This is a genomic window from Citrobacter sp. Cm046 (genome assembly GCF_030333065.1).
GTDB lineage: Bacteria > Pseudomonadota > Gammaproteobacteria > Enterobacterales > Enterobacteriaceae > Citrobacter > Citrobacter murliniae.
Genome location: NZ_JAOWGP010000041.1, coordinates 1 through 57,671 on the forward strand (window position 1 = coordinate 1; position 57,671 = coordinate 57,671).

Below are 57,671 nucleotides of genomic sequence, written 5' to 3' on the forward strand. Positions count from 1 at the left end.
CTCCCCATGCGAGAGTAGGGAACTGCCAGGCATCAAACCAGTGAAGAAGCCCATCCTGCCGGATGGGCTTTTTTGCGTCTATGCGTTGTGAAAAGTGCCGGATTCGGCGTAAACGCCTCATCCGGATCACGTTCATTGCTTTAGCCACCGTAAAATAAATGCCGCTATCTGTGGTATATCGTTTATATCTAACAATGGAACATCCACCATGAGTGGAACATCGCTTGCAACCGCGACAACATGTTCATCAATCGTTAATTCTTCCTTGTTGCGACCACAACCTTCACGAAAAAGCATGATCTTCGCGACAGCTTCATGCTTAAAACCCTCGACAAGCACCATATCTAACGTTGAAGCATCCATTCTGCTCACCAGATATGTTAAGTCCAACTTGGGCTCTTCTGGCGTTTCCGTCATCAATGCCCAGCGCTGCTGGCTGGCGACCAGTGTTTGAGCTGCTCCAGCTTTACGCAGTTCATAGCTATCTTTGCCGGGTTTATCGACGTCCATATCGTGGTGTGTATGCTTGATCAATCCAGGGCGAATACCTCTGGCGCACAGTTCCGGTATCAGCTTTTTGAGCAGTGTGGTTTTTCCTGTACCACTCCATGCCGCAATGCCGAGTAATGGGATCATGATTTTGTCTGCCATCTCGCGAGTTCTTCTGGTGTATTCACATTTACGAATGCGTCTCTGTGATCGCTGAAATCGACGGCATGCCCGCCAGCCAGACGCATAAAGACCATTACGCGTCGTTCACCAGACTGAAGGTAGTCCTGTAACAACGGCACTATTTTTCTATTCATCAGCGCAATTGTCGGGTGATCCCGTTCTCCATCGTGCACCCATACGACTGGCGCAGAGCTACGTTGCTCTTTTAAACGTGCGGCCAGGCTGTGGGGAATATATGGCATATCGCAAGGACAGAATAGAAACCAGTCACCAGCTTCCTGCTGAAAAACTGACAGCATTCCGGCCAGCGGGCCAGGAAAATCGGCCAATAAATCGGGGATAACTTTCAAGCCGCTTTGTTGATAAACATCCTGATGGCGATTGGCGTTAACCACGACGGTCTTAACCTGCAAGGCGAGGGTATCCGCCACGTGTCTCCATAACGGCTTACCGTGAAGTTCAAGAAGGCCTTTATCTGTTCCACCCATTCGTCTGGCCTTACCGCCAGCCAGAACAACCCCTGTTATTGCACTATCCAGAATCACTGATATCGCCTCTTTTAATGTGGGATTGACCCTGCTAACGTATTCGTATTAAGACTAAGGAGCACAACCATGAAATGTAAACGTCTGAATGAAGTTATTGAACTCCTCCAGCCGGCCTGGCAGAAAGAACCCGATCTTAACCTGATGCAATTTTTGCAGAAACTGGCAAAAGAGTCAGGTTTTGACGGAGAACTGGCGGATTTAACTGATGATATTCTGATCTACCACCTGAAAATGCGCGACTCTGCGAAAGACGCAGTGATTCCAGGTATTCAAAAAGATTATGAAGAAGATTTTAAAACTGCACTCCTGCGAGCACGTGGCGTAATTAAAGAGTAAAACCTTGTAATCGCCGCCACCGAAAGCGCTGCGAAATGATATCCTGAATCATTCGTAGTATTTTCCGGATGATGGGATGAACGACAACGCTTTTACTTTCCAGACGCTACACCCGGATACCATCATGGATGCACTGTTTGAGCAGGGGATCCGGGTGGATTCCGGGCTGACCCCGCTTAACAGCTATGAAAATCGTGTCTATCAATTCCAGGATGAAGACCGTCGACGTTTTGTCGTAAAGTTTTACCGTCCTGAACGCTGGTCTGTTGATCAAATACTGGAAGAACACCAGTTTGCCCTTGAACTGGTGCGCGATGATGTACCCGTTGCGGCGCCAATTGTGTTTGATGGCCAGACGTTATTGGGTCATCAGGGATTTCACTATGCGATATTTCCCAGTGTGGGTGGCCGCCAGTTTGAAGCCGACAACATCGATCAGATGGAGGCGGTGGGCCGCTATCTGGGACGCCTGCATCAAACTGGACGTAAACGTTCTTTTGCCTTTCGACCGACAATTGGTCTTGAAGAGTATCTGACTGAGCCGCGTAAACTTTTCGAGCATGCGCGGATCATTCCTGCAGGGCAAAAGGCAGCTTTCCTTAAGGCAACGGATGCGCTCATCACGGTGGTTACCGAGCGCTGGCATACCCGTTTTGAAACGCTACGATTGCACGGTGACTGCCATGCCGGGAACATTCTGTGGCGTGATGGCCCGATGTTCGTCGATTTAGATGATGCTCGTAATGGTCCGGCAATACAGGATCTATGGATGCTCCTTAATGGCGATAAAGCAGAACAACGTATGCAGCTTGAAACCATTATTGAGGCTTATGAAGAGTTTAGTGAGTTTGACATCGCTGAAATCGGACTCATTGAACCTTTACGCGCCATGCGTTTAGTTTATTATCTTGCCTGGCTGATTCGACGTTGGGCTGACCCTGCGTTCCCTAAAAACTTTCCATGGTTAACCGGGGAAGATTACTGGCAACGTCAGACCGTGACCTTTATTGAGCAGGCTAAAATTCTGCAAGACCCCCCCTTACAATTAACGCCAATGTATTAATCGGAGAGACCTGAACATGAAAAAAATATGGCTGGCGCTGGCTGGTATGATCTTAGCATTTAGCGCATCGGCAGCGCAGTTCCAGGATGGCAAGCAGTACATCACACTGGAAAAGCCTATTGTGGGTGAGCCTCAGGTGTTGGAGTTTTTCTCCTTCTACTGCCCGCATTGCTACCAGTTTGAAGAAGTGCTTCACGTCTCTGATAACGTGAAGAAAAAACTGCCGGAAGGCACCAAAATGACCAAATATCACGTTGAGTTTTTGGGGCCTCTTGGCAAAGACCTGACTCAGGCGTGGGCTGTTGCTTTGGCACTGGGCGTTGAAGATAAAGTTACTGTACCGTTGTTTGAAGGGGTACAGAAAACGCAGACCGTCCAGTCTGTTGCTGATATTCGTAAAGTGTTTGTCGATGCGGGTATTAAAGGTGAAGACTATGATGCTGCATGGAATAGCTTCGTGGTGAAATCACTCGTCGCACAGCAGGAAAAAGCGGCGGCTGATCTGCAACTGCAGGGCGTCCCGGCGATGTTTGTTAATGGTAAGTATCAGGTAAATCCGCAGGGTATGGATACCAGCAGCATGGATATCTTTGTACAGCAGTATGCTGATACCGTGAAATATCTGGTTGGTCAGAAGTAAAAGAAAAAGCCGGTCACTGACCGGCTTTTTTATGTGAGGCTTTAATCGCATCAAGTTGCATGTCTTTCTCACTCCACAGCGTATTCAGCCACAGCTGGAACCGACGTTTAAATCCTTTATCGTTAACGTAATCACCGTGCAGCTCTTCTTTAATTGTCTCCAGATTCACTCTCACGACAATGCGTGTCAGCTTGCCACTCAGCATATCGTAGAAAGGACGATGACTGTTTTCTGGATAACACAGCGTAATGTTGAGCAATTTATCGAACTGAGACCCTAGTACATTTAGCGCCATCGCAATGCCTGCGGCCTTGGGCGGCAATAGATTTTGATATGGCGAGCGGGTTTGCAGGTGTTTCTCTTTCGTGAAGCGCGAACCTTCAACAAAATTCACAATGGTTGTCGGATGGAGGCGAAACTTCTCACAAGAGCGACGCGTTGTTGCCACATCTTTACCGCGTCGTTCCGGATGACGGAGCAAATAGCCGCGCGAATAGCGTTTCATAAACGGCATATCCAGCGCCCAGCATGCCAGTCCAATAAAGGGGACCCAGGCGAGTTGCTGCTTAAGGAAATATTTATTCATGGGGATGTGTTTACGGAACAAAACGCAAAGCACAACGATATCAGCCCAGCTGTAGTGATTGCAGATGAGCAGATACCAGTTTTTCTTGCTAAGACCTTCCAGTCCTTCAACGTCCCACTTCAGTCGCGGATTAAGGTGTAACAGTAACGCCAGACCTTCACACCAGCAGTACATCATGAAATTACAGAAGACGGATACCTTGCGCCAGACGATGGGAAAGGGCAAAAGGAGTTTTACAACCCCGGCAAGGATGATCGGCACAGAACAAAAAATCGTGACCAATATGGTCAATACGATACTCAGCAACAGCGTTATCGCAGCGAGTATTCTCGTCATAATTAAATTATTCAAAAGGTTAGCCATAGATAGTGCGCGAAAGAGGCGCAAGGGGCTGATTTTATCAGAAAACGAACCAAATGACGGGTCTTCGCTGAATAGAAAAAAATGTAATATCTATCCACATCCAGATATAAGTCTAAAATAAGCTATAAAATTCTGCCGCTCAATATAACGCGATGAAAAATATATAAAATTATTATGCTTTATAAATTATCTTGCTGTATTTAAAGGGCTGAAAATTATTTACTCACAAAGTTATCCACAGCTCACTTTGCGAACAGTCCAGAAGATCTGCAAAAGTTTTTCCACAAACGCGGTGAAAAACTCATGTTTTCATCCTGTCTGTGGCATCCTTTACCCATAATCTGATAAACAGGCACGGACATTATGGTTCAGATCCCAGAAAACCCACTTATCCTCGTAGATGGCTCATCTTACCTGTATCGCGCATACCATGCGTTTCCGCCGCTGACCAACAGCTCGGGAGAGCCTACGGGCGCTATGTACGGTGTCCTCAACATGCTGCGTAGCTTGATTCTGCAATACCAGCCGACGCATGCTGCAGTGGTCTTCGACGCTAAGGGTAAAACCTTCCGTGATGAGTTATTCGAGCATTACAAATCACATCGTCCGCCAATGCCGGACGATCTGCGTGCGCAGATAGAACCTTTACATGCGATGGTCAAAGCGATGGGGCTGCCGTTACTGGCGGTTTCCGGTGTGGAAGCGGACGATGTCATCGGTACGCTGGCGCGAGAAGCAGAGAAAATAGGGCGCCCGGTGCTGATCAGTACCGGTGATAAAGACATGGCTCAACTGGTGACACCAAATATCACGCTTATCAATACTATGACCAATACTATCCTCGGTCCGGATGAGGTAGTGAATAAGTATGGCGTGCCACCTGAGCTGATCATCGATTTCCTGGCGCTGATGGGCGACTCCTCCGATAACATTCCAGGTGTTCCGGGAGTGGGTGAAAAAACAGCTCAGGCATTGCTTCAGGGACTGGGAGGGCTGGATACCCTCTATGCTGAATCAGACAAAATCGCGGGGCTAACCTTCCGTGGTGCAAAAACCATGGCTGGCAAACTCGAGCAGAATAAAGAAGTGGCATACCTTTCTTATAAGTTGGCCACGATTAAAACGGATGTTGAACTTGAATTAACCTGTGAGCAGTTGGAAGTGCGCCAGCCTGCAGCTGACGAACTGCTTGGCCTGTTTAAGCAATATGAGTTCAAACGCTGGGTTGCTGACGTTGAAGCCGGCAAATGGCTGCAGGCGAAAGGAACAAAGCCAGCAGCAAAACCACAGGAAACAATAGCTATCGATGAAACGCCTGAGGAGCCGGCAACAGTTCTCTCATTCGATAACTATGTCACTATTCTGGACGAAGCGACGCTGGAAGAGTGGATTACGAAGCTAAAAAAAGCACCGGTCTTTGCCTTTGATACTGAAACTGACAGCCTGGATAACATCTCTGCGAACCTGGTTGGTCTCTCTTTTGCCATTGAGCCAGGTATAGCTGCATATGTTCCTGTTGCCCATGATTACCTGGATGCTCCCGATCAGATCTCTCGCGACCGTGCGTTGACGCTGCTGAAGCCACTACTGGAAGATGAAAAGGCGCATAAGGTTGGGCAAAATCTGAAGTACGATCGTGGCATACTGGCAAACTACGGAATTGAGCTGCGCGGCATCGTTTTTGATACCATGCTCGAATCCTACATTCTCAACAGTGTTGCCGGACGACACGACATGGACAGCCTGTCCGATCGTTGGTTGAAACATAAAACGATCACTTTTGAAGAGATCGCCGGGAAGGGTAAAAACCAACTGACCTTTAACCAGATTGCACTGGAAGAAGCCGGACGTTATGCCGCGGAAGATGCTGATGTTACGTTACAGCTGCACTTGAAAATGTGGCCAGAACTGCAAAAGCATCAAGGGCCGCTAAATGTGTTCGAGAAGATCGATATGCCGCTGGTACCAGTACTGTCTCGCGTAGAACGCAATGGTGTGAAAATTGATCCGGCGGTACTGCACAAACATTCAGAAGAGCTAACACTGCGTTTGACGGAGCTGGAGAAAAAAGCGCATGAGATAGCTGGAGAGGCATTTAACCTCTCTTCTACCAAGCAACTGCAAACCATTCTGTTTGAAAAGCAGGGTATCAAACCGCTGAAGAAAACACCGGGTGGTGCGCCGTCAACGTCGGAAGAAGTGCTGGAAGAGTTAGCGCTGGATTACCCATTGCCGAAGGTGATTCTGGAATATCGTGGGTTGGCAAAATTGAAGTCTACCTATACGGATAAACTTCCTTTGATGATCAATCCTAAAACCGGACGCGTACATACCTCGTACCATCAGGCAGTCACGGCTACTGGTCGCTTATCTTCTACCGACCCTAACCTGCAAAATATTCCGGTTCGTAATGAGGAAGGTCGTCGTATTCGCCAGGCGTTTATTGCACCAGAAGACTACGTTATTGTCTCTGCGGACTACTCGCAGATTGAACTGCGTATTATGGCGCATCTCTCGCGTGACAAAGGCCTGCTCACTGCGTTTGCTGAAGGGAAGGACATTCACCGCGCAACGGCTGCTGAAGTCTTTGGCTTGCCGCTCGATTCTGTGACCAACGAGCAGCGTCGCAGTGCGAAAGCTATCAACTTTGGTCTGATCTATGGGATGAGCGCTTTTGGTCTTGCGCGCCAGTTGAATATTCCGCGTAAAGAAGCGCAGAAATACATGGATCTCTACTTCGAACGTTACCCTGGCGTAATGGAATACATGGAACGCACGCGCGCACAGGCAAAAGAGCAAGGGTATGTTGAAACCCTGGAAGGGCGTCGCCTCTATCTGCCGGATATTAAATCCAGTAATGGTGCTCGCCGCGCCGGTGCTGAACGCGCAGCGATTAATGCCCCGATGCAGGGTACTGCTGCAGATATTATCAAGCGAGCCATGATAGATGTGGACGGATGGCTACAAGCCGAGCAGCCGCGCGTACGCATGATCATGCAGGTACACGATGAACTGGTATTTGAAGTGCATAAAGATGACCTGGAAAGCGTATCGAAAAAGATCCATCAACTGATGGAAAATGGGACGCGGATTGATGTGCCGTTACTGGTGGAAGTGGGTAGTGGTGAAAACTGGGATCAAGCGCACTAAGGGTTCAATGAATAACGCGCTCTTTTCGTAACTAAGCAACATAAGATAGAGCTTTTTGTGATATTCATTAGAATTCCCTATGTCGGGAGTGAAAAAAAATTACAAAAAGTACTTTCTGAGCTGCTCAAAAAAGAGTAAAGTTATTCGCGTAGGGTACAGAGGTAAGATGTTCTATCTTTCAGACCTTTTACTTCACGTAATCGGATTTGGCTGAATATTTTAGCCGCCCCAGTCAGTAATGACTGGGGCGTTTTTTATTGTGCTCGTCATACTTCAAGCTGTATATGCGTTGGCTTTCTTGCTCACTCCATTCCCTCACTGGAGGTGCCTTCAGCTGTTCAAAGTCGTTTCCGACGAATTTTTCCTGGTATCGCCGCCTTTACGCAACTCGAATTATTTAAAGCAATAATAAAGATCTGTAGGCCGGATAAGACGTGTAACGTCACCATCCGGCATATCAGTGGATTATTCCCCGTCCTGCATCTCTTCAATCGGTGCCAGTTCGCTAAACCAGACATCCAGCTTCTGACGCAGTTTGTCCACGCCCAGCTTCTTCAGCGATGAGAATGCTTCGACCTGTACATCGCCATTAAATGCCAGCACCGCTTCACGTACCATATTCAATTGGGCTTTCCGTGCACCGCTGGCCAGTTTGTCCGCTTTGGTCAGTAATACCAGAACCTGAACGTTGCTCTCTACTGCCCACAGAATCATCTGCTGATCGAGATCTTTTAGTGGATGGCGAATGTCCATCAGGACAACCAAACCTTGCAGGCTCTGACGTTTTTCCAGGTATTCAGCAAGCGCGCGTTGCCATTTGCGCTTCATCTCTTCCGGAACTTCTGCATAACCGTATCCCGGCAAGTCAACCAGACGCTTGCCGTCAACAACTTCAAAAAGGTTGATGAGCTGTGTACGGCCAGGTGTTTTAGAGGTACGCGCCAGACCCTTTTGATTTGTCAGGGTATTTAGCGCGCTGGATTTGCCTGCGTTGGAACGGCCAGCAAAAGCCACTTCGATTCCCGTATCGGAAGGTAAATGGCGAATATCAGGCGCACTCATCACAAAGTGCGTCTGTTGATAATTCAAATTAGTCAAAGCGGTCGTCTCCATCAATCAAGGCTTTGCAGCGATTATACCTGAACACCAGCAAAAGGCTGGCTTTTCGACAAGTGTGTTGTGTAAGTAAAAACCGCGCGCTTTGTGAGACATTGCCGATCGAATCTATGCGATATGACAGAGCAAATAATGATATAACTCAAATAAATCAGATAATTAACCATTATTTATACTCTGAAAAGCTGAAATTACTACCCAGGTTACTTGTACGGTTAAGCCAAAAGGGTAAAGTAGCGTCCATAGCGAGGAAGCTTACAGGATATACGACTCAGGATGAGGGTCAGGAGCGCCAGGAGGCGAAGACACAGGATTGTCAGGAAGACAAACGTCCGGAGACGTTAGTAAAAGGAAATGGAAACAACACGGAATGTTTCAGGCTAAGGGAAAAACAGGGTGTGTTGATAGCCAACATGGATTGTAAAGCCTGTTAAGGGTGAGAGTCAGGAAAAAAGGCGACAGATTACTCTGTCGCCTTTTTTCTTTATTTCTGCTAGATTCCGGCGCAATTATATACTGAATAAAAACAGCCAAAGACGAATCATGATGAAACCAACTTCTACACCACGCGGTAAAGGTCCTGCAAAAGCGCGCCGTAAAACACGCGAAGAGATTAACCAGGAAGCCCGTGACCGTAAACGCCAGAAAAAACACCGTGGTCATGCGGCAGGTAGCCGTGCGACCGGTAGTGACGGCGCATCAGGTGGCGGAAACCAAAGTAAGCACAAAGATCCTCGTATTGGCAGTAAAACCCCCATTGCATTGGGTGTGACCGAAAAGGTCACCAAACAGCACAAACCGAAGAGTGAGAAACCTATGCTTTCACCACAGGCTGAGTTGGATTTACTGGAAACGGATGAGCGCCTGGATGCGCTGCTGGAACGTCTTGAAGCGGGAGAAACCCTGAGTGATGAAGATCAGGCATGGGTTGATGCCAAGCTGGATCGCATTGATGAGCTGATGCAAAAGCTGGGTCTCTCCTATGACGACGAAGAGGAAGATGAAGAGGATGAAAAGCAGGAAGATATGATGCGCCTGCTGAAGGGTGGTAACTAACGGTTTTGTACCGTGGGCCTTCCTGTCCTGCTTATAACCCTTCCGGTTATATGTTATCTGGTGTGGTTATTCGTTAAACTACAGCGATTGTCGCGGCGCCAAAAGTGGCTGCGCAGCCGGCTTATCACCCACAATGGGACTAAGCCGGTACGCCGTACTCGCCAGAAACGCCATCGGAAGGAGTGAGCATGTCTGAACAGCTAATAGACTGGGATCTGGCCCTGATCCAGAAATATAACTATTCCGGGCCACGATATACCTCGTACCCGACCGCGCTGGAGTTTTCTGAAGACTACGGTGCAGAGGCGTTTTCGCAGGCCGTTGCGCGCTACCCTGAACGTCCACTCTCTTTATACGTCCATATCCCGTTTTGCCACAAACTGTGCTACTTCTGTGGCTGCAACAAAATTGTGACTCGTCAGCAGCATAAAGCCGATCAATATCTGGATGTGCTGGAACAAGAAATTATTCATCGTGCACCGTTGTTTGCCGGACGACATGTTAGCCAGCTGCACTGGGGCGGTGGCACCCCCACTTATTTGAATAAAGCACAGATCAGCCGTTTGATGACGTTGTTACGTGACAACTTCCACTTTAACGCTGATGCCGAAATCTCGATCGAAGTGGATCCACGTGAAATCGAGCTGGATGTCCTTGATCATTTACGTGCAGAAGGGTTTAACCGCCTGAGCATGGGTGTGCAGGACTTCAACAAAGAAGTTCAGCGTCTGGTGAACCGCGAACAGGACGAGGAGTTCATTTTTGCGCTGCTTAATCATGCGCGTGATATTGGCTTTACCTCGACGAATATCGACCTTATTTACGGGCTGCCAAAACAGACGCCGGAGAGCTTTGCTTTCACTCTGAAGCGTGTGGCAGAGCTGAATCCCGACCGCCTGAGCGTCTTTAACTATGCGCACCTGCCGACGCTTTTTGCCGCCCAGCGCAAGATCAAAGATGTTGATCTGCCCAGCGCGCAACAGAAGCTGGATATTCTGCAGGAAACCATCTCCTCACTGACCGAAACTGGCTATCAGTTCATTGGGATGGATCACTTTGCCCGCCCGGATGATGAGCTGGCAGTTGCGCAGCGAGAAGGCGTTTTGCATCGTAATTTCCAGGGCTACACCACCCAGGGTGATACTGACCTGCTGGGGATGGGTGTTTCTGCCATCAGTATGATTGGCGACTGTTACGCACAGAACCAGAAAGAGCTGAAGCTTTACTATCAGCAGGTCGATGAGCGCGGTGATGCTTTGTGGCGTGGGATCGCGTTAACCCGTGATGACTGCATTCGCCGTGATGTTATTAAGGCGCTTATCTGTAACTTCCGCCTCGATTACGCCGCCGTGGAGCAGCAATGGGGGCTGAACTTTATTGAATATTTTGCCGAAGACCTGAAACTGCTGGCACCGCTGGCGGAAGATGGGCTGGTGGACGTCAATGAGAAGGGGATTCAGGTTACGCCGAAAGGCCGCCTGCTGATCCGTAATATCTGCATGTGCTTTGATGCTTATTTGCGTCAGAAAGCACGGATACAGCAGTTCTCGCGGGTGATTTAGTGACGTTGCCCGGTAGCGCTACCGCTTACCGGGCCTACAAGTCGTGACAACCTGTAAGCTGGATAAGCGGTAGCGCCACCCGGCACGCATTCAGCTAAACAGTCCAACCAGCGCCGCACACAGCACTGCGGCAACCGCAGTTTGTGGCGTATGGCTTTCTACTGAACCGCTCGACAGAAGATTAATGATTGATTCCAGCATGATGACTTCTCCCCGTTTGCCGGGCACGATCATACTTAACTCATCGGAACAGTAAAGTACAAAATAGCAGCAATTTGCGCTCAATTATCAATCTTTACACAGTGACAAATCGTCACTCCATTCCGAGCTCTTTTAATTTACGCGTCAAGGTGTTACGCCCCCATCCTAACAAGCGTGCCGCTTCCTGTTTGTGCCCTTGGGTGTGGCGTAGCGCAGTGGTTAACAGCGTACGTTCCATTTCAGGTTGCGCCTCAGACAGTAAGTTTTGATGACCGGAACGTAATGCCCTGTCAGCCCACTGTGCCAGTAAGGTTGCCCAGCTGTCCGGTTGCAAGTGCGAAGGGGCATCTGGAACTGTGGCCTCAAACAGTTCAGCCGGTAAGTCCTGAATTAGCACTTCCTGCCCGGCGGCCATTACGGTTAACCAGCGGCAGGTGTTCTCAAGCTGGCGCACGTTCCCCGGCCAGGCAAGACGTGTGAGCGCTGCTTCGGTTTCGGGGTGTAATTGCTTGGCTTCGACGCCCAGTTCGCGGGCGGCGTCCTGTAGAAAATGACGAGCCAGGCGGGGGATATCTTCCCGACGTTCACGCAGCGGCGGCAAATGGACGCGAATAACGTTCAGACGATGGAATAAGTCCTCACGGAACTTGCCTTCCTGCACACGCAGTTCGAGATTCTGATGTGTCGCCGCGATGATACGTACATCCACCTTCACTGGCGCATAGCCGCCAACGCGGTAAAATTGTCCGTCGGCTAATACGCGCAATAACCGCGTTTGTACATCCAGCGGCATATCACCAATTTCGTCGAGGAAAAGTGTGCCACCGTCGGCCTGTTCGAAGCGCCCCTGACGAATGGTATTCGCACCGGTAAACGCCCCTTTTTCATGGCCAAACAGCTCAGATTCGATCAAATCCTTCGGGATAGCCGCCATATTAAGTGCGATAAAAGGCGCTTTGACGCGAGGACTGTGACGGTGCAGGGCGTGGGCGACCAGCTCTTTACCTGTCCCGGATTCACCGTTGATTAATACGCTTATTGAAGAACGGGAAAGTCGCCCAATAATGCGAAATACATCCTGCATCGCGGGGGCTTCACCGATGATATCGGTCGTCGGGCCGTTGATCTGAATATTCCGCGGTTGCTGCTGTTCCTGATAATGGCTGATAGCGCGCTCGACCAGTGCAACAGCCTCGTCGATATCAAAAGGCTTAGGCAGATAATCGAAAGCACCTTGCTGATAGGCGCTGACGGCGGCATCCAGATCGGAATGTGCCGTCATTATGATGACCGGAAGCATTGGATGGCGCTGTTTGATCTGTTTTAACAGCGTCAGGCCGTCCATTCCCGGCATTCGGATATCCGATAACAGCACGTCCGGCGTTTTGCTGGCCAGCGCATCCAGCACTTCTTTACCACTTTCAAATGTCGTGCAGCTAAGTCCTGCCCCTGCGAGCGCACGTTCAAGCACCCAACGGATGGAACTATCGTCATCAACTACCCAGACTATTCCTCGTTGCATAAACGTCACCTTTATTTCCTGATAGGCAGGTAAACCGAGAACTCGGTATGACCCGGCCAACTGGTAAATTCAATTTTGCCGGAATGTTGATCAATCAAATTACGGGCGATGGATAATCCAAGTCCGGTACCACCCTCGCGACCGCTGACCATTGGGTAGAACAGCGTATCCTGCAAGTGAGGGGGAATACCCGGACCGTTATCCTCAACATCAATACGTGCAGCCAGGCGATAACGCATACCGTGTAGCGTGAGCTGGAAAGCGGTGCGGGTTCGCAGAATAATCTCGCCACCTTCTGGCCCTAACGCCTGTAGCGCATTGCGCACGATATTCAACAGAACCTGCTCTATCTGATCTGGATCGTGCAGCAGTTCTGGAAGACTTGGGTCGTAATCACGAATCAGCGTGACGTTTTCCGGTAGTTCCATTGAGACCAGTGCTACCACGCGTTCAGCCACTTTGTGAATACTTTCCGTAACGTGCATACCTGGCTGTTGTGGACCCAGCAAACGGTCAACCAGATTACGCAGGCGATCGGCCTGCTCAATAATGACTTTGGTATATTCTGTCAGCGCCGGGTCCGGGAGTGCTTTACTGAGAAGTTGCGCAGCGCCACGTAGCCCGCCCAGTGGGTTTTTAATTTCGTGCGCCAGTCCGCGTACCAGATCGCGGGCCGCAATTTGTTGAGCATGCTGGAGCTGCTCCTGACTCAGACGGCGCTGGTTATCCATTGGGGCCATCTCCAGCAGGATAAGGCCGTCAGGAAGCCGCTGAGCGGTCACTGAGAGGATATGTGAGTGGCTGTCTATTACCAGCGTCACTTCGTTGTCCGTAAAGCCCTGGCCAGCTTCCAGGCTCTCTCGCATCAGTCCGATGTTCAAAGAGAAATAGCTCAATAGATCAGGAAGCGGTGTACCAAACAGTTTACGAGAACTTTGGGCGAGCAGCTGCTGTGCCGCGGGGTTGGCGTAATGTACCGCCAGCTCATCATCGACAAGTAAAATGCTGTTGATTAACGAATTGAGGATCTGCCCAGCATCGGGCAGCGTGCCGGTTGCCATTCAGCAGTCTCCTGAAAAAGGTTGCACCAATTTAGTGCATTATAGCTTTTTACTTAGAAAAAGCGCGAAGGATCAGGTTGTTGGTGGAGAAAAAAGCCCATCGTGTGATGGGCTAAAAGTTCCACGGCAACTAAAAAACTCCTGGCGCCTTCCACGTCGCTGCTGCGTTGGCTACCTTCGCTCACCCCACTCACATAGCTATCTATGCTCCTGGGGATTTGCTCAGTTGCCGCTTTGCCGCAACGTGAAATTCGTCGGATTATTAAGATACGGTTAAACGCTGTAGTACAGCTCGAACTCTACCGGGTGCGGCGTCATGCGTACGCGGTCATCTTCTTCGCGACGCAGTGCAATGTACGCGTCAATCGCTTCATTGGTGAATACGCCACCTGCAGTCAGGAACTCGCGGTCAAGATCCAGTTCTTTCAGTGCTTCTTCCAGAGAGCCAGCAACCTGTGGGATCTCTTTCGCTTCTTCTGGCGGCAGGTCATACAGGTTTTTATCCATGGCTTCGCCAGGATGGATTTTGTTCTTGATACCGTCAAGGCCAGCCATCAGCAGCGCGGCGAAGCACAGGTACGGGTTAGCCGCTGGGTCCGGGAAACGCACTTCGATACGACGTGCTTTCGGAGAGGCGACTACCGGAATACGGATAGATGCAGAACGGTTACGGGCAGAGTAAGCCAGCATTACCGGTGCTTCGTAACCCGGGACCAGACGCTTGTAGGAGTTGGTGGTCGGGTTTGCCAGGGCGTTAATTGCTTTCGCGTGTTTGATAACACCACCGATGTAGAACAGCGCCTGCTCAGACAGACCAGCATATTTGTCGCCAGAGAACAGGTTTACGCCGTTCTTGGACAGGGACATGTGGCAGTGCATACCGGAACCGTTATCGCCAAACATTGGTTTTGGCATAAAGGTCGCTGTTTTACCGAAACGGTGTGCAACATTGTGAACCACATATTTGTAGATCTGAATTTCGTCCGCTTTTTTGGTCATGGTGTTAAAGCGGGTAGCAATTTCGTTCTGACCCGCAGTCGCCACTTCGTGGTGATGCGCTTCAACAACCAGGCCCATTTCTTCCATGATCAGACACATGGTAGAACGGATGTCCTGGGAGGAATCAACCGGAGGAACCGGGAAATAACCGCCTTTCACGCCAGGACGGTGACCTTTGTTACCACCTTCATATTTGGTGGAGGAGTTCCAGGCACCTTCGATGTCATCGATAGCGACGTGGGAACCGGAGATGGATGCGCCGAAACGGATGTCATCAAACAGGAAGAATTCTGGCTCTGGCCCGAACAGAACGGTGTCTGCGATGCCGGTAGCGCGCAGGTATTCTTCAGCACGTTTAGCAATAGAACGCGGGTCGCGGTCATAACCCTGCAGCGTACCTGGTTCCAGGATATCGCAACGGATGATCAGAGTAGACTCTTCAAAGAACGGGTCAATGAGAGCAGTAGAAGCATCTGGCATCAGAACCATGTCTGATTCGTTAATGCCTTTCCAGCCACCGATTGAGGAGCCGTCAAACATTTTGCCTTCTTCAAAGAATTCGGCATTTACCTGATGAGCAGGAATAGTGACGTGCTGTTCTTTACCTTTAGTATCGGTGAAGCGTAAATCAACAAACTTCACTTCGTGTTCATTCAGCATCGTCAAAACGTGTTCAGCGGACATACTTACTCTCCCGGATTGGTCATTGTCGTCGTGGTAACGAAGTCTACAATTCTGCAAAAAATTGGCCGTGTCGCCGTAAAAAATATAAAGCGAAATCTGTGCCAACTTTTAAATTGCCCCTAAAAGGCGTTATCATGCGCACCATCGTGCAAAGGGGCTGCACCATGAATGTTGTATTGCACCATTATAGTGCTTTAATGTGAACATTAAGCACCATATTGGTGCAATGGACATCAAAATACCCCTTTTAACGCTCCGTGAATGTGATCACAAAGAAACTCTGCAATACTTGTTTGCGGAGGATGTTTGTGATCCTGTTTTGTACTGCGATTAATCCGTGTACAATAACGCGCTATTTCTAAAATGCCTGAGGCAAAGTTGTGATCGAAAATTTGCGTAACATCGCCATCATCGCGCACGTAGACCATGGTAAAACCACCCTGGTAGACAAGCTGCTCCAACAATCCGGTACGTTCGATGCACGTGCTGAAACCCAAGAGCGCGTGATGGACTCCAACGATTTGGAGAAAGAGCGTGGGATTACCATCCTCGCTAAAAACACCGCTATCAAATGGAATGACTACCGTATCAACATCGTTGATACCCCTGGGCACGCCGACTTCGGTGGTGAAGTTGAACGTGTAATGTCCATGGTAGACTCCGTACTGCTGGTCGTTGATGCAATGGATGGTCCGATGCCGCAGACGCGCTTCGTGACCAAAAAAGCCTTTGCCCATGGCCTGAAACCAATCGTTGTTATCAACAAAGTTGACCGTCCGGGCGCGCGTCCTGACTGGGTTGTTGATCAGGTATTTGACCTGTTCGTTAACCTTGATGCTACCGACGAACAGCTGGACTTCCCTATCGTTTACGCTTCTGCGCTGAACGGTATCGCGGGTCTGGATCACGAAGATATGGCTGAAGATATGACTCCGCTGTATCAGACCATCATCGATCGTGTACCAGCACCGAACGTTGACCTTGATGGCCCGCTGCAGATGCAGATCTCTCAGCTTGATTACAACAACTATGTTGGTGTTATCGGCATCGGTCGTATCAAACGCGGTAAAGTTAAACCGAACCAGCAGATCACTATCATTGATAGCGAAGGCAAAACTCGTAACGGTAAAGTCGGTAAGGTCCTGACCCATCTGGGTCTGGAACGTATTGAGAGTGACATTGCTGAAGCGGGCGATATCATCGCGATCACCGGTCTGGGCGAGCTGAACATCTCTGACACTATTTGCGACCCGCAAAATGTCGAAGCGCTGCCGGCACTGTCTGTTGATGAGCCGACCGTAACCATGTTCTTCTGCGTAAACACCTCTCCGTTCTGTGGCAAAGAAGGTAAATATGTTACCTCTCGTCAGATCCTTGACCGCCTGAACAAAGAGCTGGTGCACAACGTGGCACTGCGTGTTGAAGAAACCGAAGATGCGGATGCATTCCGTGTATCCGGTCGTGGTGAGCTGCACCTGTCAGTTCTGATCGAGAATATGCGTCGTGAAGGTTTCGAAATGGCGGTTTCCCGTCCGAAAGTTATCTTCCGCGAAATCGACGGCCGTAAACAAGAGCCGTTCGAAAACGTCACGCTGGACGTTGAAGAGCAGCACCAGGGTTCTGTGATGCAGGCTCTGGGTGAGCGTAAAGGCGACCTGAAAAACATGAATCCAGATGGTAAGGGCCGCGTACGTCTTGACTACGTGATCCCAAGCCGTGGTCTGATCGGTTTCCGTTCAGAATTCATGACCATGACCTCTGGTACTGGCCTGCTGTACTCCACCTTCAGCCATTACGACGATGTTCGTGCGGGTGATGTTGGACAGCGTCAGAACGGCGTACTGATCTCCAACGGTCAGGGTAAAGCAGTTGCGTTCGCACTGTTCAGCCTGCAGGATCGCGGTAAGCTGTTCCTGGGTCACGGTGCTGAAGTTTACGAAGGCCAGATCATCGGTATTCACAGCCGCTCTAACGACCTGACTGTAAACTGCCTGACCGGTAAGAAACTGACCAACATGCGTGCGTCTGGTACTGACGAAGCAACGGTTCTGGTTCCGCCGGTTAAGATGACTCTGGAGCAGGCTCTGGAATTCATCGATGACGACGAGCTGGTAGAAGTTACTCCAACTTCCATCCGTATCCGTAAACGTCACCTGACCGAAAACGATCGTCGCCGTGCAATGCGTGGCGCGAAAGAAGAGTAATTAACGCTCTTTTCGTGACAAGACCCCGCCTACTGGTGGGGTTTTTTTTTGCCTGTTATTCCTGGAATCAGGTGAGAGTTACGCTTAATCCCTGCCTGCCGTCTTAACCACTTCCACTTCAGACTCCTGCCATAAGAGAGCTTTGTCACAATTATTTCTAAAGCTCGATGCGTGTGTTTGCTTTCTTTTTCGACGTCAGCGTATGATAAAACCATCTGGTTTAAACCAAATGGATTAAACAATGACGAGTAATCAGTCGACCGTTGAAAATGCGAAAGAGAAGTTAGATCGTTGGTTAAAAGATGGGATCACCACACCGGGCGGAAAACTCCCTTCAGAAAGAGAACTGGGAGAGCTGTTGGGTATCAAGCGTATGACGTTACGTCAGGCGTTATTAAACCTCGAGTCTGAATCCAAAATCTTTCGTAAAGACCGCAAAGGATGGTTTGTCACACAGGCTCGTTTTAACTACAGCCCGGAATTATCGGCAAGCTTTCAGCGCGCAGCGCTTGAGCAGGGCAGAGAGCCTTCCTGGGGATTTATCGAGAAAAGCCGGGTATCTCACTATCCTGAAGCTACCGCTCCGCTGGTAGCTGCTACGCCGTCTGATGAACTGTATCGGATAACGGGTTGGGGAGCACTGGAAGGGCATAAGGTTTTCTATCACGAAACGTATATTAATCCCAAGGTTGCTCCGGGTTTTATTGAACAGCTTGAAAGTCAGTCATTTTCTTCAGTGTGGGAAAACGAATATAAAAAAGAAACGGTAATCAAAAAACTGGTATTTAAACCTGTCAGAATGGCCGGTGATATTAGTAAATTTATTGGCGGCTCTGCTGGAATGCCTGCCATTCTTATTGAAAAACATCGGGCCGACAGCGATGGTAACATCGTGCAAATAGATATTGAGTATTGGCGATTTGAAGCAGTTGATCTCTTCATTAACTTGTAGGTACGTTTATGGTCACTAAAGATAATGCACATAAAATCCTGGCTCGTGTAGATAACCTTCCCCTATATCTACACGCGTATGCTTATCATTTAAATATGCGTCTTGAGCGAATATTACCGAATGATTTATTAGATATTGCTAATGAAAATAATCTGCGCGGCGTGAAAATTCACGTTCTTGATGGTGAGCGTTATTCTCTGGAAAATATGAATGACAATGAGCTGTCAGCATTCGGTGATAAAGCGCGTAAGTTGCAGCTGGATATTCATATTGAAACCAGCTCCTCTGATAAAAAGTCCATTGACCAGGCCGTCTCTATTGCTTTAAAAACAGGTGCCTCTTCCGTAAGGTTTTATCCACGCTACGAAGGTAATCTTCAGGATGTTCTTGCAACAATAACTCAAGATATCAAATATTTGCGTGAAAGATATCAGGATAGCGGACTAACATTTACGTTAGAACAGCATGAAGACTTGAAGAGCCATGAATTAGTGTCATTAATTCAGAACAGCGATATGGAGTCACTCTCTTTACTCTTTGATTTCGCAAATATGATCAATGCGAATGAACATCCGTTAACAGCGCTAGATACGATGTCACCGCACATTACTCAGGTGCATATTAAAGATGCGTTAATCATTAATGAAAAAGCGGGGCTGGGCCACAAAGCCTGTACATCGGGCCAGGGAGATATGCCATTTAAGGCGCTACTGACCAAACTGATCTGTTTAGGTGATGATAAGCCACAGGTAATGGCTTACGGACTGGAAGAGGAAGTTGATTATTATGCTCCAGCGTTTCGTTTTGAAAATGAAGGTGATAATCCATGGATCCCATGGCGCCAAATGAGTGAAACACCGTTGCCTGCAGCTGATCTTCTGGAAGAACGTCTAATTAAAGAAAAAAACGATGCTATTCAACAATTAAAATTTGTGCGTAGCGTGCTACAACAAATTAAAAATGAGGCACATGATATTCTAACTAATTAAAAAATCTTCGTTTCTTTTTAGGTTGCTTAAACCATTCCAGGGGAATGGTCATATTGTTATTTTCAAAACAAATGATTTAAATAATCATTTAGGGGATGCTATGCTCACAAAAAAGAAATGGGCACTTTTTAGCCTGTTAACGCTGTGCGGCGGTACAATCTACAAATTACCTTCACTGAAAGATGCGTTCTATATTCCGATGCAAGAATACTTCCATTTAACCAATGGTCAAATTGGTAATGCAATGTCAGTGAACTCATTTGTGACTACCGTGGGCTTTTTCTTATCTATTTATTTTGCAGATAAATTGCCACGTAAATACACCATGTCTTTTTCTCTTATTGCCACGGGATTGTTGGGGGTCTATCTGACCTCTATGCCTGGTTATTGGGGGATCCTCTTTGTCTGGGCGCTGTTTGGCGTCACCTGTGACATGATGAACTGGCCAGTGCTATTAAAATCTGTTAGCCGTCTGGGGAATAGTGAACAACAGGGTCGATTGTTTGGTTTCTTCGAAACGGGCCGCGGTATTGTTGATACGGTTGTCGCATTTTCCGCGCTGGCCGTCTTTACCTGGTTCGGTAGCGGATTGCTGGGATTCAAAGCCGGTATCTGGTTCTACTCTGCCATCGTGATTATCGTGGGGATCATTATCTTCTTTGTGCTGAATGATAAAGAAGATGCGCCTGTGGCAAAAGTGCAGGATGCAGAAGATGCGCCGAAAAATCCCAGCATGACATCGGTATTGAAGGATAAAACCATTTGGCTAATCGCCTTCAACGTCTTCTTTGTGTATGCCGTCTATTGTGGATTAACATTCTTCATCCCGTTCCTGAAAAACATCTATATGCTGCCGGTCGCGCTGGTGGGGGCTTATGGGATTATTAACCAGTACTGTCTGAAAATGGTCGGTGGCCCGATTGGCGGGATGATCTCGGATAAGATCCTGAAATCACCCAGTAAATACTTATGCTATACGTTCATGATTAGCACGGTAGCTCTGGTGTTGCTGATGATTCTGCCGCATGAAAGTATGCCGGTTTATTTAGGCATGGTGTGTACACTGGGCTTCGGTGCGATCGTCTTTACGCAGCGCGCTGTTTTCTTTGCCCCGATTGGTGAAGCTAAAATTGCCGAGAACCAGACGGGCGCTGCAATGGCGCTGGGCAGCTTTATCGGTTACGCCCCGGCGATGTTCTGCTTCAGTCTGTACGGATATATTTTGGATTTAAACCCGGGTCTTATCGGCTACAAAATCGTGTTTGGCATTATGGCGTGCTTTGCCTTCTGCGGTGCGATTGTCTCCGTGATGCTGGTTAAACGGATTAGCCAACGCAAGAAAATGCTGGAAACTGCAGAGGCGTAACAGGCTTCGATATCGAAGAATACGAAAAAGCCGCTGATTATCAGCGGCTTTTTTATCACAATTGAAGGTACTCAGAAGAAATACTTTGCCCCAATACGAATCTGGTTCTGTTCCCGATGATAGGGTTCCACATTACGATCTAACCAGCGTAATTCAAGATAGGGCAGCCAATGTTCGTTGATTCTATACTTGAATGTATTAGTAATTTCCCAGTGATGCTTCGTTCCATTGCTACTGTTAAAATCATTTACGTTATAAAAGTAGTGTGGCTCAAATGTATAAGAGAATTTATCAGTGATACTGAAGTTCCAGTAGTTACCTATTTCATAGCTATCATTATTATCCAAATCACCATTTAGATCGGTTGAGCTGTAGTTATTATGGTTATACCTATTACGTACAGTAAGGTTAAACCATGGCGTGAACTTATAGTTCACATCCAGATATACCGCCCCACCAGAGCCAATACTTTTATCATTTATCAGTCCTCCAGGTTGGATTGTGAGTTTATCCGTTGGTTTGAATAATGGATACCACCCCTCTATTTCATTATAGCCGTGTTTTAATTCATCATCACGCTGTAGGGTATAAGTGTTGGTCAGCATGATGCCAGCACCCATATCTGAATTATAGCCGACGCGTAACATAATTTCTTGTTGATCGGATGCCAGATTATATGCTTCCCGGTTCTCTACATAGGCTCCTGCAAAAACAGATGTGGAGAAAACAGAGGTTAACAGAACTATTGTGTGTAATTTGTTCATAGTAAATCCATTTTTTAAGCGTAGGGAGGCCGCCATCCATTGAGATGGAATAAGCGGCTATTATTTTTATACGTTTACAATAGAGGCGTTTTTTTCGTTGCTAACAGACTTTGGCTGAATGATATTTTTCTTCCGCTGGTTAATTTCCTCAATAATGAAAGCGAAGCGTGTTTCGTTGAGCTTATAAAAGAAGCCCATAGTGAGAGCGGCAATAATGGCAAGTCCGCAGGGCCAGAGAAAAATAAGCTGACGCAAACCGAGCAAGGTGGTGTCACTCTGGACTATGTTGGGAACATAGCCGATTTGCGTCAGCATAATGCCTGGCAGGAATCCGGCAAGCGCAGCGGAAACTTTTCGCGAAAAGGTGTAACCCGTATAGACCGATCCCTCGGCACGAATCCCCGTTTTCCATTCACCATAATCAACCGTATCCGGGACCAGTGCCCAGTTCAGGCTGTTAACAAAGGCGGTACCGAAGAATGCCATGCACGAGAAAGTGACAAATAAAAACGATGTACTGCCCCAGATAAAGTTCAGGATATCGCCGATAGCCCATAGCGCTAGCCCTCCGAGGTAAACCTGCTTTTTGCCGAAGCGCTTCACTGTTGTGGGAACCAACAGCACACCGACCAGAATACAGCCCATACTGAAAAAACCCATCCATGACAGCAGATGGATATCGTTGAGCACGTACTGTGTGTAATAGACCTGAATCGCCAGTTTGATATTGAATGCTGCCAGAGTACATAAATTGGCGATGCACAATACCAACAGGGGAGGGTTACGGAAAATCGCGCGAAACGATTTGAGAATGCTGGGCTTATGCTGGTCTGGCACGATCTCGATATAGCGCTCTTTCACGCCGCTAAAGCACCACCACATACTGAACAAACCGCAGACAGAGAAGATCAGCGCGGCAATCAGATACCCCAGCGAAGGAGAGCTGGTAAAAAGCGCCTGAATAGGCATGAAACCAACGGTACACAGTAGCAAGCCGACAGTTGCGCCGCCCTGACGCCAGGCAGCAAGCTGCGCGCGCTCATGTGGATTTTTAGTGATAGCGGGAACCATTGCTCCGTAAGAGCAGTTCATCAGACTATAGAACAGGCCAAACAGCATAAATAGTACCGTTGCCAGCCCTGTTTTCACCGTCAGCGTAAAATCGGTTGCTAAAAACTGCGCGCTAGCAACCAATGCGACAGGAAACGACGCATATAAAATAAAGGGCCTGAATTTTCCTTTTGCGCCAATACTGCGGCGCGAGTCCAGCAACACGCCGGTCAGCATATCGGTGAAAGCGGTGAAGAACTTTGCCACCAGAAAGATGATTCCACCGTAATATGCAGGCATCCCAAGTTCATCGGTATAAAATTTAAGCAGATACAGCGTACCGATACACAGCATCAAATTTGAGCCGAAGTCACCCACTCCGTAGGCGAATTTTTCACGCAGGCTCAGTTTTAGCGTTAGCGGATCATGGTCAGACATAATCGCTCCTTAATAACGCCCCTTAGGGCGCTATTCATTATTATTATCAAACGGGTTGTTTACGTGCTTCAATCTCTTCAACGATGCGGACATACATCTTCTCGTTAAGGTTGTAGAAGCAGCCCATTGCCACGATGGTGATGACTGCCAGAGCACACGGATAAATAAAGATCAGCTGACGCAAACCCTCAACGGTACCCGCCGATTGCACTACGTTGGGTACGTAGCCGATCTGTGTCAGCATCCAACCGGGGAAGAAGCCGGCCAGCGCCTGCGAGACTTTACGGAAAAAGGTGAAACCAGTGTATACCGTTCCTTCAGAACGCACGCCGGTACGCCATTCACCGTATTCCACCGTATCGGAGACCAGTGCCCAGTTCAGGCTGTTTACAAACGCCGAACCAAAGAAGGCCAGGCAGGAGAACGCAACAAAACTGACCGAGCCGCCGCCAAAGAAATAGTTGAGCAGATCGCCCACTACCCAAATCAGCAGGCCACCAATGTAGACCTTTTTCTTACCAAAGCGCCTGACCATCCCTGGCATCAAAAACACGCCAATGAAGATACAACCCATGCTGAAAAAGCCCATCCAGGAGAGCAGGATCGGGTCGTTTAATACGTACTGAGTGTAATAGACCTGGATCGCCAGTTTGACGTTGAACGCGCCAAGCGTGCAGAGGTTGGCAATGCACAGAATAAACAGCGGGCGGTTACCGGCGATGGCGCGAAAAGATTGCAATAATCCCGGTTTTTGCGCACTGTCTGCTGGTTTAACTTCCACATAGCGTTCTTTAACCCCTGCATAGCAGAGCCACATAAATAGCAGCCCGAACAAGGAGAACAGCGTGGCGGCGAAGATGTAGCCCAGCTGCGAGTTACCTTCGATGAGGTTCATCACCGGGACAAAACCGACTGTACACAGCAGCAAGCCAAGCGTGGCACCACCCTGACGCCAGGCGGCAAGCGAAGCGCGTTCATCCGGGTTTTTAGTAATCGCGGGAACCATCGCGCCGTAAGAGCAGTTCATCATACTGAAGAACAGTCCGTACAGCATAAACAGTACCGTCGCCATCACCGTTTTACCGGTTACTTCAAACGGTGTGCCGACAAAGTTAGCAATGGCTAAAAGCGTGACCGGGAAAGCGGCATAGAGCACGAATGGACGGAATTTACCTTTCGGACCAATTTTTCGCCGTGAATCGAGCATGATTCCGGTACCCATGTCGGTAAACGCGGTAAAAAACTTGGCTATAAGGAAAATGATCCCGCCGTAAGTACCAGGTAAACCAAGAACATCGGTATAAAATTTGAGTAAATAGAGCGTACCAATGTCCAGTAGGATATTCGAACCTAAATCACCCATCCCATAGGCGAGTTTTTCTTTAAAAGGTAAACGTAGGGTTGCCGGATTGGCTGTATTCTGACTCATGATTATCCCTCATTTGCCCGCGAGTTTCCCCACGGGCGAGCCTGATTAGATGTTGCGTAAAGTTGCAAACAGTGACGCCCACTCACTCTTCGCGCGATAAAAGACCGGAGGCTTGCCAATTGGCGCATCAACGGTTAATTCGCCGCCATTGTGAGTTTCCCCTGTCCAGACGTTGACCCAGCTATCCTCTGGTAGATACAGCGTCCAGTCGTTCCGACCCTGTTCGTGAACCGGTGCCACCAGCAGATCCTGCCCCAACAAGTACTGGTATTTCAGGGTGTAGGTTGTTGCATCGTCTTCGTAATGCAGAAAGAGTGGGCGCATCACAGGCAGACCGGTGGCGGCGTTCTGCGCAACGGCCTGCTTGAGATACGGTTTCAGAGTGGTGAAAACCGTCGTCATGCGGGCAAAGTGGGCGATAGTCTCTGCGTCACCATCAAATTGCCAGTTATCGCCAGGGCGGTTGCCTTCGTGGGTGCGCATCATTGGGGTGAAAGCGCTGAAGTCACACCAGCGCAGCAGCAGCTCTTTCGTGCGTTTCATATCAAACAGCGTGGTATAACCGCCGATATCGCTATGGTGCAGACCGTGGCCGGTCATCGCCAGAGACAGGGCGGCAGGTACGACCGAGGCCAGACCATCGTCGAGGCTCCAGTCAACGTTCTGGTCACCTGCCCACATCATGGTGGAGTATTTCTGGCTGCCGGTATAACCCGCACGCATAAAGAACAAGATCTCGCCGAGCTTACCCGTTTCCTGTAGTGCTTCGTAGTTACACTTCGCCCACAGTGCGGGCCAGGCGTTATGCATGATCTCAGCGCTGACACCATTGTGCAGATACGTATCAGTTGGCAGATATTCGCCAAAATCCGCCATCCAGCCGCCACAGCCGAGTTCAATCATGTTCTTTTTGATCACTTCTTTGAACCAGTCGTAGGCTTCGGGGTTGGTCAGATCGACCACGCCACCGTAAAACTCGCCAAACTCAACCAGGTAGTCATCACCAGAAGCATCTTTTGCCAGATATCCACGTGCCGCGGCCTCGGCGCAGAGCTCTTTATCGCTGGCGACGTAAGGGTTGATATAAGAGAGGAACTGCACGCCTTCGTCTTTCCACTGCTTAATCCGATTATCCAACTGCGGGTAGTTGTCGCTGTTCCACTTCCAGTTCCACATCACGCGTTTGCCAAACGAGGTCATGCGGATCCCGGACCAGTCCTGTGCCCAGATGCCGTTTACCTTCACGCCTGCGTTACGCATGGTGTCCAGTTTGTTCTGGCAAACTTCGGTCCCGCCTTGAATACCCAGCGTGACGCCGTCGTAAATCCAGTCCGGCAGTTCCGGCTGACGGCCTAACAATGCGGTCAGTTTTTCCAACAAGGAGATGTAGGTGTCAGCGCATTCAAAGCGCAGAGTGGTTTTGTCTTCCCACAATGCCAGTTCGTGGTATTCCGGCGCGCTGAAATCGAAATTCATATAACAGCTGTTATCAACATGGCAGTAGTATTTTTGTGTGCTGATGAAGGTTGGCTGCGGGAAGAAGGTCCAGTAATAGTCGCCACCCGCATTCTCTTTGCAGTCTGCCTGCCAGGTGACATAGCTATTTTTGTTGCGGCCTACACCCTGTTCGCTGGTCCACAGCGGGAACGGCTTGCCGCGTAAATCAAAGTAAGAGAACTGTTCGCCGCAGCCGTAGACATGGTCTTCCGGGGTGGCGGCCAGACGTAACCAAATACGGTTGTGGTTAAGATCGTCGTTATGCAGATCCAGCTTCAGGCGGCCTTGTTCATCAGTGGAGATTTGCAAGGTGGCGTTGATGGCACCGCCGCGGCTGAAATGCACCAGCCAGCCTTCAGGTGATTTGCTGACCGTTACATCCGTGAGTGCAATCTTCTCATTGAGTTTGTCTTTAATACTGAAATTGCCACGAAACATATCGATATCGGCAACGCCAGCCCCAATCCACAGGCAAGGGGTTTCTGTGCTGTGACGTAAAATTAGGCGATTTTGCCAGGTGAGAGTAAAGCCATCCTGAAACGTGGCGAGCTCTAATGCGGTTGACCGTTGTTGTAGCGAATTCATTATAGTCTCCGTAAAAATAGGGTAATTCGGTAATCTGTCGGAAATCGGTTATTCACTGCCGATTAAAAAATTCAGTTGATGTTTCTCTCCGGGGGCGAGATGAATCAGGCTAATCCCGGAATTAAAGGCGTCGGGTGGGCAGGTCATGGGTTCTACTGCCAAGCCTCTCCTTGCTAATTTTTCGCCCGTATACACCTGTAGCCAGGGCTGGTTGCTGCGTAGAAAGGTGGACATTTTTTGTGAATGGCTGCTTATCCTGACTTCCCATTCCTCCGGGGATAAAGCGCTTTTGAACGTATGGTCGATAGCAGTACTTGCCACGATGCGTGGCACAGAAAAATTCAATTCGCCGTGGACTACCTCACTAGCCGGAAGTGTTAATTCGCAGCTGTCGATGTGTTGAAGGTTACAGGTCAAATAGGGGTGCGCTCCTGCACCATAAGGGGCCGTTTCATCACCCACATTCTGTGTACAAATAGAAACGTGCAGTCCGCTGGTGGCATCCAGTCGGTAAATCACCTCTGACATCAGCGCAAAGGGATAACCATAGGAGGGCGGCAGAAAAACAGTCAGCGACACTTCTGATGCCGACTGATGGTTAATTTGCCAGTCCCGCCATGCTAGCAACCCATGAATGGCGGTATGCGAAACAGGGTCGTTAACAGCAAGTTGAAGCGTCTTGCTGTTGTATCGATAGCAGCCATCCGTCACGCGATTTGGCCAGGGAATAAGGACTTTTCCCAGATGGGCCAGTGGCATCTCATCCGGCTTATGCGGAATGACGACATGACGAGCATGGTGCGTTAGTTCAGCCAAACCCGCACCTACCGTGACGATTACCGCCTGGTAGTGACCTGCCTTAAGATGAATGGTTTTTCCGCCGCTGTGCATGGCTGCTATCCTCGTGACTTATTTGGCGTTAACGTCCAGTAGACCGGCGGCGACCGCCGGGGCTAATCCCGGAGCCAACGGCAGACGCGGGATCACCAGGCAATGCAACAGATGATAAATATCCTGCTTGCCGTCCCAGACTTTGGTGGTCACCTTGTTATTGGTATCCAGCTCCTGCCACCACGAGCCGGTCTCGTAGTCCATCAGATAAGTGATGCAGTAATCCCACCATTTTTGGTACCAGGCTTCGTACTGACTATCGCCAGTGAGGGTATAAAGGGCGTAAGCTGTCCCCATGGCTTCGACTATCGGCCAGCGCACTCTTTCACGTACGATTGGTTTGCCGTCCCAGCCCACCGAGTAGACAAATCCGTCAGCACCGTCCGGTGCCCAGGCATCGCGGATGGTGGCATGAAAAAGACCTTTGGCATCTTCCAGTAGCCAGGCGGGCGGCGTTTCGAAGCAAGCTTCCAGAGCGGCATGCAGATGTAGCATCAGGCGACCCCACTCAATCCAGTGTCCCGGTGTACCTCCGTAGGCGCGGAAGCGGTGGGCGGGGTTATCTTTGTTGTAATCGCGAATAGGGTTCCATTGGGAATCAAAGTGTTCGTTGACCCGATATTCGCCGCTGCGGGCTACGTCGTGAATAATCACCGAAGCGATACGCAGCGCCCGATCCAACCATTTACGGTCATGTGTGACGTCGTAAACGATCAGGAAGGCTTCAACCGCATGCATGTTGGCGTTGCCACCACGGTAATCTTCCGTCTGGCTGAAGGCTTCGTCCCAGGACTCCAGGCACATCTGCTCATCTTCACTCCAGAAGTATTTTTCGATCACCTCAATGGCATCATCCAACAGTATTCTGGCCTGCGGATGACCGGTAGTGACCGCACTTGCCGCACCGAGTAACACAAAGAAATGCTGATAGCCCTGTTTGGAAGCATCCATTACTCCTTCGTCGTTCACGCAGGCATACCAGCCACCGTAGCGTTTATCACGTAGTGCACCGTTCAGAGAGTTAATACCGTGCTCGACTAACTGGTATGCTCCTGGACGCCCCATGGATGCCGCAACAGAATAGACGTGCAACATACGCGCGGTGATCCACAGATGCGTTCCCATCTCCGCTCTGACCTGACCAGTGTTTCCCAGCCAGCCAAAGCCAGTTGGCACCACCGCGTTCTTACCGAAATTAAAGATTCGGTCGGTCTCCTGCTCCAGCCAACGGTTGTGGCTCAAGGTGTTAAACCATTTCATTCTTTGATCCTCGTATTAACGGCGGCGGGCCATCATTTCATCGACAATTTCACCCAGACGCTGCAATTTCGGTGCAGAGACATCGCGCAGCATCAGTTCGGTATCTGGCAGACCCACTACTGAAGACCAGACTGCACGTCCAGCCAGGAAGCCAGAGGCTCCCGCTGTCATTGCAACGCTGACGGCGCGAGGGAACAGTTTTTCGTCAACGCCGGAAGAGAGAATGACCCACGGCATATTGATGTTTTCATTCAGGCGTTGGGATGCAGTGAGGAGTTCGTGTTGCGAACCTTTGCCGTACAGTGGCATTTCTACTTTGTAGAGATCGGCGCCGCTGTCACCCAGTTCTTTAGCGGCATCGATAATAGCTTGTTCGCGATCGAACTTATCGCCACGACGCGGCGGGCGTACCACTGGCTCGATAATGCTCAGTAGACCATTGGAGTGGCACATTTGATTGAATTCTTTCACCATATCCAGGCGCTGCTGGGCATCTTCATCGCTACGCCACAGCACCAGCAGTTTCAACGCTTTCGCGCCGTCCTGCTTCACGGCTTGCGGATCGATCGCCCTATCAATAACCACGCTATCAACAGGGATACCATTGCCTGGAATGAATGCATCGGCGGCAACAATCATGGCGCAGCTTTTGGCTACCGCGTTTTGTTCCACCACCTGGCGATAGCAGAATTGCTGATCGACCAAAACGGCCGATGCATAAGGAGAAAGAATCTTCGCTGCATTCACTTTGAAATCGGTCAGAACGTTGTCGCTTACCGGGGATTTCGCTCCTGCAGCGGCAAACATTAAACGCATAGCTTCGCGTTGGTCGACTGCCAGCATGGCAAAACCGCCGGATGCACGCGTAATGTCTTTGATGGAGTAGTTGTTCATTCAATTTTCCTTTATACAGTCGTTACATTTTTACTTTGGCAGTAAGCCCGGCGCTGTTACGTACCTGCTCAAGAATTGCGGTCCAGTCTTCCCGACCACGACCCGCTGCGCGCGCCTGGTTATAAACTTCTCGGGACGCAGCACCGAGCGGCATTGGTACATGCAACTGATTGGCAACATCCAGCGCTATGCCAAGATCCTTGTGGGCCAAATCGATCATAAAGGCAGGGGAAAGATCGCCTTTCAGTACTTTGTTTGGCCAGGACGTCGTGAAGTGGCCTTTTCCGGCAGGTGTTCCGCTCATGACTTTTAAAGCCACATCAAAAGAAAGATCGAGCGCTTCACATAACGTGGCTGCTTCGGCGGAAAGCGCATTCAGGGCAATACTCATATAGTTATTGATAAGCTTCACGCGGATCCCCATACCTGGTCCGCCTGCATTGATCAATTCGTTACCCATTGCCATTAGTACCGGCGTAGCGTGTTCAACCTGCTCGGCTGAGCCACCTGCCAGCAGCAGTAATGTTCCAGCGATCGCGTGATCGGAAGTGCGCCCGACCGGGCAATCCATCATGCTGAAGCCCTTAGCACGCATATCGGCAATTAACTTGTCGGTTTGCAGTGGGTGAATAGTGGACATATCAATAACCAGTGCCTGCGAGGAAAGGGTTTCGCAGACGCCAGACTCACCAAACAATACGTTGCGCACCAGATCGCCGTTTGGCAGCATCGTGATGACAAACTCTGCATCTTTTGCGGCTTGAGCTGGGTTGCTGGCAGGTTGTGCTCCTTGCGCTACCAGGCGCTGAACAGCATCCGGGTTAACGTCAAAGACGCTGAGCTGATGGCCTTGCTTCAGCAAATTACTCGCCATGGGGGAACCCATCTGACCTAATCCGATAAATGCTATAACTGCCATAACGTTCTCCTGAGACGTGGATGTCATTTTTTGTCATTTAAAATCGGTTTTTTCTGTCTGTTTTTGATCGTATTTGTAATTTATGGTCAAAAAATTGACAGCCGTCACTTTTTAAACATTTTGTGAAATTAAAATGATCCCATCCGAAACGTTTGAGGAATGACCATGATTCGTGTTGCTTGTGTGGGTATTACCGTGATGGATCGCATCTATTACGTGGAAGGCTTACCAACTGAAGGTGGTAAATATGTGGCGAAGCGCTATACGGAAGTGGGCGGGGGGCCTGCTGCAACGGCTGCAGTAGCCGCGGCGAAGTTGGGGGCGCAGGTAGACTTTATTGGTCGTGTTGGCGATGACGACACCGGAAATAGTCTGTTGGGGGAACTTGAATCGCTGGGGGTAAATACTCGCTATACCCGGCGCTACGTAGGGGCTAATTCTTCACAATCGGCGATTATGGTCGATGGACAAGGGGAGCGGATTATCATCAATTACCCCAGCCCGGATTTACTGCCAGATGCCGACTGGCTAAATGAGATCGACTTTTCCCAGTGGGATGTGGTGTTGGCAGATGTTCGCTGGCATGAGGGGGCGAAGCAGGCATTCACGCTGGCGCGCCGGGCTGGCGTGATGACAGTACTGGATGGCGATGTAACGCCACAGGACATCAGTGAGTTGGTGGCATTAAGCGATCATGCTGCATTTTCTGAGCCGGGCCTGGCGCGTCTGGCGGGAACGAAAGATATTGATACCGCACTAAAAAAAGCGCAAATGCTCACAAATGGACATGTCTATGTGACTCGCGGCAGTGAAGGATGTGACTGGATAGAGAATAATGCATTACAGCATCAGCCTGGATTCTCAGTCGATGTGGTTGATACCACGGGAGCCGGGGATGTTTTTCATGGTGCACTGGCATTTGGTCTGGCTTCCGGTATCGCTCAGAATGATGCCGTCAGGTTCGCCAGCGGGGTTGCGGCGCTGAAGTGTACGCGCCCGGGGGGACGTGCGGGGATCCCTGACTGTGATCAAACGCGATCTTTTCTGTCACTTTTTGTATAAAATGCCAGGGCAATGGTTTTTCGAGGAAATTTCATGAGCCTTACCGAACTGACCGGTAACCCGCGACACGATCAGTTGCTTATGCTGATCAGCGAGCGCGGTTATATGAATATTGACGAGCTGGCCAGCCTGCTGGATGTTTCCACGCAGACCGTACGTCGCGATATTCGTAAATTAAGCGAGCAGGGATTGATTACGCGTCATCACGGTGGGGCGGGTAGAGCCTCCAGCGTGGTGAATACGGCATTCGAGCAGCGTGAAGTCTCCTGGACGGAAGAGAAAAAAGCCATCGCGGAAGCGGTGGCAGACTACATTCCTGACGGCTCGACGGTGTTCATTACTATTGGTACCACTGTGGAGCAGGTGGCGAGAGCGCTATTAAACCACAACCATTTACGCATTATTACCAATAGCCTGCGCGTGGCGCATATTCTTTATAATAATCCGCGTTTCGAAGTGATGGTTCCTGGGGGAACGCTTCGCCCACATAACAGTGGCATTATTGGTCCTTCAGCTACGGCATTCGTCGCAGATTTTCGTGCCGATTATCTGGTGACCAGCGTAGGGGCAATTGATAGCGATGGTGCGTTGCTGGAATTTGATGTTAATGAAGCCAGCGTTGTTAAAACGATGATGTCCCACTCCCGGCAAATCCTCCTTGCTGCTGATCATACGAAATACACGGCTTCCGCAGCGGTTGAGATTGGCAACGTTTCTCAGGTGACAGCGCTGTTTACCGATGAATATCCTGGTCCGGCATTACACAATCTGCTCCAGTCGCAGCAGGTTGAAATTGTGCAAGTGAGCCCTTCTCAGGATGATGCTCTATAGATGTTACCCAATCCTTTGCTGGCCAGGTAAGTCCAAAGCTTTCACGCTCTCATAGTCAAACTTCTCCTTTCCCGCTACAGTTATTCATCCACGGCGAGTAAGGAGAAGGGCATGCTCTATATCTTTGATTTGGGTAATGTGATTGTCGATATCGACTTCAATCGCGTGTTAGGTACATGGAGCGATCTGAGTCGTGTACCGCTGGCTTCGCTGAAGCAAAGTTTTACCATGGGAGATGCTTTTCACCAGCATGAACGGGGTGAAATAACGGATGAGGCCTTTGCCGAGGCTCTGTGCCATGACATGGCGCTTCCGTTGAGTTATGAGCAGTTCTCTCATGGCTGGCAGGCTGTTTTCGTCGCATTACGACCTGAAGTGATCGACATTATGCATAAACTGCGTGAGCAAGGGCATCGCGTGGTCGTGCTCTCGAATACCAACCGCTTGCACACGACGTTTTGGCCGGATGAGTATCCTGAAGTTCGTCAGGCTGCTGACCATATTTATCTTTCCCAGGAACTCGGCATGCGTAAACCGGAAGCGCGGATTTACCAGCATGTCCTGCAGTCTGAAGGTTTTTCCGCTGCGGATGCGGTCTTTTTTGATGACAACGCCGATAATATTGAAGGGGCTAACCGGCTAGGGATCACCAGTATCCAGGTCGTCGATAAAACGACCATTCCTGACTATTTCGCGAAGTTGTTATGCTAAAAAATGTACACCAAAAAGCCCGGCATCATACGCGTCCTGTATGGGCCTGGCTTAAGCTATTATGGCATCGCATTGATGAGGACAATATGACGACGCTGGCAGGAAATCTTGCCTACGTTTCATTGCTCTCATTAGTGCCGCTTATCGCCGTTGTTTTTGCTCTTTTCGCCGCATTTCCGATGTTTTCTGACGTCAGCATCCAGCTACGGCATTTTATTTTTGCTAATTTTATCCCGGCGACGGGTGACGTCATTCAGCGTTATATCGAACAGTTTGTCGCAAACTCAAACAAAATGACGGCGGTTGGCGCGTGTGGGCTGATTGTGACGGCGCTATTGCTGATGTATGCCATAGACAGCGCGTTGAATACCATCTGGCGTAGCAAGCGTACACGGCCTAAAGTGTATTCTTTTGCTGTCTACTGGATGATTTTAACGTTGGGTCCGCTGTTGGCAGGGGCCAGCCTGGCAATCAGCTCGTATCTGTTGTCACTTCGTTGGGCCAGCGATCTCAACTCAGTCATTGATGATGTACTGCGCATTTTTCCGTTGGTGCTCTCCTGGCTCTCATTCTGGCTGCTTTACAGCATCGTACCCACGACGCGCGTACCCAATCGCGATGCGGTGATCGGGGCATTTGTCGCCGCCGTTTTGTTCGAAGCCGGGAAAAAAGGATTTGCGCTCTACATCACTATGTTCCCGTCTTATCAGCTTATTTACGGTGTCCTGGCGGTGATCCCCATTTTATTTGTCTGGGTGTACTGGACGTGGTGTATCGTCTTGCTAGGCGCGGAAATAACTGTCACTCTCGGGGAATACCGCAAACTTAAACAAGCCGCAGAACAAGAAGAAGCAGAGCAACCATGATTGCATTAATTCAGCGCGTAACCCGTGCCAGCGTCACCGTGGAGGGCGAGGTGACGGGTGAAATCGGCCCAGGACTTTTGGTCTTATTAGGTGTCGAAAAGGATGATGACGAACAGAAAGCGAACCGCCTGTGTGAACGCGTGCTCGGATATCGAATTTTTAGTGATTCCGAAGGTAAGATGAATCTGAACGTGCAGCAGGCCGGTGGCAGTGTGCTGGTGGTATCACAGTTTACGCTGGCAGCAGATACCGAACGCGGTATGCGCCCCGGATTTTCAAAGGGTGCGGCACCCGATCGGGCAGAGGCGCTGTACGAGTACTTCGTTGAGCGCTGCCGTCAGCAGGAAATGAACACGCAGACCGGACGATTCGCTGCTGATATGCAGGTTTCACTGGTTAATGATGGCCCCGTGACGTTCTGGTTACAGGTATGAACCAGCTTCCGGCGTGGTCGCGGGTAACAAGAGAGAATACAACTATGTATCACCTTCGAGTACCGCAAACAGAAGAAGAACTGGAGCGTTACTACCAGTTCCGCTGGGAGATGCTGCGTAAACCGCTGCACCAGCCAAAAGGCTCAGAACGGGATGCCTGGGATGCCATGGCTCATCACCAGATGGTGGTGGATGAAGAGGGTAATCTAGTTGCTGTAGGCCGTCTGTACATCAATGCGGATAACGAAGCCTCTATACGCTTTATGGCGGTTGATCCGTCAGTACAGGAGAAGGGACTGGGAACGCTAATGGCGATGACCCTCGAGTCTGTGGCGCGTCAGGAAGGCGTTAAGCGCGTAACCTGCAGCGCCCGTGAAGACGCAGTCGAATTTTTCGCCAAGCTGGGATTTGTGAGTCAGGGAGAAATTACCACGCCGCAGACCACGCCAGTGCGCCACTTTTTGATGATTAAACCCATCGCTACGCTGGATGATATTCTCCATCGTGGTGACTGGTGTGGGCAGTTACAGCAAGCCTGGTACGAGCATATTCCGTTGAGTGAGAAGATGGGTGTGCGTATTCAGCAGTATACCGGGCAAAAATTTATTACGACGATGCCCGAGACCGGCAATCAGAATCCTCACCATACCTTGTTCGCGGGAAGCCTGTTTTCACTGGCGACATTAACCGGTTGGGGACTCATCTGGTTGATGTTACGCGAGCGCCATCTGGGCGGGACAATTATCCTCGCCGACGCACATATCCGATACAGCAGGCCTATCACCGGGAAACCCACTGCCATCGCTGATCTGGGCTCACTGAGTGGAGACCTCGACCGTCTGGCGAGAGGCCGCAAGGCGCGAGTTCAGATGCAGGTAGAGCTGTTTGGCGATGATACGGCGGGCGTGGTATTTGAAGGCACGTACATCGTGTTGCCTGCGAAACCCTTCGGACCGCTGGAAGAGGGCGGCAACGAGGAAGAGTAATCAGAAAGGGATTCCTTTTTATTCGATGAACGCGTCTGCCGGAAGATTACAGGGTGCTGCGAGCGCCTTGTGATGCTCGGCTTCGCTGCACCTTTGGCTTCACAAAGAAATAGTTTTTACTACATCATTGAAAGTATCCCACTCTCCAGGCCACGTCACGTATAGCATTGCGTGCCGCATGGCTAATACCTGCAAGCTGAAAAAAACCGTGGATGACACCGAAATAACGCTGGCAGGTGCATTCCACATCTTGCTCCAGGAACCGTTGATACAAGGCTTCACCTTCATCGCGTAGTGGGTCAAATTCAGCAGTAATGATGTGTGTGGGTGGTAAACCGTTGAAATCATCCCTCCACAATGGGCTGGCCTCAGGGTCGAGAGGATCGGTATGCGACAAATACATCTCATAGCCAGACAGCAGCGTGTCGCGAGTAATGATGTAATCCTGCCCATTACGGGTGTAACTCTCAAACCTGGCGGTTGCATCCAGCATTGGGTAAATCAGAATAAGCTTGGCGGGTTGCCAGATATTTTTGGCTTTCAGGCGTAGTGCGGTGACCAGCGCCAGATGCCCGCCCGCGCTATCGCCAGTAAGCGTGATGTTATTGCGGTCTACACCCAGTTTCTCGGCATACTTCCAGATGATATTAGACCCTCTTTCGGCATCATCATGTGCTGCCGGGAAAGGGTGTTCTGGCGCAAGGCGGTACTTCACCGCAATCACCCGGCAGTCGCTGTACCAGGCAAGTTGCCTCAGTTGGTTATCATGTGTCGTAAATCCACCGCTGACAAAGCAACCACCATGATAATAGATGACGCAGGGCAGTAAACCCGAGACGCCGGGCGGCGAAACGACGCGAAATGTCATGGCATCGAGTTCAATATCTTCAACCTGTACGTGGGTTTCTGTTTCCCCGGCGAGCACGGTACTGGCGATGTACCCTGCTCTCCGGTCATCAATACTCTGTGTGCGTGAAGAAGGGCGACCCGCTGCAATAAACTCTTCAACCAGCTGTGCAATTCCATTTTCCAGTGCCATTTTTTTGTCTTTAACCTGTGTGAATATACAGTGTTATAGCCTGGATATTAGCAAAAGAAAATGGAGAATTTTGTCTGGACAGTGATTCTGGAAAGCGGCTCGCAAAAGTAAATTAACCACTCGCAGAGCTCTTCTCTTTAGAATTTACTGGGTATAAATTGCTCGTGTTTTAATCTTGAGTGATATACTGGAGATATATATGAGCGTGATGATTGGACTTGGTATGGGCCGAATTTTACTCGATTTATCAGATGAAGTGATTAAACGACTGGACGATCTCAAAGTGCAGCGCAATCTTCCCCGCGCGGAACTGTTGCGAGAGGCGGTTGAGCAATATCTGGAAAGACAGGAGCAGGCAGAAACCACGATTTCCAGCGCACTTGGCTTATGGCAGGGCTGTGAAGAAGACGGTGTGGAATACCAGCGCAAACTGCGTGAGGAGTGGTAATGGCTAATGGATCGGCACTTTTTGACACCAATATTTTAATCGACTTATTCAGCGGGCGGCGCGAAGCAAAACAAGCGTTAGATGCATGGCCGCCGCAGAATGCGATTAGCCTTATTACCTGGATGGAAGTGATGGTTGGTGCCAAAAAGTACAATCAGGAGCACCGCACGCGCGTTGCGATGAGCGCATTTAATGTTATCGGTGTATCGCAGGAAATTGCCGAGCGAAGTGTTGCTTTGCGCCAGGAGTATGGGATGAAACTTCCGGATGCCATTATTCTGGCGACAGCGCAGGTTCATCGCCTTGAACTGGTCACGCGTAACACCAGGGACTTTGCCGGAATACCGGGCGTGACGACGCCATACGAATGGTAACTTGGGCGACTTACGCCGCCCGGTATAACAGAGAATTTACTCTCCCTCTCCCGGAAACAGGAACGGGTTGATGGAACTGCGGGCAAAACCCTCTTGTTCCATGTGCGCGTCCAGCATCAGTGAGGCGAGGTCGTCGGCAACAGCTTCTACTTTAGGGTCTTTTTCCTGATATAAAATCTTCAGGTAAGTTCCGCAGTCGCCACAGCTTTCAGCTTTAATAGCTGACTGCTCGTTATCCAGTGACCAGTAGTTCAAATCACGGCTTTGCTCGCAGTTGCTGCACTTCACGCGCACGACGTGCCACTCGGTTTCACACAAGTTGCAGTGCAGATAGCGCAGCCCCTGAGTGGTACCAATTTGCACCATACTGGAAACTGGCATCGAACCGCACACTGGGCAGAACTGGCGTTGTTCACCGTATTCTGCACGCGCTTTTCCGGGGATCAGGCTTGCCATTTGTGCCCAGTAGAGTGACAGAGCGGCCCAGATGAACGGCGCTTTATCGCTGCTGACAGACGCAAAATCAGAAGCAAACAGCGCACTGGCCATCAGTTCCAGCTCTTGCTCTGAGGCTTTTTCCAGATTCTCGATCACTGCTAAAGCTGGACCGCTCATTTCCGGTTTCAGCTCAGCAATTAACGATTGCAGCAGCTTTTGCCAGTGCTTATCGCGTGGAAGGACGTGGATATCCAGCGGCGGCTTGCCCTGATCGTTTGCTTCTTTGATGCGTGCGGTCAGGTCTATCTGCAGCGGATGGTCGTACAGCACCACTTCCTGTGCATGGGCGATCAGCGCGGCAAAGCGCAGGTAATCACCCAGCGGGTTGTTTTCAGCCAGCTCGCGCAGACGTTCAGCACGGCGGTTATACAAATTTTTGAGCCTGGGGAATAATAACGGCGGAATCATATCCGCCGTGCGTTTATCGCTCTTCTCCAGCTCATCTTGCGGGATTATGCGAATACTCATTCAGATGACTTTTCCTGTTTCTGGCGGACTTCACGGTACCAGCGTGGGTGATGTTTCTTCGCCCATGAACTGGTGACCCATCCTTCCACCATCGCGGTAATGGTGCCTTTCACCCAAAGGGCGGCGTAAATGTGCACCATGATAACCACAATTAACGCTACTGCGGCAAATGAATGCAGCATTAACGCGAATCGGATCACCGGGATTGAGAAAGCAGGCGCAAAATATGGACGCCAGATGACCACTCCACTCACCAGCAACAGGACCAGGAAGATAATCGCCGCCCAGAATACGCATTTCTGGCCGAAGTTATAACGTCCCGTGTCACCTACTTCCTCGTTGACGACGATCTTACGAATATTCTTCGCCCAAAAGATATCATCCCGATTGATTAGATTGTGGTGCCAGTAACGGAAAAACATGATGATAAACGAGGCAAACATGATCACACCGACAAACGGGTGCAGAATTCGCGCCAGTTGTGGAGTGCCCATAATTTGCATCAGCCAGTTAAAAGACGGGAAGAGAAAGCCCATCCCGCTCACTGCCGCCAGGATGAAACAGAAGGCGGTGATCCAGTGGTTGATGCGTTCCGGCGCCGTGTAGCGCACGATGGTGTCACGTCGTTTCATTTGCGCACCTCGTCTTTTTCTTCATGCAGATTGTCTTCTTCCTCTTCCGCACGGTTCGGACCGACACCGACGTAATGGAAGATACTGGCCGCAAATGTCGCTGCAAAGCCGACGGCTGCGAGGGGTTTCCAGATGCCTTTCCAGAACTTCACGGTGGCGCTGATTTCCGGGTTCTCCGGCAGGCCGTGATACAGATTCGGCTTGTCGGCGTGGTGCAATACATACATTACGTGCGTACCGCCAACACCCGCTGGATCGTACAGACCCGCATTGTCGTAACCACGAGTTTTCAGCTCCGCCACGCGCTCGCCTGCCAGCGTTTTCATCGACTCTTTGGTACCGAAATGAATCGCGCCGGTTGGGCAGGTTTTCACGCAGGCCGGTTCTTGCCCGACCACGACACGGTCAACGCACAGCGTACATTTATAGACGCGGTTATCGTCCGGGTTGAGTCGTGGCACGTCGAACGGGCAGCCCGCGATGCAGTAACCGCAGCCAATACACTGCTCGGACTGGAAGTCGACGATACCGTTGGCATACTGAATGATTGCGCCTTCAGCCGGGCATGCCTTCAGGCAGCCCGGATCGGCGCAGTGCATACAGCCATCCTTACGGATAAGCCATTCGAGTTTGTCGTCTTGTTCCACTTCCGAGAAACGCATCACCGTCCAGGATTTGGCGGTTAAATCAGCCGGGTTGTCATATACCCCAACGTTGTTACCCACTTCATCACGGATATCGTTCCATTCCGAACACGCCACCTGACATGCTTTACAGCCGATACAGGTGGTGACGTCGATAAGCTTTGCCACCTCTTCCTGATGGTCCCGCGCCTGAGGCGCGGGCGTGAAACCGTTAGTGGCGGAACGACGAATGATGTCTTGCGATTGATAAGCCATAGGTCGTCTCCGTTACACCTTTTCCACGTTCACGAGGAAGGACTTAAATTCCGGTGTCTGCGTGTTCGCATCACCGACGAATGGCGTTAACGTATTAGCGATAAAGCCTTTTTTCGCCACGCCTTCGTAGCCCCAGTGAATAGGAATACCGATAGTGTCGATATCCTGACCGTTTGCCTTCAGCGTGCGAATGCGTTTTGTCACCACTGCTTTGGCTTTAATGTAGCCGCGGTTAGAGGAGACTTTGACAGTATCGCCGTGGGATATACCGAGCTTATTCGCCAGCTTCTCACCAATTTCTACAAACTGTTCTGGCTGGGCGATGGCGTTCAGCAGCGCATGTTTGGTCCAGTAGTGGAAGTGCTCGGTCAGGCGATACGTTGTCCCGACGTACGGGAACTTATCTGCTTTCCCCAGTGCTTCTTCGTCGCCTTTAAAGATACGGGCGGCAGGGTTAGAGATAACGTTCGGGTGCAGCGGGTTAGTCCCCAGTGGGGTTTCAAACGGCTCGTAGTGTTCCGGGAATGGGCCTTCTGCCATTTTATCGATAGCAAACAGACGTCCCATACCTTCGGGCTGCATGATAAACGGTCCGACATTGCTGCCAGGTGCGGCGGCGCTGTAGTCCGGAATATCCATCCCGCTCCATTTCGCCCCATCCCATTTCAGGATCTGGCGCTTCGGATCCCACGGGTTACCCTGTGGGTCAGCGGAGGCACGGTTATACAGAATGCGCCGGTTGAGCGGCCATGCCCATGCCCAGCCCAGCGTATTGCCAAGGCCCGACGGGTCGGCGTTATCGCGACGCGCCATCTGGTTGCCTTCCGGCGTCCAGCTTCCGGCGAAAATCCAGCAACCGCTGGAGGTCGTACCGTCATCGCGCAACTGGGCAAACGAGCTAAGCTGTTGGCCTTTCTTGACGATAACCGCGCCAGTAGCCGGATCGGTGATGTCGGCCAACGCTTTACCGTTACTCTCCATCGCCACTTCTTCCGAAGCCGGTTCATGTGGTGTGGAGTAGTTCCAGGTCATACTCAGCACCTGTTCCGGGTTTGCGCCGCCCTGTTCGGCGTACATTTTACGCAGACGCAGGAAGATACCGGCGAGGATTTCACCGTCAGTGGCGGCAATCCCTGGGGCATCCGCACCTTTCCAGTGCCATTGCAGCCAGCGACCAGAGTTAACGATAGAACCGTTTTCTTCCGCGAAGCAGGTGGACGGCAGGCGGAAAACTTCAGTCTGGATTTTCGAGGGATCAACATCGTTCGACTCACCGTGGTTTTGCCAGAAGGTGGACGTTTCGGTGTTGAGCGGATCGATAGTTACCAGGAACTTCAGTTTCGACAGTGAAGCCACTACCTTGTTTTTGTTAGGGAATGAGGCAACCGGGTTGAAGCCCTGGCAGATGTAGCCATTCACTTTGCCCTGGTTCATCATCTCGAAGTACTGCAGAACGTCATACCCTTTGTCCCACTTCGGCAGCCAATCGAAGCCCCAGCTATTTTCCGCTGTCGCTTTATCGCCAAAGAAGGCCTTCATCATCGAAACGAAGAATTTCGGGTAGTTGCCCCAGTAGTTTACCTGACCTTCCAGCAACGGTTTTGGTGTGTTAGCAGCAAGGTAGGTTTGCAGGTCGGTTTGTTTTTCGCTTGGCAGCGTCATATAGCCTGGCAGGCTTTGTGACAGCAAACCTAAGTCAGTCAGCCCCTGAATGTTGGAGTGACCACGCAGGGCGTTAACACCGCCGCCAGCCATACCCATATTGCCAAGCAGCAACTGGATCATCGCCATGGTACGAATGTTCTGCGCACCAACGGAGTGTTGTGTCCAGCCCAGCGCGTACAGGAACGAGGCGGTTTTATCTTTCACGCTGGTTTCAGCGATATATTCGCAGACTTTCAGGAAGTCGGCTTTCGGCGTACCGCAGATGTTTTCTACGACGTCCGGCGTGTAGCGGGAAACGTGTGTTTTCAGCAGGTTCCAGACACAGCGCGGATGTTGCAGGGTGACATCGCGTTTGGCGAAGCCTTTTTCATCCAGCTCGTAGTTCCAACTGGTTTTATCATACTTGCGTTTATCCGCGTCATAGCCGGTGAACAGGCCATCTTCGAAGCCATAATCTTCACGCACAATCAGGCTGGCGTTGGTATAGGCCTCGGTGTATTCGCGGTTAAATTTTTCGTTATTCAGCAGGTACAGCAAAACGCCTGACAGGAATGCAATGTCAGTACCAGAACGAATTGGGGCATAAAAATCAGCCACCGCAGCAGTTCGCGTAAAGCGCGGATCAATCACAATCAGCTTCGCGCCGTTGTGAATTTTGGCTTCCATCGCCCAGCGGAATCCGACCGGGTGAGCTTCAGCGGCGTTACCGCCCATCACCACGATAAGGTTGGCATTTTTGATGTCGACCCAGTGGTTGGTCATCGCACCGCGACCAAATGTTGGAGCAAGACTTGCTACCGTTGGTCCGTGTCAGACACGCGCCTGGTTGTCGACCGCGAGCATACCGAGCGCGCGAGAGAATTTTTGCGTTAAGTAGCCGGTTTCATTACTGGAAGCGGAAGCACACAGCATCCCGGTTGAAAGCCAGCGGTTAACGGTAACGCCTTCGGCGTTCTGCGCAACGTAGTTTGCGTCGCGGTCTTCTTTCATCAGTTTAGCGATGCGGTCAAATGCCTCATCCCAACTGATTTGTTGCCATTTATCGGAGCCAGGCGCGCGGTATTCCGGGAATTTGAGGCGGCTTTCGGAATGGATAAAATCCACCAGACCGGCCCCTTTAGGGCAAAGCGCACCACGGTTGACCGGATGGTCCGGATCACCCTCGATATGGAAGATGGATGCTTTGGCGTTTTTTGCTCCGTCACCGAGACTGTACATTAACAGTCCACAGCCAACGGAACAGTAAGTGCAGGTGTTACGGGTTTCGCGGGTGCGCAGCAATTTATATTGCCGTGTTTCCGCTAGCGCTACGCCGGGTGCAAAGCCCAGTGCCGCTGCCGTGGTGCCTGCCATACCGCCAGCGCAGATCTTAAAGAACTGCCTTCTGCTGACCTGCATGGTTCGCTCCTTGTTTCGACATTGTCACGTTCCCTTCGTTTTTTGTAACGCGAACGCGAGGGAAGTGGTTGTTATTTTTCTTTGCGGACGGGACCGCAAAGGTCCAGAATTGGGTGAATTTCCCTCCGTTCAGGAGGGGTTTGTAAAGAATACCACAATGTTGGTATGTGTGTTCCAATATGGTTAAAAGAAAGTGAATAAGATTATTCAAGAAAACAACCAAAATGTGACGACTGTTACGGGATCACGTCAGTTGACCCTCTGGAAACGTGAGGATTTGCAACATCCTCAGCCGGATGAGGTGGCTGAAGAAGTGCCTGTTGCGCTGGTTTACAACGGGATTTCACACGTGGTGATGATGGCATCACCGAAAGATCTTGAGCATTTCGCGCTGGGCTTTTCGCTTTCTGAAGGCATTATTGAGAGCCCGCAGGATATCTTCGGGATGGAAGTGGTTCCTTCCTGTAACGGACTTGAGGTGCAGGTTGAACTCTCCAGCCGCCGTTTTATGGGGTTGAAGGAGCGTCGTCGCGCACTGGCAGGTCGCACTGGCTGCGGCGTTTGCGGCGTGGAACAACTCAATGACATTGGTAAGCCGGTCCAGCCTCTGCCGTTTACGCAGACATTTGATCTGGCGGACCTCGATCGCGCATTAACGCATCTGAATGATTTCCAGCCCGTAGGTCAACGTACTGGCTGCACGCATGCGGCGGCCTGGGTACAGCCGTCGGGGATTCTGGCGGGCGGGCATGAAGATGTTGGCCGCCATGTTGCACTGGATAAATTACTGGGGCGGCGCGCAATCGAAGGGGAAAGTTGGCAGCAGGGGGCGGTATTAGTTTCCAGTCGTGCCAGCTATGAGATGGTGCAGAAGTCAGCGATGTGTGGTGTTGAGATCCTGTTCGCTGTTTCTGCGGCTACGACGCTCGCCGTTGAAGTTGCCGAACGTTGTAACCTGACGCTGGTGGGTTTTTGCAAACCGGGTAGGGCGACAATTTATACGCACCCACAGCGTCTGATTGCTGAATGATATAAATTCAAAAAAATTGAACAAGACTGGCAAATCCTTCCGCTTTTAGTTGTGCGATGTGAGGGCTATTATTTATCACATCAAGGCACAGTGCCTTATTCAAACAACTAAGTTAAAGGGTTTATATCATGAAAAGCATCAAAACTTTTGTCGCAATTATCGCTCTCGCTACTTCATTCGGTTCTTTCGCTGCTCAATCAGTTACTGCAACCGGTTCTACACTGGACAGCGCTGAAGCAAAAATCGCTGCACAGGCTGAACGTGCAGGTGCCAGCGATTATAAAATTACTCAGGCATACACTGGTAACCGCGTGCATATGACCGCTGAACTGCTGAAATAATATTGCAGACCATTGTTGAAAGAGCGCCTCAGGGCGCTTTTTTCATTTCTGTGGTTACTCTTTTAGTAGCGAGATAAATGCTTCATAGCCAGTTAATTCGATAATGTCTTCGGCTGGATGGCGGTACAGCACGCTGGCCAGATAACTGAAGATTTTTAATTCATGCCGTGCGTCGGCGGCGGCACATGCGATAAGGACATGGCTGACCGGTTCGTTGTTAACCTGCACCGAATGGGTGAGAGTAATAAAAAAACCGCGAAAGCGGCGTTCCTGCTCACTCCAGCAATGGGGGATCGCCAGCCGGTTGACAATCAGATTTTCACCTTCGCTCTCACGAGCGCAGATATGCCGCGCTTCATCATCAGTCATATGTTCTTGCGTCACGAGCTGTGCGCAAATTTTCACAATAATGCTCCGCCAGCTTTCGTCCGGTGTATTCGGATAATGAAAGCTACCCGCCGCTGAAAAAAAACGCTCCGGCTGCTGGCGAATAAAGGCCGTGGCAAGAAAGTTTTTGATCTGCTCTGTTCCTGCCGAGGTAATGATGCTTTTAATGGTGATGACATTTTTTACTGAATCATCAAGTAAATAATGGCTGTTATTGATGATCAGTAACGGTTTTACTTCCTGGAAAATTGCATTCAGTTCGCCAGGCGTACGCGCAATGATTACCCGGCAATTTAATACATCCCGTTCAATGGCTTGCTGGTTAATCGTGGCAATCGCATTTTGGTCAGATAACAACATAATGGGCTGACGCTCATTTTGATGCCGTTCCAGTGCGCAGGCAAAATACAGCCCGGTCAGATCACTATCAAAAAGTGGAGTATTTAACTGCTCACGCAGCAGGGCAATAAAACGCAAACTCATATCGAAGGCGGCTGGCCAGACTGCTTTTAGATTGTTCATGCTGCTCTGGCGATGTTCAGGTATCCAGACAGGTGCTGCAACACATCTCAGTAAGTGTCCGGTGATGTTATCAACCAACTGGCTATCGATAATGTTGAGTGAGGTGGTGCCCGGTAACTTTTGTAGCACTGAAATTATAGCACCGGGGGTTATCGCCGCGGCTTGCTGTTGCTGCATTTCCAGCAACCCACTCAGCGTTCTGAATGCGTTATCTCCCAGGTAGATCCCACTCTGTTCCACGGTATTTTTCAGCGACGTATGCCGACATTCGGGCCAGCAGGCGGTGAGCTGATTGCGCAAGGCATAGACCGCCAGTACCAGGCTGGCGAGGTATTCACCTGATATCAGGGGGAGTTCATCGAGGCCTTCACATGCAACGTTGAGCCGTTCAATATTGTCATGTGTGAGGCCTGGTAGCGGGATCAGGAACATGTCTTTTTTGAACAAGTTCGCCAGCAGAATAATACGTTTTTCTTCCGGCTCATCAATGAAGTGCCCCACGCCCGGACGGCTGGAAATGCTAAATGTGCGCTCATAGCGTTGCTTCAGGCGCGGTAATCTGTCGGCCACCCAGGTCTCGGGTAAGTTTAACGCAGACGCCAGCTGCAGGCGGGTCGTGAAGGTGTTCAGTAATAGAAACGCCAGCAACCGGTCATCATTATCATGTCGTTGCAGAAGCTGGAAGTAGCTACGTCTGTCAACAATATCCAACTGATATCCCGCGCTGCCACCTGGCTGGATACGCGCTTTGCCGCTCAGAGTAAAATTAAGGTAATCAATATCACGCAGGATGGTTCTGCCCGAAACGCCAGTTTGTCGTGCCAGCTCGCTAAGCGGGCTGGCCTGCTGTTCCAGAATGTCCACGATCTTTAACTGGCGGTCGTTCAACATATACATTTCCTCTTTCAGGCTGCTTCTGCGTTGGCCGTATTCATTCACCCCGGTTACGTACTACCTGTACGCTCCTGTGGATTCATTCATTTGCCGCTTTGATGTAACCCGAACGAGTTCGTGTATCGATATCCTGGCGAAAGTGGGTAAACTCTTCGACCTTCTCTGCAGTCAGTGAACACAACAGTTCTCGCACCAGCGTAAACAGGGCGTCATAGTCTGTTGCAGAAATCATGCCGCTGTTGGCGTGCAGATAGCGGGTGGGCAGGCACAATGCCGCGACGGGGCGACCGCCGCCCATCACGTTGTAACGACCGCCGTCCGTTGCGCCGGTTTTCATGGTGCAAAATTGCAACGGGGCACCACTGCTTTCCGCGCTCTCTTTTAACGCGGCGACCAACTTCTGGTTAGGGAAATAGCGTTTATCAAACAGCATCAGGCCTGGCCCATCACCCAGTTTCAGCGGGTATTTGATGCTGTCGATTCCCGGCACGTCGCCCGCGACGGCGGTATCGAGCACGATCACCACGTCAGGTTTAATGTGCTCAGCTGAGGTTTGCGCTCCGCGCAGCCCAACTTCTTCCTCCACGCTGCCGACGCCGTACAGGGTAATTTCAGGGTTATCCACCGTCTGCAACAGCTCCGCCATCAGAGCGCAACCGACGCGATTATCCAGCGCTTTACCCACTATTTTATCTTCACCCCAACGAGCGAAATTCGCCTCCGGGCTGATGAAATCACCGACGGCGATGCCCTGTTTTTCCACCTGCTCACGACTTTTCGCACCAATATCAATGAACATTTCGTCAAAGTTCAGTGGTTGTTGTTTCTGCTTTTCCGTTAAAGCATGGGGTGCTACGGAGCCAATGAGGCCAGGAATTTTACATCCTTCGCGGGTGCGAATGGTTACCCGATGGTTGAGCATCGACTGGTTCCACCAGCCACCAATAGTGGTAAAACGCAGAAAACCGCTAGCGTCGATATGCGTCACCATAAAACCGACTTCATCCATATGACCGACGATTGCAACTTTCGGTCCCCGATGTCCTTTGCGGGCGACAAAACTACCCAGACCGTCAAAGGTAATTTCATCCACGCAGGACTCTAGCGAATTGATGAGGATGGTGCGCACTTCCTGCTCATCGCCGCTGACGGCGCTGGCCTCGCATAACTGCTGAAGTAATTCATTGTTCATGTGCAAGCTCCTGCTGCGCGGCCTTAACTTTCCGTTTGAGCCACAGTCCTTTAAGGATGATGATTAACGCAATGTTCAGTGCCAGACCGATTGCCAGCACCAGATAAAACGACCCAACCGGCGACATCAGGCCGATCAGCGGATCAAAGATACCTAATCCCGGCGCCAGCCGTTTGATTCCGAAGGCGATTACCAGCATGCCGGTAATACCGCCAGAGAGCGTATTGGCAGTGATCATCGGTAACGGTGCGGCCAGCGCGTAAGGGATTGCGGGTTCAGTCGCAACCGTTGCGCCTACCACAATCGCACTACTGGCGGCGGCCTTCTCCTGTTGAGTAAACAGCTTCGGCGCCAGATATGTAGCGATACCCGCTGCGACGGGGGGCATCAGTGCCACTACACCGACGATGGCGTACCAGTCGTAGATCTGTTTTTCCAGGAGTGAGAAGCAGAAGAACCATGCAGTTTTGTTGATTGGTCCGCCCATGTCGAATGCCAGCATCGCTCCGACAAGAAAGGCTGCACCCATTTTCATTGATGGGGGAATAGTGTTCAGGAAGTGCAGTAATCCGCTCATGATGTCGGACATCACCGGGCCAATGACATACCAGGTCAATACCCCAAACACCAGCAGAGTCACGAATGGGATCAACATTGAGCCGAGCAGCGGCTGGAGCGCTTTGCCGAGGCGTACTTTGCGAAACCACAGCACGAAATAGCCGACCGCCAGTCCCAGCACCACCGCGCCGAGAAAACCCGCACCAGACTGGGTGCCCAGCAATCCTTTATCGTTCGCCAGATAGCAAACCAGAAATGCCGGAGCGAAAGCGGGTTTATCAGCAATCGACCATGCGATGTATGCGCCCATAATCGGGATCATGAAGGTGAAGCCGAGATAGCCGATAGACTCGACTACCCAGGTAAACGACGGCGCACCTTTCGACATATCGGTATACGGTAAACCGAGCTGCACCAGCATATTGGCGAGCGCAACCAGAATACCGCCGCCAATAACAAACGGCAGCGCGGCGGAAACTCCCGCCATCAGATGACTCATCACACTGCCTTGCTGAACATCCTGTTTACCTAATTTCATGCCACTATCTGTTGTAAACAGCTGCGAATGTGAAGGAAGTTTCGTGAATATCTGATCGATATTTTTCAGCGCCTGGGAAATAGCGATCTCATACACTTTCTTCCCGGAGAACCGAACCCGATCTTCGGCGCTTAAGCCGCGTCCCGTTGCCAGAATCACGTAGTCCGCAGCGGCTATTTCTTCGCTGGTCAGACGGTTTTCGACGCCGCTTGAGCCTTGAGTTTCGACTTTAATCGTATGGCCAAGTGACTGCGCTTTCTGTTCCAGCGCTTCTGCCACCATGTAGGTGTGGGCGATTCCCGCAGGACAGTTGGTGATCGCCACTAAACGTAAGGATGACTCCATAGCCGCTTCCTTATGAAGTTAAGGTCTGATTTAGCAAGGCAAGAACCTGTTCAGCGTTGCCCTGTTTCAGTTGGTTGATAAAATCCTGATGGATAATTTTTCGGCACAGGGTGCCGATGATTTGGACCTGGGAGTCTTCGCCGGTTTGCGGTACACCGAGGCATATCCAGCAGTTGACGTCCTCACTGTCGCTGGCTTTCCAGTCCACGCTTTCGGATTTACGCGCAAACAGAACGAAGGGCTGCTTCACGCAGGTGCTTTTGCCGTGGGGAACAGCGATACCCGATCCAAATCCGGTGGAATGCAATTTTTCTCGTAGCAGCAGCGTTTGCAGGAACAGGGGGCGATCGGTGATATAGCCGTTCTTAAATGCCATATTTGCGAACTGCTTTAGAATGGAATAAACACTATTGCCCTGAATATTCAGATCAAGACAGTTTGCGGTGAGGGCTGCCATGGTAAGACTCCATTAAAACCTGTTTGATTTGATTTTAACGGTGGGACGGTGAAGAGATGAGCGGCAATATGTCGGGGAAATGTGACAATACACCGCTGAGTCGGGTACTGTTTTTGCGGGGTGCTACACATAATCATATGGAAAATTAACCTGATGAATTTGTGGTCATCAGGTTAAAGGGGGAATCAATTTATTCCTGCCATTCTCAACAGTGCTGTCACGACCGCCGCGGCAATAATCACCACAATTAGTGGCATCTTACGCCAGGCGAGAAATACGGCGAAGCCAACACCCAGCAGGCGCGCCATACCGGCAAAATGTTCGCCTTCATAAAAGGTGGTTGCCAGCGCGACGGAGAACAGTAATACCGTTGCAGCATCTGAAAGCAGCGCCTGGGAACGCTCGGAGAACGCCAGGCGGCTACCCAGTTTTGCTCCCCCTAAACGCATTAGATACGTTCCCAGAGACAGGATAGCGATACCGACGATAAACAGCGTCATGTTGCCCATTATTTTTTCCTCGTCAGTAGGCCAAACAGTGAGAGCAACACCGGCAGTCCCACCGGGGCAAAAGGTACGGCGGCGAGCGACAGCGCAGCACCGCTACAGGCGCGGACCAGTGTGGTACGGTTTTTAAATGCCGGAACAACTAAGGCCAGCAGAATGGCGGGAAATACGGCGTCCAGACCGATGGTTTCTGGTGCTGGCAATAGCTTGCCAACCATCGCCCCAAGCAGCGTGCCCAATGGCCAGATAATGGCGACGCCCAAACCGCACAGCCAGTAGGCCGCTTTACGCTGCTCCGGTGTTTTTTGCGACAGGCCAAACACCACGCTTTCATCGTTCATGATATGGCAGCCGAGGAAACTGGCGGCACGTGTTCCAACCAGGTCGCGCACCGTAACGCCAAACGGGACGTGACGGGCGTTAACCAGCAGCCCGGCTGCCGCTGCGGCCAGCGGGTTACCCCCGCTGGCGACAATGCCGATAAACATAAATTCGGATGCGCCAGCCAGCACAGTAATGGAGAGTACAAACGGTACCCAAAGTGGAAATCCGTAAGCCATTGCCAGTGAGCCGTAAGACATCCCTACCACACCGACCGCCAGACACACTAAAAGTATCGCTTTTATCGTGTCGCCTTTAAGACTGGAAAAATAATGTTTCATACTGTTTTGGCTATATCGAACGAATTTCCATTATAATGAACGCAACAGATTTGCTTTACAAGTCGAACGATTCGTTCGATATAAAAAACATGGAGTCATGTATGACCCAACCCATCAGTATGATTGCGAAAAGCCTGGTGCGCGAACGTCAGCGTACCGGTCTGTCACTGGCAGAGATTGCACGACGCGCGGGGATTGCAAAATCCACGCTTTCGCAACTGGAAGCGGGCAATGGAAATCCTAGCCTGGAAACGCTGTGGTCGCTGTGTGTGGCGCTGGATATTCCCTTCGCACGGTTGCTGGAGCCTTTGGAGCAAAAAACCCAGGTGATACGTCGCGGTGAAGGGACAAAAGTGGTGGCTGAGCAGGCTCATTATCAGGCGATTTTACTGGCAGCTTGTCCACCGGGTGCAAGAAGGGATATCTATTTGCTGCTGACACAACCGGGAGCAGATCGTATTTCTCACCCGCATCCGCCGGGATCGGTCGAGCACATTATTGTGACGCAGGGTAAGGCGCTGGTGGGACTGACCGAAGCCCCCGAGGAGTTGGCAGAAGGGGACTACATTTGTTACCCCGCTGATCAGGAACATATCTTTAAAGCGCTGGAGCCTGACACGCAGGCAATTCTGGTGGCAGAGCAGAACTGATCTCAAAATGACGTTGTGCCGGATGATGGTGCTTGCACCCTTATCCGGCCTGTGGACTGTATTCGCCGTAGGCCGGTCAAGCGCAAGCACCATCCGATGTACACATCACTCCAGGTAAAACACTTCTTTTAGCTCTGCACTTACCGGGCTGTTGTCCGGATTGGCAGGCATTACGTCACGCATATGCTTCCACCAGCGCTGACAAACGTCGGTACTGGCTACCGCATTCCAGCGCTCTTCGGACTCAATCTCAACGGTGGCGAACAGTAAATTGCGTTCCTGGTCGAGATAAATGGCATAGTGATGTGCGCCGTGGGCTTTCAGTACGGCTTCCAGTTCCGGCCAGATGGGATTATGACGACGCTGATACTCTTCATGTGCATCAGCATTCACCTGCATCACAAAGGCTTTGCGGATCATAACGCCTCCAGATACAGCTCGCGGACTTCGTCGCGGCTGGCGGTGCGCGGATTACATGGTGCACACGGATCGGCCAGTGCTTTGTCCAGCCAGCCTTCGATATCCTCTTTGGTGACGCCAAGCGAACTAAACCCAGCAGGAATACCGACACGTTTGCTTAACGCGCGGATAGCGTTGATGGCTTCCATGCTTGCGGTCTCATCGCTCATCACTCGGGTATCGACACCCATTGCCTGCGCTACGCGAGCAAAGCGAGCCACGGCGTTCGGGCGGTTAAAGTTTTCGATAACGGGCAGCAGGATGGCGTTGCAAACGCCGTGCGGCAGGTTATGCGTTGCGCCCGGCTGATGTGCCAGCGCATGCACCAGCCCGAGGCCGGCGCTGTTGAACGCCATGCCCGCCAGGTACTGGCCAAACGCCATTTGTTCACGCGCTTCGAGGTTATGACCATCGTCAACCGCTTTTGGCAGCCACAGGTTGATCAGGCGAATGGCTTCCAGCGCGTTGGCGTCGGTCAGTGGATGCGCACCGATGGAAACATAGGCTTCAATCGCATGAGTCAGGGCGTCCATACCGGTGGCCGCGGTGACCGAGGCCGGAATTTCCAGCATGACGCTGGCGTCATCCACGGCGATATCAGGAATAATGTTCGGATCGATAATGACCTCTTTGACCTTGCGCGCGGAATCGATGATCACCGCATTACTGGTCATTTCTGCCGCTGTGCCTGCGGTGGTGTTAATTGCGACCAGCGGTACGCCCGCATTTTTCACTTTGCCCACCCCGGAATACGCGGTAGACGGACCAGGGTTTGCGGTCAGAATTTTCACCGCTTTGGCGGTATCGATTGGGCTGCCGCCGCCGAAAGCGATAATGTAATCACACTGTGCGTCCTGATACGCCGCAAAGCCTTTCTGCACCAGTTCTTCTGTTGGGTTAGGGAACACCTCGTCGAACAAGTGATACGACATTTTATGCGTATCAAGCGCGGCAAACAGGCTATCCAGCAGGCCAAGCTTGACCAGTTGACCATCGGTAACGATCAGCGCTTTACCCCATTGCTTGTTAGCGACCAGATTAACCATGTCGCCAATTGCCCCTGCGCCGTGAAGACTGATTTTAGGAAGTGCCAACATAAAGCTCATGAATATTCTCCTTAAAAGTAATGTCCTGTAGGCCGGATAAAGCGAACTGCCACCCGGCATTGTGTTATTACCTGATGACGACGCTGGCGCGCCTTATCAGGCCTACGGTGGGAGGTATCAGTACAGCTCTAATGCGCTGGCAAGCGGGGTGACGCCGAAACGTTTGCCGAGAGCAATCAGCTCTTCACGCGTGATGGTTTGCTTCATACCGCCCATCGAATAAATTTTGACTAAAACTTCAGCAGATTTCTCTGCGGTATCTATCAAACCGAACGCTTCGTCGAGTGTAGGGCCGCTGCCGAACACGCCGTGGAACGGCCACAGTACCAGTGAGTGCTTTTGCATTTCCTGCGCGGTGGCTTGCCCGATTTCATCGGTGCCAGGCACCATCCACGGCAGAATGCCGACGCCATCCGGGAACACTACCAGGCACTCGGTGCTGCCTTCCCACAGTTTGCGGGTGATCAGCGCGGTGGTGTTTTCCAGCACGTAGGTCAGGGCAATCAGGTTGGTCGCGTGGCAGTGCATGATCACCCGGTCTTTACCGTGGGTGGCTTTAATGCGCTCACAGTGGGAAAGAAAGTGAGCTGGCAGTTCGGAAGTTGGAACGGCTTCGTGGGTCAGCCCCCAAAGAATGTGATAGCCCGCACCGTCGCTGTCGATTTTCACTATGCCCAAATTTGCTGCCGGATCGAGCTGGACGTTGCGGAAGAATTTGCCGGAGCCGGTGACGATAAAAGGCGTGTTCGCCAGCAGCGGCATCGGCTGACTCAGCGCGATATAACGTGGTTCTTTGTGGAAATCGGCGGTAAAGGGCGCAATATCCGCTTCATCCAGGCGCAGCGTCAGGTTGCCTCCGTTGCGCTCATCCCAGCCTTTCAGCCAGGCATCAGAAGTGGCTTTGATCATTCCCTGAACGAACCAGGATGTGGTTATGTTCTGCATGTTTGGTGTTCCTGTCTGTTTTGTTGCCCGATGGCGGATTACGCCTTATCGGGCCTACGATGTATGTCGTTTCCGTAGGCCGGATCAGCGCAGCGCCATCCGGCAATCAGGGTTATTTACGTTTACTCAGAATCTCTTTTTCATAGGCGCGGACACTGTCCAGCCACTGGCTGCCTGCCGGAGCGTCATGACGCTGGCAATACATCTCCCAGACCGCCTGCCACGGCAGAGATTTCTGCTCTTCCAGCAGGGCCAGACGTGCGGTGTAGTCACCACTGGCTTCGAGCTGACGAAGCTGTTCAGTCGGCTCTAACAGCGCACGCAACAGGGCTTTTTTCATATTGCGGGTGCCAATAACCCAGGCCGCGATGCGGTTGATTGAGGCATCGAAGAAGTCGAGACCGATGTGTACACGGTCGAACAGGTTGTGGCGGACGATCTCGCTGGCAATCGCCTGGGTTTCATCATCCAGCAACACCACGTGGTCGCTGTCCCAACGTACCGGACGGCTGACGTGCAGCAGCAGGCGAGGTACGTACAGCATGGCAGCGGAGATCTTGTCGGAAATGACTTCAGTCGGGTGGAAGTGACCCGCATCCAGGCACAGCGCAGTCTGGCGGCTGGTGGCATAGCCCATGTAGAACTCGTTGGAGCCGACGGTGTAGCTTTCTGCGCCGATGCCAAACAGTTTGCTCTCCACGGCATCGATGTGATGCGCCGGATCGAGTTTTTCGCTGATGACATCATCCAGCGCTTCCAGCAGGCGCTGACGCGGAGCCAAACGGTCGACGGTAATGTCTTTCATGCCATCCGGGATCCAGATGTTCATCACCGATGGTGTTCCCAATTGCTCGCCGAAATAGGCCGAAATGCGGCGGCTGGCTTTGCAGTGGTCAATCCAGAACTGACGGATGCTGTCGTCAGCATGTGCCAGCGTGAAGCCGTCGGCACTCAGCGGGTGAGAGAAACAGGATGGGTTGAAGTCCAGGCCTAACTGGTTTGCTTTCGCCCATTCAACCCAGTTTTTAAAGTGTTCGGGTTTGATTTGGTCACGGGCAACTGGCGTATCGGATTCCAGATAGATAGCATGCAGGTTCAGACGTTTTGGACCAGGGATCAGGCTCAGCGCCTGCTCCAGATCGGCACGTAGTTCGACGGCATTACGCGCTTTGCCCGGATAGTTGCCGGTAGCCTGAATACCGCCCGTGAGCGAACCTTCCGGGTTTTCGAATCCAGCGACATCATCGCCCTGCCAGCAGTGCATAGAGACTGGCAGGCGATCGAGCTGGCGTAATGCCTCTTCGACATCGATACCTACCGCTGCAAAACGTAGTTTTGCCAGTTCCCAGGCTTGTTCAAGTTGAGTGGTCATGCGCAAAGCTCCTTTGTCTGTCGTATTGATTGAAACTGCGCCTGGTAGCGGGCAATTTCACTTTCAGGATTTGGAATGAAGGTCGTCAGGTCATAGTTGGCTATCACTAGCTGGCGGAAATCATCGACGTTGTTCAGCTCGTCCAGCGTCATCAGTTGAACGCCAATATTGCCGAGGGTAGAGGCTTCAATTGGCCCGGACATGACGCGGATACCGCAAGCATCAGCGCAAAGTTGGTTGAGTAACGCGTTCTGGCAGCCGCCGCCGACAATATGTAATTGGCTGAATGCCTCACCCCGAAGGTCCGCCAGTTCCTGCAGGACGTTGGCGTACAGCAATGCCAGGCTGTCGAAAATGCAGCGAGCCAGTTCAGCGTCTTGCGTGGGAACGGCCTGGCCTGCTTCGCGGCATGCCGCCTGAATTTCCGCGCACATATCGTCAGGATTGATAAAGCGGTCGTCGTTAGGGTTTATCAGGGAACGGCAGGCCGGTGAGGCTTGCGTTTGGGCGATAAGCGCCGTCAGGTCGGTGATGTTCCGTTCTTTTAACACGCGCTGGAGCAGCCACAGCCCCATGATATTTTTCAGCACGCGGTAGCGTCCTTCCGCACCGCCTTCGTTAGTGATATTGGCTGCCAGCGCCGTATCGTTGGTATACGGTGTTCTGCTCTCAAACCCCATCAGTGACCAGGTGCCTGAAGAGAGATACGCGCTGTTTTGATCGGCCAGCGGTGACGCGATCACCGCACTGGCAGTGTCGTGGCTGGCGACGGCAACCACAGGGATTTGATTTTTCTGCGGGCAAATCCAGTTGCCGATAACGTTCCCCGGATGTGTGGGACGACCGAACCAGGATTTTGCTGCACCGGTCCAGGCCAGCAGAGTGTCATCCCAGTCGTCGGTGTTGATATTGACTAACTGGGTGGTTGTGGCGTTGGTGTATTCCCAGTTCAGTTCACCGGTCAGGCGATAGCTGAAGTAATCGGGGATCAGCAAGGCATGGGCCACCAGGGAGACCCGTTCTGGCTGTTGTTCTGTCAGGGCACGGAGCTGATACAAGGTGTTGAAGGGGAGAAACTGAATACCGCTACGGCGATAGATCTCGCTTTTGCCAAGCTGCGCCATGGCATGTGCCATAACGCCCGTTGTGCGGCTGTCGCGATAAGAGACGGGGAGTCCGACACGCTGACCGTTTTTGCCGATCAGAACGTAATCCACGCCCCAGGTATCAATTCCGATGCTGTCTATCCGAATGCCTTCATCGCAGACTTTCTTCAGACCAAGGCGAATGTCGTTTTCCAGGCTGTCGATGTCCCAGGTGTCGAAACCGTCTGTTTTTTGCAGACAGTTAACGAAGCGATGGATTTCACGCAGCGTCAGGGTGCGGTGTTCACTGTCGTAACGCGCCAGCATTACGCGTCCACTGGATGCGCCGAGATCGACAGCGACACAATGGCGAAGAGTCATAGCGAGGTCCTTCTGAGTTTTATTACGCTCAGTCTAAGAACTCCCGGAAAGGTGTACCTTCTTGTTAGTGACAGCCTCAATAAGCGGCTGGCAGCCTGGCAAAGGTGAACGTGATGGTGTTCACAATTCCTGGTAATGGAGGTGATTTTGCCTGGTGTGACCCCTTCCGCAATTCCCGTTTTTTCCCACTATTTCTTGAAGAATTAACTCTGTTTACGCGCTTTGGCGTCAAAAATTTAAGGTGAGGGTGGTAACCCTTAATTACTATTCAGCCATGTTCATTTGATCGGGAAGGATGTCATCATGACCGTACTGCATTGCGTGGATTTTTTTCCGACAGGTAAAGCAACCCTCACGATTGAACCGCGGCTTCCTCAGTCAGCATTCCCTGAGCATCACCATGATTTTCATGAAATTGTGGTGGTTGAGCATGGGACAGGTATCCATGTGTTCAACGGACAGCCCTACACCATCAGCGGCGGAACAGTCTGTTTTGTCCGCGATCATGACAGACACTTATATGAACATACTGACAACCTGTGTCTGACAAATATTCTGTATCGTTCCCCGGATGCGTTTCAGTTTCTGGCCGGACTGAATCAGCTTTTGCCCCAGGAACTGAACGGTCAGTATCCGTCCCACTGGCGGATAAATCAGGGCGTGTTGCAACAGGTTCGTTTGCTGGTGGGGCAGATGGAAAAACTCGGTGATGAGATGGACACGCCGTCGGCGGCAAATCGCGAGATCCTGTTTATGCAACTGCTGGTGTTGTTACGCAAAAGTAGCCTGATGGAAGTGGCTACAGATAATGATGCGCGGCTTAATCAGCTGATGGCGTGGCTGGAAGATCACTTTGCCGATGAGGTGTGCTGGGAAGCGGTAGCCGAAAAGTTTTCGCTCTCTTTACGCACTATGCACCGCCAGCTTAAACAGCAAACCGGATTGACGCCACAGCGCTATCTTAATCGTCTGCGGCTCATTAAGGCCCGGCATTTATTACGCCACAGCGATGATAGTGTTACGGACATCGCTTATCGCTGTGGTTTTGGCGACAGTAACCACTTTTCGACGCTGTTTCGCCGGGAGTTCGACTGGTCGCCACGCGATATTCGCCAGGGACGTGACCGCACTGC

The 57,671-nt window shown here is 50.9% G+C and carries 57 protein-coding genes (1 of these 57 running past the window's edge); 25 read left to right on the top strand and 32 right to left on the bottom strand.

Annotated features, from left to right (window positions below):
• Positions 1-132: 132 nt before the first annotated feature.
• Positions 133-636 (bottom strand): molybdopterin-guanine dinucleotide biosynthesis protein MobB, encoded by a 504-nt coding sequence (gene mobB, locus OGX98_RS13455; protein WP_045449857.1) that lies wholly within the window; start codon positions 634-636, stop codon positions 133-135.
• The gene (gene mobA / locus OGX98_RS13460) at positions 633-1,217 is read right to left on the bottom strand and encodes a molybdenum cofactor guanylyltransferase MobA (protein ID WP_045449178.1); all 585 of its coding nucleotides are present in this window, start codon (positions 1,215-1,217) and stop codon (positions 633-635) included. Before mobA ends, mobB begins: the two co-directional genes overlap by 4 nt.
• Before the next feature lie 69 nt (positions 1,218-1,286).
• Here mobA and OGX98_RS13465 point away from each other — a divergent pair, with 69 nt between their 5' ends.
• From OGX98_RS13465 to dsbA, 3 genes are all read left to right on the top strand, one after another.
• The gene (locus OGX98_RS13465; RefSeq protein WP_042325406.1) at positions 1,287-1,556 is read left to right on the top strand and encodes a YihD family protein; all 270 of its coding nucleotides are present in this window, start codon (positions 1,287-1,289) and stop codon (positions 1,554-1,556) included.
• A 76-nt stretch (positions 1,557-1,632) separates the two neighbouring features.
• A complete protein-coding gene (locus tag OGX98_RS13470; protein WP_286595400.1) occupies positions 1,633-2,619 on the top strand; it encodes a serine/threonine protein kinase in 987 nt (328 codons plus the stop codon).
• 16 nt (positions 2,620-2,635) lie between these two features.
• Positions 2,636-3,259 (top strand): thiol:disulfide interchange protein DsbA, encoded by a 624-nt coding sequence (gene dsbA, locus OGX98_RS13475; RefSeq protein ID WP_045449183.1) that lies wholly within the window; start codon positions 2,636-2,638, stop codon positions 3,257-3,259.
• A gap of 13 nt (positions 3,260-3,272) precedes the next feature.
• On the opposite strand, the gene yihG is transcribed toward dsbA, so the two are convergent.
• Positions 3,273-4,136: a 1-acylglycerol-3-phosphate O-acyltransferase, YihG family gene (gene yihG / locus OGX98_RS13480; RefSeq protein WP_223307033.1), complete on the bottom strand. Its 864-nt coding sequence runs from the start codon at positions 4,134-4,136 to the stop codon at positions 3,273-3,275.
• Between yihG and OGX98_RS13485 the strand changes: the two genes are divergently transcribed.
• From OGX98_RS13485 to spfP, 3 genes are all read left to right on the top strand, one after another.
• On the top strand, positions 4,021-4,329 hold the full coding sequence (locus OGX98_RS13485) for a hypothetical protein (protein WP_286595443.1): 309 nt from the start codon (positions 4,021-4,023) through the stop codon (positions 4,327-4,329). The two genes, yihG and OGX98_RS13485, sit on opposite strands and share 116 nt — an antisense overlap.
• Positions 4,330-4,571: 242 nt before the next feature.
• Complete coding sequence (polA, locus tag OGX98_RS13490) at positions 4,572-7,358, top strand: DNA polymerase I (RefSeq protein WP_045449188.1); 2,787 nt, start codon at positions 4,572-4,574, stop codon at positions 7,356-7,358.
• A 166-nt stretch (positions 7,359-7,524) separates the two neighbouring features.
• Positions 7,525-7,572: a small protein SpfP gene (gene spfP, locus OGX98_RS24085; RefSeq protein ID WP_071892919.1), complete on the top strand. Its 48-nt coding sequence runs from the start codon at positions 7,525-7,527 to the stop codon at positions 7,570-7,572.
• 251 nt (positions 7,573-7,823) lie between these two features.
• Here the strand turns inward: spfP and yihA are convergent, their stop codons facing one another.
• Positions 7,824-8,456 carry a ribosome biogenesis GTP-binding protein YihA/YsxC gene (gene yihA / locus OGX98_RS13495; protein WP_045449859.1) on the bottom strand — a complete coding sequence of 211 codons (633 nt, stop codon included), beginning with the start codon at positions 8,454-8,456 and terminating at the stop codon, positions 7,824-7,826.
• A gap of 203 nt (positions 8,457-8,659) precedes the next feature.
• Between yihA and OGX98_RS13500 the strand changes: the two genes are divergently transcribed.
• From OGX98_RS13500 to hemN, 3 genes are all read left to right on the top strand, one after another.
• Entirely contained in the window at positions 8,660-8,908 is a 249-nt protein-coding gene (locus OGX98_RS13500) for a hypothetical protein (protein WP_045449860.1), read from the top strand.
• Between the two features lie 112 nt (positions 8,909-9,020).
• Positions 9,021-9,530: a Der GTPase-activating protein YihI gene (gene yihI, locus OGX98_RS13505; RefSeq protein ID WP_240703920.1), complete on the top strand. Its 510-nt coding sequence runs from the start codon at positions 9,021-9,023 to the stop codon at positions 9,528-9,530.
• A 188-nt stretch (positions 9,531-9,718) separates the two neighbouring features.
• Entirely contained in the window at positions 9,719-11,092 is a 1,374-nt protein-coding gene (gene hemN, locus OGX98_RS13510) for an oxygen-independent coproporphyrinogen III oxidase (RefSeq protein WP_045449192.1), read from the top strand.
• A 90-nt stretch (positions 11,093-11,182) separates the two neighbouring features.
• Here the strand turns inward: hemN and OGX98_RS13515 are convergent, their stop codons facing one another.
• The 4 genes from OGX98_RS13515 to glnA all read right to left on the bottom strand — a co-directional run bounded on the left by OGX98_RS13515 (position 11,183) and on the right by glnA (position 15,559).
• Positions 11,183-11,293, bottom strand: a complete 111-nt coding sequence (locus tag OGX98_RS13515; protein ID WP_096758886.1) for a YshB family small membrane protein — start codon at positions 11,291-11,293, stop codon at positions 11,183-11,185.
• Between the two features lie 112 nt (positions 11,294-11,405).
• A complete protein-coding gene (glnG, locus tag OGX98_RS13520) occupies positions 11,406-12,815 on the bottom strand; it encodes a nitrogen regulation protein NR(I) (protein WP_045449862.1) in 1,410 nt (469 codons plus the stop codon).
• Positions 12,816-12,826: 11 nt separating this feature from the next.
• A complete protein-coding gene (gene glnL / locus OGX98_RS13525) occupies positions 12,827-13,876 on the bottom strand; it encodes a nitrogen regulation protein NR(II) (RefSeq protein WP_045449194.1) in 1,050 nt (349 codons plus the stop codon).
• Between the two features lie 273 nt (positions 13,877-14,149).
• Entirely contained in the window at positions 14,150-15,559 is a 1,410-nt protein-coding gene (glnA, locus tag OGX98_RS13530; RefSeq protein ID WP_045449196.1) for a glutamate--ammonia ligase, read from the bottom strand.
• Positions 15,560-15,939: 380 nt separating this feature from the next.
• Between glnA and typA the strand changes: the two genes are divergently transcribed.
• From typA to OGX98_RS13550, 4 genes are all read left to right on the top strand, one after another.
• Complete coding sequence (gene typA / locus OGX98_RS13535; RefSeq protein ID WP_045449198.1) at positions 15,940-17,763, top strand: ribosome-dependent GTPase TypA; 1,824 nt, start codon at positions 15,940-15,942, stop codon at positions 17,761-17,763.
• A gap of 241 nt (positions 17,764-18,004) precedes the next feature.
• Positions 18,005-18,715 (top strand): GntR family transcriptional regulator, encoded by a 711-nt coding sequence (locus OGX98_RS13540; protein ID WP_048223332.1) that lies wholly within the window; start codon positions 18,005-18,007, stop codon positions 18,713-18,715.
• A gap of 8 nt (positions 18,716-18,723) precedes the next feature.
• Positions 18,724-19,704, top strand: a complete 981-nt coding sequence (locus OGX98_RS13545) for a sugar phosphate isomerase/epimerase family protein (protein WP_286595401.1) — start codon at positions 18,724-18,726, stop codon at positions 19,702-19,704.
• A 100-nt stretch (positions 19,705-19,804) separates the two neighbouring features.
• Positions 19,805-21,070, top strand: coding sequence for an MFS transporter (locus tag OGX98_RS13550; protein ID WP_045449204.1), 1,266 nt, complete (start codon positions 19,805-19,807; stop codon positions 21,068-21,070).
• A 71-nt stretch (positions 21,071-21,141) separates the two neighbouring features.
• Here OGX98_RS13550 and ompL read toward each other — a convergent pair whose 3' ends face one another.
• The 8 genes from ompL to yihU all read right to left on the bottom strand — a co-directional run bounded on the left by ompL (position 21,142) and on the right by yihU (position 30,797).
• A complete protein-coding gene (gene ompL, locus OGX98_RS13555) occupies positions 21,142-21,834 on the bottom strand; it encodes a porin OmpL (protein WP_286595402.1) in 693 nt (230 codons plus the stop codon).
• Between the two features lie 66 nt (positions 21,835-21,900).
• A complete protein-coding gene (locus OGX98_RS13560) occupies positions 21,901-23,322 on the bottom strand; it encodes an MFS transporter (protein ID WP_225760322.1) in 1,422 nt (473 codons plus the stop codon).
• 46 nt (positions 23,323-23,368) lie between these two features.
• A complete protein-coding gene (locus OGX98_RS13565) occupies positions 23,369-24,751 on the bottom strand; it encodes an MFS transporter (protein ID WP_225760323.1) in 1,383 nt (460 codons plus the stop codon).
• A gap of 45 nt (positions 24,752-24,796) precedes the next feature.
• Positions 24,797-26,833, bottom strand: a complete 2,037-nt coding sequence (locus OGX98_RS13570) for an alpha-glucosidase (protein WP_225760324.1) — start codon at positions 26,831-26,833, stop codon at positions 24,797-24,799.
• A 48-nt stretch (positions 26,834-26,881) separates the two neighbouring features.
• Entirely contained in the window at positions 26,882-27,724 is an 843-nt protein-coding gene (locus tag OGX98_RS13575) for an aldose-1-epimerase (protein WP_286595403.1), read from the bottom strand.
• Between the two features lie 18 nt (positions 27,725-27,742).
• Positions 27,743-28,984, bottom strand: a complete 1,242-nt coding sequence (yihS, locus tag OGX98_RS13580) for a sulfoquinovose isomerase (protein WP_286595404.1) — start codon at positions 28,982-28,984, stop codon at positions 27,743-27,745.
• A 15-nt stretch (positions 28,985-28,999) separates the two neighbouring features.
• Positions 29,000-29,878: a sulfofructosephosphate aldolase gene (gene yihT / locus OGX98_RS13585; protein ID WP_225760327.1), complete on the bottom strand. Its 879-nt coding sequence runs from the start codon at positions 29,876-29,878 to the stop codon at positions 29,000-29,002.
• A gap of 22 nt (positions 29,879-29,900) precedes the next feature.
• On the bottom strand, positions 29,901-30,797 hold the full coding sequence (yihU, locus tag OGX98_RS13590) for a sulfolactaldehyde 3-reductase (protein ID WP_225760328.1): 897 nt from the start codon (positions 30,795-30,797) through the stop codon (positions 29,901-29,903).
• 165 nt (positions 30,798-30,962) lie between these two features.
• Here yihU and OGX98_RS13595 point away from each other — a divergent pair, with 165 nt between their 5' ends.
• From OGX98_RS13595 to fabY, 6 genes are all read left to right on the top strand, one after another.
• Complete coding sequence (locus OGX98_RS13595; protein ID WP_286595405.1) at positions 30,963-31,859, top strand: sugar kinase; 897 nt, start codon at positions 30,963-30,965, stop codon at positions 31,857-31,859.
• Positions 31,860-31,892: 33 nt separating this feature from the next.
• Positions 31,893-32,690, top strand: a complete 798-nt coding sequence (locus tag OGX98_RS13600; protein WP_225760330.1) for a DeoR/GlpR family DNA-binding transcription regulator — start codon at positions 31,893-31,895, stop codon at positions 32,688-32,690.
• 111 nt (positions 32,691-32,801) lie between these two features.
• Positions 32,802-33,401, top strand: coding sequence for a glucose-1-phosphatase (gene yihX, locus OGX98_RS13605; RefSeq protein WP_048223344.1), 600 nt, complete (start codon positions 32,802-32,804; stop codon positions 33,399-33,401).
• Positions 33,395-34,267 carry a virulence factor BrkB family protein gene (locus tag OGX98_RS13610; RefSeq protein ID WP_045449224.1) on the top strand — a complete coding sequence of 291 codons (873 nt, stop codon included), beginning with the start codon at positions 33,395-33,397 and terminating at the stop codon, positions 34,265-34,267. The genes yihX and OGX98_RS13610 overlap by 7 nt, the downstream gene beginning before the upstream one ends.
• The gene (dtd, locus tag OGX98_RS13615) at positions 34,264-34,701 is read left to right on the top strand and encodes a D-aminoacyl-tRNA deacylase (protein ID WP_045449226.1); all 438 of its coding nucleotides are present in this window, start codon (positions 34,264-34,266) and stop codon (positions 34,699-34,701) included. Before OGX98_RS13610 ends, dtd begins: the two co-directional genes overlap by 4 nt.
• A 44-nt stretch (positions 34,702-34,745) precedes the next feature.
• Positions 34,746-35,687 (top strand): fatty acid biosynthesis protein FabY, encoded by a 942-nt coding sequence (fabY, locus tag OGX98_RS13620; RefSeq protein ID WP_045449228.1) that lies wholly within the window; start codon positions 34,746-34,748, stop codon positions 35,685-35,687.
• Between the two features lie 124 nt (positions 35,688-35,811).
• Here the strand turns inward: fabY and OGX98_RS13625 are convergent, their stop codons facing one another.
• Complete coding sequence (locus OGX98_RS13625) at positions 35,812-36,726, bottom strand: alpha/beta hydrolase (RefSeq protein WP_286595406.1); 915 nt, start codon at positions 36,724-36,726, stop codon at positions 35,812-35,814.
• Positions 36,727-36,925: 199 nt separating this feature from the next.
• Here OGX98_RS13625 and OGX98_RS13630 point away from each other — a divergent pair, with 199 nt between their 5' ends.
• Entirely contained in the window at positions 36,926-37,174 is a 249-nt protein-coding gene (locus tag OGX98_RS13630) for a ribbon-helix-helix domain-containing protein (RefSeq protein WP_045449231.1), read from the top strand.
• Positions 37,174-37,548 carry a type II toxin-antitoxin system VapC family toxin gene (locus tag OGX98_RS13635; RefSeq protein WP_045449233.1) on the top strand — a complete coding sequence of 125 codons (375 nt, stop codon included), beginning with the start codon at positions 37,174-37,176 and terminating at the stop codon, positions 37,546-37,548. Before OGX98_RS13630 ends, OGX98_RS13635 begins: the two co-directional genes overlap by 1 nt.
• A gap of 36 nt (positions 37,549-37,584) precedes the next feature.
• On the opposite strand, the gene fdhE is transcribed toward OGX98_RS13635, so the two are convergent.
• Genes fdhE through fdnG form a run of 4 tightly spaced genes read right to left on the bottom strand, consistent with a single transcriptional unit; the run spans position 37,585 to position 43,108 of the window.
• Positions 37,585-38,514, bottom strand: coding sequence for a formate dehydrogenase accessory protein FdhE (gene fdhE / locus OGX98_RS13640; RefSeq protein ID WP_045449235.1), 930 nt, complete (start codon positions 38,512-38,514; stop codon positions 37,585-37,587).
• On the bottom strand, positions 38,511-39,146 hold the full coding sequence (gene fdoI, locus OGX98_RS13645) for a formate dehydrogenase cytochrome b556 subunit (protein ID WP_045449236.1): 636 nt from the start codon (positions 39,144-39,146) through the stop codon (positions 38,511-38,513). The genes fdhE and fdoI overlap by 4 nt, the downstream gene beginning before the upstream one ends.
• Positions 39,143-40,045: a formate dehydrogenase O subunit beta gene (fdoH, locus tag OGX98_RS13650; protein ID WP_045449238.1), complete on the bottom strand. Its 903-nt coding sequence runs from the start codon at positions 40,043-40,045 to the stop codon at positions 39,143-39,145. The genes fdoI and fdoH overlap by 4 nt, the downstream gene beginning before the upstream one ends.
• A 12-nt stretch (positions 40,046-40,057) precedes the next feature.
• Entirely contained in the window at positions 40,058-43,108 is a 3,051-nt protein-coding gene (gene fdnG, locus OGX98_RS13655) for a formate dehydrogenase-N subunit alpha (protein WP_144243092.1), read from the bottom strand.
• A 193-nt stretch (positions 43,109-43,301) separates the two neighbouring features.
• Between fdnG and fdhD the strand changes: the two genes are divergently transcribed.
• Together fdhD and OGX98_RS13665 are read left to right on the top strand one after the other, a co-directional pair.
• Positions 43,302-44,138 (top strand): formate dehydrogenase accessory sulfurtransferase FdhD, encoded by an 837-nt coding sequence (fdhD, locus tag OGX98_RS13660; RefSeq protein ID WP_045449242.1) that lies wholly within the window; start codon positions 43,302-43,304, stop codon positions 44,136-44,138.
• Positions 44,139-44,266: 128 nt separating this feature from the next.
• A complete protein-coding gene (locus OGX98_RS13665; RefSeq protein ID WP_286595407.1) occupies positions 44,267-44,479 on the top strand; it encodes a YdgH/BhsA/McbA-like domain containing protein in 213 nt (70 codons plus the stop codon).
• Between the two features lie 54 nt (positions 44,480-44,533).
• Here OGX98_RS13665 and OGX98_RS13670 read toward each other — a convergent pair whose 3' ends face one another.
• The 6 genes from OGX98_RS13670 to OGX98_RS13695 form a co-directional block, all read right to left on the bottom strand.
• Positions 44,534-46,279: a putative frv operon regulatory protein gene (locus OGX98_RS13670; protein WP_045449245.1), complete on the bottom strand. Its 1,746-nt coding sequence runs from the start codon at positions 46,277-46,279 to the stop codon at positions 44,534-44,536.
• A gap of 82 nt (positions 46,280-46,361) precedes the next feature.
• Positions 46,362-47,474 (bottom strand): aminopeptidase, encoded by a 1,113-nt coding sequence (locus OGX98_RS13675; RefSeq protein ID WP_200012960.1) that lies wholly within the window; start codon positions 47,472-47,474, stop codon positions 46,362-46,364.
• Positions 47,464-48,915, bottom strand: a complete 1,452-nt coding sequence (locus OGX98_RS13680; RefSeq protein ID WP_286595408.1) for a PTS fructose-like transporter subunit IIBC — start codon at positions 48,913-48,915, stop codon at positions 47,464-47,466. Before OGX98_RS13680 ends, OGX98_RS13675 begins: the two co-directional genes overlap by 11 nt.
• A gap of 10 nt (positions 48,916-48,925) precedes the next feature.
• The gene (locus OGX98_RS13685; RefSeq protein WP_045449250.1) at positions 48,926-49,372 is read right to left on the bottom strand and encodes a PTS fructose transporter subunit IIA; all 447 of its coding nucleotides are present in this window, start codon (positions 49,370-49,372) and stop codon (positions 48,926-48,928) included.
• A 185-nt stretch (positions 49,373-49,557) separates the two neighbouring features.
• Complete coding sequence (locus OGX98_RS13690) at positions 49,558-49,881, bottom strand: AzlD domain-containing protein (RefSeq protein ID WP_045449252.1); 324 nt, start codon at positions 49,879-49,881, stop codon at positions 49,558-49,560.
• The gene (locus tag OGX98_RS13695; RefSeq protein ID WP_045449254.1) at positions 49,881-50,540 is read right to left on the bottom strand and encodes an AzlC family ABC transporter permease; all 660 of its coding nucleotides are present in this window, start codon (positions 50,538-50,540) and stop codon (positions 49,881-49,883) included. The genes OGX98_RS13690 and OGX98_RS13695 overlap by 1 nt, the downstream gene beginning before the upstream one ends.
• 101 nt (positions 50,541-50,641) lie before the next feature.
• Between OGX98_RS13695 and OGX98_RS13700 the strand changes: the two genes are divergently transcribed.
• Complete coding sequence (locus OGX98_RS13700) at positions 50,642-51,190, top strand: helix-turn-helix domain-containing protein (protein WP_045449256.1); 549 nt, start codon at positions 50,642-50,644, stop codon at positions 51,188-51,190.
• Between the two features lie 105 nt (positions 51,191-51,295).
• Here the strand turns inward: OGX98_RS13700 and rhaM are convergent, their stop codons facing one another.
• From rhaM to rhaB, 5 genes are all read right to left on the bottom strand, one after another.
• Positions 51,296-51,610 (bottom strand): L-rhamnose mutarotase, encoded by a 315-nt coding sequence (rhaM, locus tag OGX98_RS13705; RefSeq protein ID WP_045449257.1) that lies wholly within the window; start codon positions 51,608-51,610, stop codon positions 51,296-51,298.
• Positions 51,607-52,755 carry a lactaldehyde reductase gene (gene fucO / locus OGX98_RS13710; RefSeq protein WP_284097128.1) on the bottom strand — a complete coding sequence of 383 codons (1,149 nt, stop codon included), beginning with the start codon at positions 52,753-52,755 and terminating at the stop codon, positions 51,607-51,609. The genes rhaM and fucO overlap by 4 nt, the downstream gene beginning before the upstream one ends.
• 117 nt (positions 52,756-52,872) lie before the next feature.
• Positions 52,873-53,700, bottom strand: coding sequence for a rhamnulose-1-phosphate aldolase (gene rhaD / locus OGX98_RS13715; protein WP_284097129.1), 828 nt, complete (start codon positions 53,698-53,700; stop codon positions 52,873-52,875).
• Between the two features lie 112 nt (positions 53,701-53,812).
• Positions 53,813-55,072 (bottom strand): L-rhamnose isomerase, encoded by a 1,260-nt coding sequence (gene rhaA / locus OGX98_RS13720; protein WP_200012965.1) that lies wholly within the window; start codon positions 55,070-55,072, stop codon positions 53,813-53,815.
• Positions 55,069-56,538, bottom strand: coding sequence for a rhamnulokinase (gene rhaB / locus OGX98_RS13725; RefSeq protein WP_286595409.1), 1,470 nt, complete (start codon positions 56,536-56,538; stop codon positions 55,069-55,071). Before rhaB ends, rhaA begins: the two co-directional genes overlap by 4 nt.
• 303 nt (positions 56,539-56,841) lie before the next feature.
• Here rhaB and rhaS point away from each other — a divergent pair, with 303 nt between their 5' ends.
• On the top strand, positions 56,842-57,671 hold the 5' portion of the coding sequence (gene rhaS, locus OGX98_RS13730) for an HTH-type transcriptional activator RhaS (protein ID WP_286595410.1). 19 nt of this gene lie beyond the right edge of the window; 830 of the gene's 849 nt are visible here — the first part of the coding sequence; it begins with the start codon at positions 56,842-56,844; its stop codon lies beyond the right edge, outside the window.

Bases quoted from the DNA above. Each gene is read 5' to 3' on its own strand.
- OGX98_RS13670 (WP_045449245.1), bottom strand. From the start codon at position 46,279: ATGTTGAACGACCGCCAGTTAAAGATCGTGGACATTCTGGAACAGCAG.
- mobB (WP_045449857.1), bottom strand. From the start codon at position 636: ATGATCCCATTACTCGGCATTGCGGCATGGAGTGGTACAGGAAAAACC.
- ompL (WP_286595402.1), bottom strand. From the start codon at position 21,834: ATGAACAAATTACACACAATAGTTCTGTTAACCTCTGTTTTCTCCACA.
- fdoI (WP_045449236.1), bottom strand. From the start codon at position 39,146: ATGAAACGACGTGACACCATCGTGCGCTACACGGCGCCGGAACGCATC.
- OGX98_RS13675 (WP_200012960.1), bottom strand. From the start codon at position 47,474: ATGAACAATGAATTACTTCAGCAGTTATGCGAGGCCAGCGCCGTCAGC.
- OGX98_RS13470 (WP_286595400.1), top strand. From the start codon at position 1,633: ATGAACGACAACGCTTTTACTTTCCAGACGCTACACCCGGATACCATC.
- fdoH (WP_045449238.1), bottom strand. From the start codon at position 40,045: ATGGCTTATCAATCGCAAGACATCATTCGTCGTTCCGCCACTAACGGT.
- yihX (WP_048223344.1), top strand. From the start codon at position 32,802: ATGCTCTATATCTTTGATTTGGGTAATGTGATTGTCGATATCGACTTC.
- glnA (WP_045449196.1), bottom strand. From the start codon at position 15,559: ATGTCCGCTGAACACGTTTTGACGATGCTGAATGAACACGAAGTGAAG.
- OGX98_RS13515 (WP_096758886.1), bottom strand. From the start codon at position 11,293: ATGCTGGAATCAATCATTAATCTTCTGTCGAGCGGTTCAGTAGAAAGC.
- OGX98_RS13570 (WP_225760324.1), bottom strand. From the start codon at position 26,833: ATGAATTCGCTACAACAACGGTCAACCGCATTAGAGCTCGCCACGTTT.
- yihI (WP_240703920.1), top strand. From the start codon at position 9,021: ATGAAACCAACTTCTACACCACGCGGTAAAGGTCCTGCAAAAGCGCGC.
- OGX98_RS13560 (WP_225760322.1), bottom strand. From the start codon at position 23,322: ATGTCTGACCATGATCCGCTAACGCTAAAACTGAGCCTGCGTGAAAAA.
- OGX98_RS13575 (WP_286595403.1), bottom strand. From the start codon at position 27,724: ATGCACAGCGGCGGAAAAACCATTCATCTTAAGGCAGGTCACTACCAG.
- OGX98_RS13545 (WP_286595401.1), top strand. From the start codon at position 18,724: ATGGTCACTAAAGATAATGCACATAAAATCCTGGCTCGTGTAGATAAC.
- OGX98_RS13630 (WP_045449231.1), top strand. From the start codon at position 36,926: ATGAGCGTGATGATTGGACTTGGTATGGGCCGAATTTTACTCGATTTA.
- OGX98_RS13610 (WP_045449224.1), top strand. From the start codon at position 33,395: ATGCTAAAAAATGTACACCAAAAAGCCCGGCATCATACGCGTCCTGTA.
- rhaA (WP_200012965.1), bottom strand. From the start codon at position 55,072: ATGACCACTCAACTTGAACAAGCCTGGGAACTGGCAAAACTACGTTTT.
- OGX98_RS13665 (WP_286595407.1), top strand. From the start codon at position 44,267: ATGAAAAGCATCAAAACTTTTGTCGCAATTATCGCTCTCGCTACTTCA.
- OGX98_RS13680 (WP_286595408.1), bottom strand. From the start codon at position 48,915: ATGGAGTCATCCTTACGTTTAGTGGCGATCACCAACTGTCCTGCGGGA.
- glnL (WP_045449194.1), bottom strand. From the start codon at position 13,876: ATGGCAACCGGCACGCTGCCCGATGCTGGGCAGATCCTCAATTCGTTA.
- yihT (WP_225760327.1), bottom strand. From the start codon at position 29,878: ATGAACAACTACTCCATCAAAGACATTACGCGTGCATCCGGCGGTTTT.
- rhaB (WP_286595409.1), bottom strand. From the start codon at position 56,538: ATGACTCTTCGCCATTGTGTCGCTGTCGATCTCGGCGCATCCAGTGGA.
- OGX98_RS13695 (WP_045449254.1), bottom strand. From the start codon at position 50,540: ATGAAACATTATTTTTCCAGTCTTAAAGGCGACACGATAAAAGCGATA.
- OGX98_RS13700 (WP_045449256.1), top strand. From the start codon at position 50,642: ATGACCCAACCCATCAGTATGATTGCGAAAAGCCTGGTGCGCGAACGT.
- OGX98_RS13550 (WP_045449204.1), top strand. From the start codon at position 19,805: ATGCTCACAAAAAAGAAATGGGCACTTTTTAGCCTGTTAACGCTGTGC.
- OGX98_RS13625 (WP_286595406.1), bottom strand. From the start codon at position 36,726: ATGGCACTGGAAAATGGAATTGCACAGCTGGTTGAAGAGTTTATTGCA.
- OGX98_RS13485 (WP_286595443.1), top strand. From the start codon at position 4,021: ATGAAATTACAGAAGACGGATACCTTGCGCCAGACGATGGGAAAGGGC.
- OGX98_RS13685 (WP_045449250.1), bottom strand. From the start codon at position 49,372: ATGGCAGCCCTCACCGCAAACTGTCTTGATCTGAATATTCAGGGCAAT.
- OGX98_RS13565 (WP_225760323.1), bottom strand. From the start codon at position 24,751: ATGAGTCAGAATACAGCCAATCCGGCAACCCTACGTTTACCTTTTAAA.
- OGX98_RS13635 (WP_045449233.1), top strand. From the start codon at position 37,174: ATGGCTAATGGATCGGCACTTTTTGACACCAATATTTTAATCGACTTA.
- yihS (WP_286595404.1), bottom strand. From the start codon at position 28,984: ATGAAATGGTTTAACACCTTGAGCCACAACCGTTGGCTGGAGCAGGAG.
- OGX98_RS13600 (WP_225760330.1), top strand. From the start codon at position 31,893: ATGAGCCTTACCGAACTGACCGGTAACCCGCGACACGATCAGTTGCTT.
- fdhE (WP_045449235.1), bottom strand. From the start codon at position 38,514: ATGAGTATTCGCATAATCCCGCAAGATGAGCTGGAGAAGAGCGATAAA.
- fucO (WP_284097128.1), bottom strand. From the start codon at position 52,755: ATGAGCTTTATGTTGGCACTTCCTAAAATCAGTCTTCACGGCGCAGGG.
- OGX98_RS13465 (WP_042325406.1), top strand. From the start codon at position 1,287: ATGAAATGTAAACGTCTGAATGAAGTTATTGAACTCCTCCAGCCGGCC.
- rhaD (WP_284097129.1), bottom strand. From the start codon at position 53,700: ATGCAGAACATAACCACATCCTGGTTCGTTCAGGGAATGATCAAAGCC.
- hemN (WP_045449192.1), top strand. From the start codon at position 9,719: ATGTCTGAACAGCTAATAGACTGGGATCTGGCCCTGATCCAGAAATAT.
- OGX98_RS13540 (WP_048223332.1), top strand. From the start codon at position 18,005: ATGACGAGTAATCAGTCGACCGTTGAAAATGCGAAAGAGAAGTTAGAT.
- dtd (WP_045449226.1), top strand. From the start codon at position 34,264: ATGATTGCATTAATTCAGCGCGTAACCCGTGCCAGCGTCACCGTGGAG.
- yihU (WP_225760328.1), bottom strand. From the start codon at position 30,797: ATGGCAGTTATAGCATTTATCGGATTAGGTCAGATGGGTTCCCCCATG.
- OGX98_RS13690 (WP_045449252.1), bottom strand. From the start codon at position 49,881: ATGGGCAACATGACGCTGTTTATCGTCGGTATCGCTATCCTGTCTCTG.
- OGX98_RS13595 (WP_286595405.1), top strand. From the start codon at position 30,963: ATGATTCGTGTTGCTTGTGTGGGTATTACCGTGATGGATCGCATCTAT.
- glnG (WP_045449862.1), bottom strand. From the start codon at position 12,815: ATGCAACGAGGAATAGTCTGGGTAGTTGATGACGATAGTTCCATCCGT.
- dsbA (WP_045449183.1), top strand. From the start codon at position 2,636: ATGAAAAAAATATGGCTGGCGCTGGCTGGTATGATCTTAGCATTTAGC.
- polA (WP_045449188.1), top strand. From the start codon at position 4,572: ATGGTTCAGATCCCAGAAAACCCACTTATCCTCGTAGATGGCTCATCT.
- rhaM (WP_045449257.1), bottom strand. From the start codon at position 51,610: ATGATCCGCAAAGCCTTTGTGATGCAGGTGAATGCTGATGCACATGAA.
- fabY (WP_045449228.1), top strand. From the start codon at position 34,746: ATGTATCACCTTCGAGTACCGCAAACAGAAGAAGAACTGGAGCGTTAC.